This is a genomic window from Pseudomonas sp. NFX224 (assembly GCF_048565165.1).
Classification (GTDB): domain Bacteria; phylum Pseudomonadota; class Gammaproteobacteria; order Pseudomonadales; family Pseudomonadaceae; genus Aquipseudomonas.
Map to the genome: position 1 here is coordinate 747,245 of NZ_CP183416.1, position 56,367 is coordinate 803,611.

The window sequence follows — 56,367 nt, forward strand, 5'->3', positions numbered from 1 at the left end:
GTCAAAAACAGAGTAGCGCCGATGGGAGAAAACACCGTGAAGCTGGCGGCCAGCCTCGTGCACCTGATTGATCCGGCACTGTAAGTTGCCCGAATGCGCCAGGCACTCCTACCTCAGTGCTAACCGCTCATACCCAGGTATAACGAGGCTGACCCCATGTGCTAGCGCACTGTCTTGAGGTAGGAGTGTTATCCCGTCCCCGGCGATTTACGCTGGTCACCTCGAATGAATCAACTCATCGCGCCGATGCGCTGGCCCTGGGGACGGTTGTCATGAACGCACTGCAAAAGCTGTACATCGTCAGTCATCCGATGCGCATCAGTCGTTATGGTGCGCACACGTCCCTGTCCATCGCCGAGCGCGTGGAGATCATCGACGCATTGACGCAGACGCTGAGCACCACCCTAGGCATTCTCTCGCAACTCAAACGGGGTCAGCAGAAACTGCACAACGTCAGCTTCCTGCCGGTCCAACAGCTGTTCCACCGGCTGGTGCGCACCAATACCGACTATGCCGAATTCCTCGTCGCCGGCATCACTGACCTGGGCGGATATGCCGAAAGCGCGACGCTCTACACCCTGAATGACACACATGAGCCACAGTGTTTTGCCGATTGCCTGACAGGCATTTGTCAGGGAACGCGTCGCCTGCGGGCTTTCGATGCCTTGCTGCAGGATTACCGAGAATGCGCCATCGCCAACAAGGACAACGCCAGCAAACGTTTTTTCGAAGAATGCACGCGCCACACCACGAATTTTCTGGCGTTGATGGAGGACAACCTGACCCACGAACAACCATGGTGAAGGCTCTGCTTCAAGACTTGATATTGATAATCCGTCGCAACTAACGCGAAAAACCAACCAAACATACCCAAGTATACTATTCCGCTTTTTTGGAGCGCGTATCTTGCAAGTATGGCGGGCGCCACTTAGCGCCACTCGCAATGACGCAAGGTTTCTACATGTTCAACTCAGCTATTATTTCAGTTGTTGACGATGACGAACTTATTTTGGTCTCACTGGACAGTTTATTGCGCTCTTACGGCTACACGGTAATGACCTACAACAGTGCCTTTGCGTTTCTTGATTCCTGCGGACCAGAACAGACCAACTGCCTGATCTCGGACATACAGATGCCCGGCATGTGCGGGGTAAAGATGTACGAAGCGCTGGCGGCCAGGAATACCCATATCCCCACGCTGTTCATTACCGGCAAACCGGGGCTGCCGCCGCAGTTCAGTGCCCGTGTGCGAAAGCCTGAAGGTTACTTCTCCAAGCCTTTTAATACCGAGGCGCTGCTGGCGTGCGTAGAACGCGCCTTGAAACGTCGGGCTTGATATGGATTAAAACAAATTACCTTTTCTTTATCCGTTGTCGATTAGTTAAGACTTTCACTCTCCCCTTCAACTAAAACATTAACTTAAAGAAGCCTAGCCATGCCCAAAAACAAACTGACTTCGATCAATGGCGCCCCCGTCGTCGACAACTTCAATATCCAGACCGCCGGCCCTCGTGGCCCGGCGCTGCTACAGGATGTCTGGCTGCTGGAAAAACTCGCTCACTTCGACCGCGAAGTCATTCCCGAGCGGCGCATGCATGCCAAAGGTTCTGGCGCCTACGGCACCTTCACCGTGACCCACGATGTGACGCGCTACACCAAGGCCCGCCTGTTCTCGGAGGTGGGCAAGCAAACGCCGATCTTCACCCGTTTCTCCACCGTTGCCGGCGAGCGCGGCGCGGCCGATGCCGAGCGCGACATCCGCGGTTTCGCCCTGAAGTTCTACACTGAGCAAGGTAACTGGGATTTGGTGGGCAACAACACCCCGGTGTTTTTCTTTCGCGATCCATTGCGTTTCCCGGACCTCAACCACGCGGTCAAACGCGACCCGCGTACCGGCATGCGCAACGCGCAAAGCAACTGGGATTTCTGGACATCGCTGCCCGAAGCCTTGCATCAGGTGACTATCGTCATGAGCCAGCGCGGCGTTCCGCGCAGCTACCGGCACATGCACGGTTTCGGCAGCCACACCTTCAGCCTGATCAATGCCAACAACGAGCGACACTGGGTCAAGTTCACCTTCAAGAGCCAGCAAGGCGTGCAAAACCTCAGCGATGAGCAAGCGCAAAACCTCATTGGCCGTGACCGGGAAAGTCATCATCGGGATCTGTTCGACAGCATCGAAGCGGGCGACTTTCCGCGTTGGACGTTCTACATCCAGGTCATGACCGAGGACCAGGCCCATGACCACGGGGTCAACCCGTTCGACCTGACCAAGGTCTGGCCGCACAAGGATTACCCGTTGATGGAAGTGGGTTATTTCGAACTCAACCGCAACCCGGAAAACGTCTTCGCCGAAGTCGAGCAAGCGGCATTCTCACCATCGAACGTCGTGCCCGGTATTGGTTTCTCACCGGACCGGATGCTGCAAGCACGCTTGTTTGCCTATGGCGACGCGGCGCGTTATCGCCTCGGCGTCAACCATCACCAGATCCCGGTCAACGCCGCCCGCTGCCCGGTGCACAGCTTCCATCGCGACGGCGCCATGCGCGTGGATGGTAACTACGGTGGCCAGTTGGCGTATGTGCCCAACAGCGATGACCAATGGGCCGACCAACCGGACTGGCGTGAGCCGCCGCTGAAGATTTCCGGCGCTGCCGGGCATTGGGATCATCGTGTGGATGAGGACCACTTCGAACAGCCGGGCAACCTGTTCCGCCTGATGTCGGAACCGGAGAAGCAGGCGCTGTTTGAAAACACCGCACGTTCGCTCAGTGGCGTGTCGCAGCAAGTGCAGCAGCGACATATCGCTCACTGCACCCAGGCTGATCCGTTTTATGGGGCTGGGGTTTCCAGGGCGTTGGCCGAACTCGGCCGGTAAACCCAAGACACTGTAGGAGCGAGTTTGCTCGCGATAGCAGAGTGTCAGGCACCATCTGGCGACTGATAGACCGCTATCGCGAGCAGACTCGCTACAGGGTTCGTTGCTTCATTTCAGGACGCGCTGAGCACCCATCAAATTTCCCAGATCAGGTTGACCGCCGTGTAACGCCCTGGCTGAGTCAAGCGACCGAGGCCAGCAGCGTCAGTATCGCGGCCCTGCACATCGCTCCAGTTCCAGTATTTTTTGTCGGTCAGGTTGAACAACCCGGCGTTGACCGAGAATTGCTCGGACACCTGCCACCAGGCATTGAGGTCGAGTACGCCGTAGCCCGGGGTTTCGAACTGGCGGTTGATCAGCAACTCGGCATCGCCGGTGTGATCGACGCGGTCCTTGGCCTGCACCACGGTCCAGGTCAACTGGCCGCCATAGACGCCACTCGGCGCATCGTAGCCCAGGCCCAGCACGGCCTTGAGCGGATCGACGCTGTTCAGCGCTTCGCCGTTTTCTTCATTTTTTCCACGGGCGTAGGCAATGGAACCGAGGGCACGGGTGCCCGCCGGCATGAACGCGTCAAGCTTGATGTCACCCTTGGCTTCGGCGCCGCGGATGTTGACCTTGCCGATGTTGCGTGGCTGGAAGGTCAGCAGGTTGGTGCCGTTCGGGTCGGCCACGGTGTCGGTGTCGATGAAGTCGTTGTACTTGTTGTAGAACAGCGCGATGCCGAAGCTGCCCAGGTCATAGCGACCGCGCAGGCCGAATTCGAAGCTGTCGCTGGTTTCCGGTTTCAGGTCGGGGTTGCCGATCTGCTGGTAGCCGAATTGCGGGTTGCTGAATTCGCCGTACATGTTGATCGGGCTTGGTGCGCGGAAACCGGCGGCGTATTGGCCGTACAGGCTTTCGTGTTCGGTCAGCTGATAGGTCACGCCGAATTTCGGTGAGATGTGATCGTCAGTGATGCGCGATGGATCGTTTTCCGCCGGCAGACCATTGAGGTATTCGTCGGTGACGTGCGGCGTCTGGCGGTAATAGTCGTAGCGCAGGCCGGGCAACAGGGTCCAGCGACCGATTTCAATGCTGTCCTGCACGAACAGACCCAGGGATTCGCTGGTTGGATCCGGGAAGTCGCTGACCGGGAAATTCTCTGTCGCCGGCACAGTCGCGCCGGTGTCCAGACGCACTTCTTTACCAGTACGCAGGTTGCTCGCCTCGATGCGTTTGACTTCAGCACCGTAGATCAAGTGGTGCCGGGTATCTGCGATGGCGAATTCCTTATCAAGCTGGGTGTTCAGGCTCCACAGGCGCTCGTCGTAGGTCGATTGACGCGTGCGCACACGGTTGACCCGCGCAGTGGTCTGACGCTGCTGGAGAGTATTCTGGTCGTTGCTGCTTTCCTGGTAGTTCAACTGCCATTGCAGTTTGTCGGCGATCGCACTGTCCAGGCTCAGGGTGTGCGCCAGGCTGTAGCGGGTGCGGTCGATGCTGTCTTCGGCACTGGAACCGAGAATGGCCGGGCTGGTGACGGTGGCGCGGGTCACCACGTCGCTGAGCAGGTTGCTATTGGCGTCGTCCTGATAGTTCTCGTAGGTGAACTGCAGACGATCGCCGTCGGCGTAGTCCCAACCCAGTTTGGCCAGCAGGTTCTTGGTGGTGTAGTCGAGCGGGTTGGCTTCTTCGCGGGATGCGCCGACGCCGCCGTTGCCGCCCCAGGTATCGGTGGATTGACCATCGCGACGACCCAGGTGCAACAGGCCATCGACCGACCCTTCACGCGCGGCGAACGTAGCGCTGCGCTGCCAGCTGTCATCGCTGCCGTCATAGCCGGTCTTGAACCGGGCGTACGTGTCGTCGCCCTCTTCCAGGTAATCGCCGGCATCCTTGGTCAGGTAGCTGACCGCGCCACCGATGGCATCGCTGCCATACAGCGAAGACGCCGGGCCGCGGATGATTTCCACCTGTTTGATGGTGTCGAGGTCGACGTAGTTGCTGCGTACGTCCTGGAACGGACTGAAGAAGTTGCTTTGCGGCACGCGCACGCCGTCAACCTGGGTCAGTACGCGGTTGCCGTCGATGCCGCGGATGTTCGCGCCGGTCGCGCCGAAACGACTGCCGGTGCCGCCCACCGAAACGCCCGGCTCATAGCGCACCAGGTCCTTGAGATCCTTGTCGTTGTGCTGATCGATTTCCCGTTCGGTGTGGACCGACACCGTGCTCGGCACCTGCAGCAGGGTTTGCTCGGTGCGGGTGGCAGTCACGCTGACGGTGTCGAACTGGGTAACGGTTTCTGCGGCCAGGGCCAACGATGGCGAAAGCAACAGCAAGGACAGCCAGGGACGCTTGGCAAATGGCGGGCGGATGGACATCTAGCTCACTCCTGATGGTCGGACAGCCGTTACTTTGCAAGGCTTCGGGCGCAGCCTTTGCCAGCGGTGGTGTCCGGCATGTGTTTGATTTTGTTATGAGCAGAGCGTCGGAGACCCTTCTGTGAAGGTCTTGAACCAAACGCTTGCTTGGCAGCGGGAGGCGAAGATAAACGAGCTTGACACGTAAATGCAAATTATTATCATGTGCATTCTTTATAAAAATAGAACGACCGTGCATGAAGCACTTTTGGGGATATCTGCTGCTGTCCGTCGCGCTGCACGTCAGCGTGGGCTGGCTATTGCGCGAGCTTCGGGCTGAGCCTGAACCGCTGGCCTGGCAGCCGCCGATGGCGATTCAACTGGTCAGTCTTGAACCGGTGGCGCAGGCCATTCCAGCACCGGGTGCCCGTCCTCAATCGGTACCCCATCCGGTCACTCCACCATCGCCGCCCAAGCCAGTCGTGCCAGCAAAAGCCGAGCCCGCGCCGAGCAAGCCATCGCCGGTCACGCTACCGTCCGCCATCGTCAATGCCGCGTCGCCGGCAATGCCAAAACCACCGTCACCGCCCCGCGCCGCCCCCCGTCCGGTCAAGCCAGCGAGCGCGCCGGCTCCCACGCCGCAAGTCGCCAGTCAATCGACGGCGGCGCCAGCGCCGGCAAAATCCGTCGCCTTGCCATCCGCCGTGATTAATCCGGCACCACCGCTCACCCCTGTCGTAAGCCTGCGCCCCAGCTTCGTCACCCCGCCGCCAGCGCCGCGTTATCCGAATACGGCCCGACGTCGCAACCAGCAAGGCGTCGTGCGGGTCGAGGTGCACCTGGACGAAAGCGGCCAGCAGCTCAAGTGCGTGTTGATTCGCTCCTCGGGTGTCGAGAGCCTCGATCAGGCCGCGCTCGAAGCCGTCACCCAATGGCGTTTTCGCCCCGAAATTGTCGACGGCCGGGCCGTGCCCAGTCGCGTGGAAATACCAATAGAATTCGCCCTCACGGCGAACCGATGACCCTGAAGGAGTTCACATGACCGCTCAATCCACTGCCCTGTCCGGCGCCCCGGTGCTGTACCAGAACTGGCAACAGCTGCGTGCCGAGCAATCGGGCCTGCGCGCCCGCGATGCCGCCGCCAGACTGGGTGTCAGCGAGGCCGAGCTGACCGCCAGCCGCCTGGGCACCGACGCCGTGCGCCTGCGCGCGGAGTGGGCGGCGCTGCTGCCGGCCCTCGGCGAACTGGGCTACATCATGGCGCTGACCCGCAATGAACATTGCGTGCACGAGCGCAAAGGTCTGTACGCCGAAGTGACGGTGATGGGCAGCGGTCAAATGGGCATGGTGTTGTCGCCGGACATCGACCTGCGCCTGTTCCTCAGCGGCTGGGCCAGCGCGTTTGCCATCGACGAAACCACCGCCCGTGGCCCGCAGCGCAGCATTCAGGTGTTCGACCGCCAAGGCGTGGCGGTGCACAAGGTGTTCCTCACCGCTACCAGCGAAGAAGCGGCGTGGGCACCATTGATCGAGCGTTTCCGCGCCGAAGAACAGAGCGCCGAACTGGACCTGCAACCGTTGGCAGCCGCCAAGGCCCCGCGTGCCGATGCCGAAGTGGATGTCGCCGCCCTGCGCAGCGAATGGTCGCAACTCAAGGACACTCACGACTTCTTCGCCCTGCTCAAGCGCAACGACGTCGCACGAACCCAGGCCCTGCGCCTGGCCGGTCACGAATGGGCCGAACCATTGGCCACCGTTGAACTGACCAACGTCATCGAAAACGCCGGCAAAGGTGAAGTGCCAATCATGGTGTTCGTCGGCAACAAGCACTGCATCCAGATCCACTCTGGCCCTGTCAGCAACCTGCGCTGGATGGACACCTGGTTCAACGTGCTCGATCCGCATTTCAACCTGCACCTCAAGACTACCGGCGTGACTGAACTATGGCGTGTGCGCAAGCCGAGCGTCGATGGCATCATCACCAGCTACGAAGGTTTCGATGCCGAGGGTGAACTGGTCATCCAGCTGTTTGGCGTGCGCAAGCCAGGCATCCCGGAGCGTAACGACTGGCGTGCCCTGGCCGAAACTTCCACCGTCCTGATCGACTAAGGAAAAGTCCTGATGCGTATCAAAACACTGCTGGCCTGCGCCGGCGTACTCCTGAGCCAGATCGCCGTCGCCGACGCCCTGCCCCAGCGTTGGGTCAGCGCCGGTGGCGCGTTCAGCGAATGGGTGGTTGCCCTCGGCGGCGAGAGCAAACTGGTGGGTGTCGATAGCACCAGCCAGTTCCCGCGCTCGCTGCACAGCCTGCCGGGCATCGGCTACCAGCGAGCGCTGGCGGCCGAAGGCATTCTGGCGCTGAAGCCGGACATTCTGGTGGGCAGCGCGGAGATGGGCCCGCCACCAGTGTTGGCACAACTCAAGGCTGCCGGGGTGCGCATCGAATTGCTCTCGGCCAAGCCCGATGTGCCATCGCTGCAACACAACCTGACGGAACTCGGACAACTGCTGAACAAATCGAGTGAAGCACAGGCGTTGATGGCCGCTTATCAGCAGCGTCTGGAAAATCAGGCGGCGTGGGTCAAACAGGCGCGGCAGCAAAACCCTGTCCCTCGGGTGTTGATGCTGCTCAGCCACGCCGGTGGCAATCTTCAAGCGGCCGGCAAAGACACGCTGGCTGCCTGGATGATCGATCAGGCCGGTGGCAAAAACCTCACCGAACATAACGGCTACAAACCGGTTTCCAACGAAGCAATGCTGGCTCTGGACCCTCAGGTGATCATCTTCGCGGGCGGTAAGCTCGAAGGCGATACTGCACGGGCGGCCCTGCTTGAGCAGAATCCGATCCTGACGCAAACTCAGGCCGGGCGCGATGGCCGGGTGCTGGTGATTGACCCGACGTTGCTGGTCGGCGGTCTCGGTCCACGGGTGCCGGATGCCTTGAGCACGCTGGCGAAGGCGTTCTATCCGTCGTCGCCGCTGCAGACTGCCGAGAGCCACCCATGACGGCTATCGTTCGGCCACGGCCGATGCTGATTACCCTGGGTCTGTTGTTGGTGTTGGTGTTCTGGCTGTCCCTGGCCCTCGGGCCGGTCAGCCTGCCGCTGGGCGATACCTTGCTGGCCGGGTTGCGCTTGCTCGGGATGCCCGTTGACGGTGGCGACACGCAACAGGCGGAACTGATCCTCGGTCAGATCCGCTTGCCGCGCAGCTTGCTCGGCATCGCGGTCGGTTCGGTACTGGCTCTCTCGGGCGTGGCGATGCAGGGGTTGTTTCGCAACCCGTTGGCAGACCCGGGGCTGGTCGGCGTATCCGGTGGCGCGGCACTCGGCGCGGCTTTCGCCATCGTCGGCGGCAGCATGCTGGGCGGTTTGCCGCCGGCCATCGAGCCGTATCTGCTGTCGGTGTGCGCCTTCGCGGGTGGCTTGATCGTTACGGCGGTGGTGTATCGCTTCGGTCGTAGCAACGGCCAGACCAACGTCGCCACCATGTTGCTGGCCGGCGTGGCAATGACGGCCATGGCCGGTGCCGGGGTCGGTTTGTTCACCTACCTGGCTGACGACGCCACGTTGCGCACCCTGACGTTCTGGAACCTGGGCAGCCTCAACGGCGCCAGCTACCCGCGCCTGTGGCCATTGCTGATTGTGGCGGTGGGCGTGGCGTTGTGGTTGCCGCGTCGCGCGGCGGCGTTGAATGCGATGCTGTTGGGCGAATCGGAAGCGCGTCACCTGGGTTTTAACGTCGAGCGGATCAAACTCGAACTGGTGTTGTGCACGGCGCTGGGCGTTGGTGCCGCCGTAGCGGCGGCGGGCCTGATCGGCTTCATCGGTCTGGTGGTGCCGCACCTGATGCGCCTGCTGGTCGGTCCGGATCATCGGGTGCTGTTGCCGGCGTCGTTGCTCGCCGGGGCCAGCCTGTTGCTGCTGGCCGATCTGATTGCCCGCCTGTTGCTGGCGCCGGCCGAGTTGCCGATCGGCATCGTCACCGCACTCATCGGTGCACCCTTCTTCCTTTATCTGCTGGTGCGAGGGCGTTCCTGATGCTGCGGGCAAACAACTTGCTGGTGCGGCGCGGCAGTCGCACCGTGCTGGCCGACATCGATATCGAGTTGCGTCCGGGTGAAGTCCTTGGCGTGCTGGGGCCTAACGGCGCCGGTAAAAGCACGCTGCTCGCCGCCCTGTGCGATGAGCTGCCGATCAGCGAAGGCACGGTCAGCCTCGACGAGCGCAAGCTCGCGGACTGGCCCGGCCAGGAGCGGGCCAAACGCCTGGCGGTTCTGCCACAGAGTTCGAGCTTGAACTTCGCCTTCTCGGTCAATGAAGTGGTGGGCATGGGCCGTTTGCCCCATGCCAGCGGCCGCGTGCGCGATGCCGAAATCGTCGCCGAAGCGCTGAGTGCCGCCGACGCCTTGCACCTGGCCGGACGCAGTTATCTGGCCTTGTCCGGTGGCGAGCGCCAGCGCGTGCACCTTGCACGGGTCCTTGCGCAACTGTGGCCGGGCGCCGAGGGGCAGATCCTGCTGCTCGACGAGCCGACGTCGATGCTCGATCCGCTGCACCAGCACACCATTCTGCAAGCGGTGCGCGACTTCGCCGGGCGCGGTGCGGCGGTGCTGGTGATCCTGCACGACCTCAACCTGGCGGCGCGTTATTGCGATCAGTTGCTGCTGTTGCAGGACGGTCGCCCCCACGCCTACGGCCCACCAGATGAAGTCCTGACCGCTGAAGCACTGGAAGCGGTGTATGGGCTGCAAGTGTTGATTCACCAACATCCGGAACGTGGCCACCCATTGATTATCGCGCGCTGATACTCCCCCCTCCCGCCGTTGCGAACGAGGGGGCAATTTCTAATAAGGAAAACCGATGCGCCTTCTGCTGTTATGCCTGGTCAGCCTGTTGGCGGCCTGCCAATCCCATTACGTCGCACCGCCACCGGCGCCGATTGCTCCGCAAGGTCGCGATCACGCGGATCTCGGGATGATCCGCGAGCTCGCCACCGGCCGCACCCTCACCCCGCAAGAGCTGGTCGAGCGCCTGGCTGTCGCGCCACGGGTACTGGTTGGCGAACAACACGACAATCCTGATCACCATGCCTTGCAACTGTGGCTGCTGCGCCAACTGGCAGCACAACGTCCACAAGGCAGCCTGCTGATGGAAATGCTCAACCCCGACCAACAGGCGAAAGTTGACGCGGCGCAGGCCGCCACCCGTGCCGGTCAACCGCCGGCCGATCCTTATCAGGCGCTGTCCTGGCAGGCCAATTGGGATTGGGGCGTCTACGGTGCGATTGTCACCTACGCCCTGCGCCAACCCTACCCGCTGCTGTCGGCCAACCTCGATCGGTCGCAGATCATGCAGATTTACAAACAGCGTCCGACGCTCACCGGCGAAGCCTCCACCACGCAACAGGTGCAAGCGACTTTGCTGGAAGACATCCGCGAATCCCATTGCGGCCTACTGCCTGACTCGCAGATGCCAGCGATGCTCGCCGTGCAGCAACAGCGCGACCGGCGCATGGCCGAGCGCTTGATGGCAGCACCGACACCGGCCGTACTACTGGCCGGGGCGTTCCATGTGCGCAAGGATCTGGGCGTGCCGCTGCACCTGAAAGACCTCGGTGCTGGCGAGGGTAACGCGGTGCTGGTGCTGGCCGAAACGGGCAAGACCGTGACCGCCGACAGCGCGGATTACGTGTGGTACACCGCCGCACAACCGGAACAGGATCACTGCGCGAAATTGCGTCGTTAAAAAGCAAAAGATCGCAGCCTGCGGCAGGCTGCGATCCTTTGATCTCAAGGCGACTGAAAGGTCTGCAAATACGCCAGCAAATCATCGATCTTTTCCTGATCGCTGATCCCCCAGAAAATCATCCGCGTCCCCGACACCACGGCCTTCGGATCCTCGATATACGCGGCAAGCTTTTCCCGGGTCCAGACGACCCCCGATGACTTCATCGCATCGGAGTACTGATAATCCGTGGTACTCCCGGCGACACGCCCGATCACATTGTTGAGCTGCGGACCAAAAAACGGCCGCGCCCCTTCCCCGACCTGATGGCAACCTCCGCAGACCCGCTTGAACAGTTTCCCGCCCGCCTCGGCATCGCCAGCGGCGAAAGCGTGTGTGCCGAACATGCCTGCAACGAGGCTCAGTACGAGCGTCATCACGACCGTTTTGTTCATTCCCATGGCTCCAGATCAGGCATTGCCTACAGCAAAAAATGGCGGGTATTCGATCACAACCCGCCCCCAAACCAAAGCCTTTGAAATGCGCAATGTCGACCATACCGAAGTATGAATGCCTGACACCTAGATGAAGTCATTAGACAGCGCCAGTTCATTCCACTCGGCCAGCTCTTCGGCGACGAAGCGGTTTTTCGCTTCGATGCGCGCGATGGTATCGCTGCCCAGCGCCAGTCGCTGTGGTGGTTTCGGCGCACTGACCAGGGCGAACATCGCCTCGGCAAATTTCACCGGATCACCTGGCGCACGTGATGGCCGACTGGATCACGCCAGTGGCGTGCTGACGGTAACGCGGAGGAAGTCTGGGCATGTTGCGGATCTCGCGCAGGCATGGCGGTGTCCCGTGTTGGGGTACACCGCCAGGTTGTGGGTCAGGCCTTGAGATAGTCCAGAGTTTGCGCCGTGGTCCACAGGCCGTTGGCGATGTAGCGGTAGTTGATCAACGCCGCCAGGTAGCCATCGCCTTCAGGGGTGGTCGGGCCGGCGGTGGCGTCACGCACCACGGCGACTTCAAAGCCCTGCTCCAGCAATTCACGCAAGTGCGACTCGACACAGAGGTTGGCCGCCATGCCCGCCAGAATGATCTGCGACACGCCATGCTTGCGCAGTTGCAGTGCCAGATCGTTGGTTTCCGGGCCGTAGACCTTGTGCGGCGACGCGATGATGGTTTTGCCGTCGAGGATGTACGGCTTGAACTCGGGCATGAAATCGGCGCCGGAGTTTTCAAAACCGTCGAGGGTCAGCGGGCCCTTGCGATCGAACATGCAGATGCTGTGCATGACCTTTTCCAGCGGCCCGCCGAACTGCCATTTGTGATCGCACGGATAGTAGTAATGCGGGGAAACCGCGACGGTGATGCCCGCGTCTTTGGCGGCGGCAAACAACTGGCCGAGGTGATTGACCACGTCATGTTCGACGACGCTCTTGCCGAAGACGCTCCAGCTCACACCCTCGGGGCTGAGGAAGTCGATCTGCGGGTCGATGACCACCAGCGCGGCGCGGGACAGATCAAGCTTCATGCCCGGATCCGGCAGCGCAGGCTCTGCCGGGTCAGCGTACTGGGGGGCGGTGCGAATCGGATCGTTACTCATGAGGGTGGACTCCGGTCGTGGACAAGAAAATCACTCTGCGTCGTGGCACCTGGGAGGGGTGTTGGTTACCATCGGCGAGAACTTCATCCTACGGTCGCGCCCTGCTCCCCTTTTGCCAGGACGTACAGCGTCTTTACCCGGGCGTCTTTAAATGGACATTCTTTCCGAATTCTTCGAACGCACGCACTTGCAGGGCCGACTGTTTTTTTCCGGTCCGGTGGACGGCACGCTGGTCCTCGACAAGCCGCCGGGCATGGCGTTTATCCATGTGATCAGTCGTGGTGGCATCGACATGGTTCAGCCGGGACTGCCGAAGATTTCGATCAACGAACCGAGCGTGCTGTTCTGCCCCAGCAGTTGCCGTTACCAGTTGCGGTCCAGCACGGCCGACGGCGCCGAACTGATCTGCGCTTCGTTCCAGTTCGGCCGCAACTCGTTGCAACCCTTCCCGCTCGGGCTCAAGGAAACCCTGGTCTTTCCATTCCAGGAACTGGAAAACCTCGCGCCGTTGATTGGCAGCCTGATCGGTGAATTCCAGGATCAGGCCCCTGGCCGGACCAAGGCTTTGAACCTGCTGCTCGAATACATTTTCGTGCTGCTGGTGCGGCGTTCGGTGGTAGAAGGAAAGATTTCCAGTGGCCTGCTCTATGCCCTCCAGGACGGACGCCTCGGGGCGGTGTTCAACCATATTCACCAGGAGCCCGAGGCGCTCTGGACCGTCGAGAAACTGGCCCGGCTTGCGAACATGTCGCGCTCGAAATTCTCGGCGTGCTTCACCCGGATCATGGACATTTCACCCATGGGCTACGTCACGGCGTGGCGCATGAAACTGGCCCAGGACCTGTTGCGCGAAGGGGTGCAGATCAAAGTGATCGCGGCGACAGTCGGCTACAGTTCGCAAGCCTCATTCTCCCGAACCTTCCTCAACGTGGTCGGCCTGCCACCGGCCGAATGGCTCAAGCGCGATGCCAGCGATCAGGATCGACCGCCGGTCACGGCGCGGGTGATCCGGGCCGCTGAAAACCTTTAACCCTGTCAGAGAGAAAAACCGATGGTCACGTGCTACCTGAAATATGTGCTCGATCCGTACAAGCTCGACGCGTTCGAGCACTACGGCAAGTTGTGGATCCCGCTGGTGGAGAAATTCGGCGGCCAGCATCACGGCTATTTCCTGCCGTCCGAAGGCGCCAACAACATCGCGCTGGCAATGTTCACTTTCCCCAGCCTGGCGACCTATGAACATTACCGGCAAGCGTCAATGAACGACCCGGAGTGCATCGCCGCGTTCAAATACGCCGAAGAAACCCGCTGCATCCTCAGCTATGAGCGCAGTTTCTTCCGCCCGGTGTTCGGTGAGCCAAAAGCGCAACAGGCTTGATCGACCTCAAGGCGCGTTGACCACGACATAAGTCACATCGCTGCCCTGATACTGCGGTTGATACCAGGTCGAGCCGCACTGCATGTAGGCCGTGTTGTATTGCATGACCTGCACACAGTTGGTGGGCATTTGCGCCGGCGTCATGATCGAGCCGACGACCGCGGCGGTCACGGCAACCGTGGCCGTCACCGCCGCTGCGGTGGCAATCGGATGGTAGTGATCGTCGTAGCCATACCGACCGTGCCCGTCGACATCGATGTCGACGTCGCGGTGGTTGTCGATGTTGACGTTGCGATTGACGTTACGGTTGCTGTTGTTGATGTGGGTGCGGTTGCCCACGTTGTTACCGGCATTGACCCGGTTGCCAGCGTTCACCCGGTTGTTAGCGTTGACCCGAGTGGCCCGTTGCGTGTTGCCGGTGTTGATGCGTTGCGCCCGTGGCGCACTGGGTGGTGGTGGCCGGTTCACTGAGGCCCGGGCGTGCCCTTGGGCACGTTGCGGCCGGGCATCGGCTTCGGCGATCAGGCCGATCGTCAGCGCCGAGGCGGTTACCAGGGATAACAACAAGCTGCATGACATTGCGCTGTTCATGTCATTCCCCTCCCTTGTCACTGGCTTTCTTCAAAGGAATGGACACATCGCCCTTGCCCGGTTTGAAGGTAAAGATCGAATCCTTGATGTCCGGCTTGAGGTTCCAGCGATAGACCGCGGTGTATTCCGGAAAACTCGCCTCATCGGTGGTGGTGATCACCAGTTTGCACGGCAACGGTTTTTCGGCGCGGGTGATCCACAACTGCCAGTCGATCCCCTGCTGCCGGAACGCCAGGTGATCGCAGAGCTTGCCGTTGATTGTCGATGGGCCGACGTACAGCGCCTCCTTCAAGGCATCGATCTGCGCCTGATCGCTACCGAACAGGAACAGGTCTTCCAAGGGCACCTGCACGCCGTAATAGTCCTCGATCCGGTGCAAGGTTTCAGACACTTTCGGCGGTGCATCGACCGTCGTGTAGTACTTGAGGAACGGCGAATACTGAGTCAGTTTCTTGCCGTTGTAGAAGAACTCCCGGGTCCTGACATCGCCCTCTGTCTTGGCATACAGCCGATCATGACCGACCACTTTCAGCACGTTGCTCGACTCGGTCTTGATCTTCTGCCCGGACTCTAGCACCGAATCCCGGGAGACTTCGGCGTCTACCTGAAACTTCTCCAGGCTGCGCAGGTGATTGCCCATGTCAATCACCTTGTCGACCACCTGCGGGTTAATCAAAGGCGTGTTGTCAGCGGCTGGCGGGTCCTCGGCGCGAGCGACGGGAATCACGGCCAGGGTGAATAACAGGCCGACAATGCTCATATGGACTTTCATGGATACCGCTCCTGGCCTGCGCACGTTCCTGGACTGAATTTTCAGCCTAGACCCCTCTTGTCCTGACCGCCATTCAGCGCTGTTTCAGATCCAGGCAATAGGTGGAGTAACCCGGGTCGCGCACGTAACCCAGCGACTCATACAAGCGCTGGGCGCTGACGTTGTCGGTGGCGGTTTCCAGGGTCATGCCCTTGGCGCCGGCCAATCGTGCAAAGTCGCGGGCGGTGTTCATCAGCAGCGTGCCGACGCCTTTGCCGCGGGCGGCGGGCGTGGTGAACAGATCGCCGAGCAACCAGGTGCGGTGCGCATCGATGGAGGAAAAAGTCGGGAACATCTGCACGAAACCCAAAGTTTCACCGTCGGCGTCCTCGGCATAGAAAATCACCGATTCGTCGCGGGCGATGCGTTCGGCGATGAACGCGCGCGATTGCGGCAGATTCGAAGGCTGAAGGTAAAAGCCCCGGTAGGCGTCGAACAACGGGGCAATTTTGTCGATGTGGGATGCGTCTGCGCGCAAGGCCTGAATAGCCATGAGGGTGCTCCATTGCGGTCTCATGGCTTTACAGCCTAGATCAAAAGCTCGCAGCCTGCGGCAGCGAGCTTTTTTGCCATCAGACCCGCACGTTACGCCCCGGCAATTCAGTGCGCTGACTGTTCTCCCAGTTCTCCACCAACCCCACCGGCACATCCGATGCCGGCAGCATCTTCACGCCACGCACCAGGTCCGCTGCGCGTTCGGCGAGCATGATGGTCGGCGCATTGAGGTTACCGTTCGGTTCAGTCGGGAACACTGACGAATCGATCACCCGCAACCCGGCGATGCCATGCACCCGCAACTCGGAGTCCACCACCGCCATGTCGTCCTCGCCCATGCGGCACGAGCCACAAGGGTGGTAAGTGCTCTCGAGGTTTTCACGCACGAACGCATCGAGGTCTTCATCGCTGGTCACCAGCGCGCCAGGGGCGATTTCGCCGTCACGGAAGCGGTCCATGGCCTTCTGGCCGATGATCTCGCGGGTCAAGCGGATGCAGCGGCGGAAGCCTTCGCGGTCCTCTTCGCGTTGCAGATAGTTGAAGCGGATTTCCGGATGTTCATACGGATCAGCCGAACGCGCCCGCACATAACCACGGCTTTTTGGTTTGTTGGGACCTGTAAGTACCATGAAACCGTGGCCCTTGATCGGCTTGTTGCCGTCGTAGCGCATCGCCGCCGGCAGAAAGTGGAACTGGATGTCCGGCCAGCGCAGGCCCTTCTCGGAGCGGATGAAACCACCGGCCTCGAAGTGGTTGGTGGCGCCCAGGCCATCCTTGAACAGCAGCCAGCGCAGACCGATCATCAGCTTGCTCAGCGGGTCCATTTTGCTGTTGAGCGTCACCGGTTCCTTGCAGCCGAACTGGATGTACACCTCGGCGTGATCCTGCAGGTTCTCCCCTACTCCCGGCAGGTCATGGCGCACGCCGATCCCGGCTTTGCGCAGGACTTCGGCCGGGCCGATGCCGGAGCGTTGCAACAGGTGCGGCGAACCGATCGGCCCGGACGAAATCAGCACTTCACGGTTGCAATACACCTGGTGATTCTGGCCATCGTGGTCATACATGACCCCCACCGCACGCTTGCCTTCGAGGATGATCTGCCGGGTCATGGCGTGGGTGATCACCGTCAGGTTCGGGCGGCCCATCGCCGGGCGCAGATACGCATTGGCGGTGGAGCAACGCACGCCGTTTTTCACCGTCATGTGCATCGCGCCGAAACCTTCCTGCATGTAGCCGTTGCAATCTTCGGTCTTGATATAGCCCGCCTCGGCGCCGGCCTCGACCCAAGCCCCGTACAGCGGGTTTTTCATGTGGTTGCCGTTGGTGGTGTGCAGCGGCCCGGTTTGCCCGCGATAGCTGTCGCCACCCGACTCATAGCGCTCGGCACGCTTGAAATACGGCAGGCAATTCTTGTAGCCCCAGCCCTGGGCGCCAAGGGATTCCCATTCGTCGAAATCCAGCGCGTGACCACGTATGTACACCAAACCATTGATCGACGACGAACCGCCCAGCACCTTGCCCCGAGGACAGTGAATGCGCCGGCCGTTGAGATAGGTTTCCGGCTCGGTTTCGTAGCGCCAGTTGTACTTCTTGGTGTTCATCGGGATCGAGAACGCACTGGGCATCTGGATCACTACGCTCTTGTCGCTGCCGCCGAATTCCAGCACCAGCACCGAGGTGGCAGGATCTTCGCTCAGGCGGTTGGCCAACACACAACCCGCCGAGCCTGCGCCAATGATGATGTAATCGTATTTTTGCGTGGTCATTCTTTGCGTGGTCATGGCTATCTCCCGACCGTCGATTCAGTGAATACCGGCTGTGGTTGCTGTTTGTGGGTCAGCGTGTCGCCAGTGGTGTATTGCGGGGAGGTTTTCTCGATGTGCTGGATCACGGATTCTTCGCGCTTCAGGTCGATCGAGCGGCTCAGCCAGTAGTACGCCAGCCCCGAGACGATCAACCCGACCAGCCAGGCGATGTCGATGCTGCCCAGCGCCTTGGCCAGCGGACCGACGTACACCTCGCGCTGCTCGACACCGTCGTAGATGTAGAAGAACGGGATCATCGAAATGAAGCCGATGGCGTAGGCGGCGATGCCGCGCAGGCCCCAACTGCCGTAGATGTTGCCGTGGGGCATGAAGAAGTGCGGGATGGCGTAGCGGCCCTTGCGCACGAAGAAGTAGTCGGTGAGGTTGACCGAAGTCCAAGGCACCAGGAAGTACAGCATCACCACCAGGTAGATCCCCAGCACTGAAAGACCTTTGCCCGAACTCTGGATGCTCAGGGCCACGCCCAGTTGCAGCAGGATCACGAACGCAATGGCGAGGATGCGTGCCTTGCGCGTGGGTTCGATGTGTTTGATCGAGTCGACACAGGTCAGCGTGGTCAGCTTGGCGCTGTAGATGTTCATCGCAATCACCGGCAGGAACGCCAGAATGGTGATGACCACCACCGCCGTGCCCATCAGTGGCGACACGGTGTTGCCGACTTGCCCGAGTGCCACCAGCACGTCAGTCGAGTGCAGGTGATCGGCCAGCCAGCCACCGACGGAAATCATCCACGCGCCGGACAACGACGCACCGAGGAACACCACCGCAATCAATTTTCCGCTGGAGGTGTTCTTCGGCAGATAGCGCGAGTAGTCCGAGACATACGGCGCGTAAGCGATGTTGTAACTGGCGGCGGCCGCGAACTGCGCGATGAATCCGGTCCAGTTGAAGCCCAGCGGCTCGCGGGCCACTTCGCCTTCGGCAAGCGCCGGCAGTACGGCGTCCGGCACCCAGCCCATCAACACCGCCAGGGTCACCAGACCGTACAGCGGCAGCGACAGGTACAACGCCCATTTGAAGCTGCGGTGCATCCAGTCATGACCAAGGATCGCCAGCACCGCCGCCGGAATGGTCACCGCCACCGCGATCACCGCGGGGTTGAAACCGAACAACGTGTGCAGCCCTTGCATCATCAACACCAGATTGACGATGTTGAAGCCGGCGAACACGAACAGCGTCGCCAGCAGCACCAGAATCACCCCGCGATAACCGAACTGCGCCCGCGACTGGATCATTTGCGGCAAGCCAAGGTGCGGACCCTGCGAACCATGGAAGGCCATGAACAGCGTGCCGAACATGATGCCCAGCGTGCCGGCCAGCGTGGTCCACAGCGCGGTGAGGCCGACGCTCGGGCCGACGAAGCCGATGGTCATGGTGAAGAAGGTGAAGTTGCCGAGGAACCAGAACGGGCCCTGGCTCGACAGCTTGTCGGTGCGCTCGTTCTCGGGGATGAAGTCAATGGAATGCCCCTCGACGACGGACTTGTCGTCGAGGGCGGACACGCTCGTGGCTGACTTGGCGTTAGTGTTCATGATGGACTCTTATTGTTGGAAGATCATGACGAGATAACCGCATTCATTCGGGTGAACGACTCCCCTGTGGCGAGGGAGCTTGCTCCCGTTGGACTGCGCAGCAGGCCCATTTTCAGGGCCGCTTCGCGCCCCAGCGGGGGCAAGCTCCCTCGCCACAAGTTCAGTGTTGCCCATGCCTACCTGGCGTTGTTGGAGATGCCTTTTGATTGTGAGGGCGTGTCAGCCTGGCAGCGTGATCCACACCGCCTTGGTTTCGAGCAGGTAATCGAGCTGCTCGGCGCCCAGGTCTTTGCCGAATCCGGACTGCTTGTAGCCACCGAATGGCATCGACGGGTCGAGGGTGCCGTGGGCGTTGACGTAGACCGAGCCCGCTTTCAGGCGTGGAATCAGGCTGTGCACCTTGCCCAGGTCATTGGAGTACAGCGCGGCAGCCAGGCCATAAGGCGAGTCATTGGCCAGGGCCAGCGCCTCTTCTTCGTCGTCGAACGGTGCGGTGACCAGCACCGGGCCGAAGATCTCTTCCTGGACGATGCGCATGTCGTTGCGGCAGTGGGCGAAGATGGTCGGTTCGACGAAGAAGCCGGGGCCATCCACCGGTTGGCCGCCGTAAACCAGTTCGGCGCCTTCGGCCTTGCCGGTTTCGATGTACTCGGTCACGCGCTGCTTTTGCAGGGCCGAAACCAATGGGCCGATGAAGCAATCCGGGTCCAGGCCCGGGGCTATTTTCAAGGTGCGCGTGTAGGCGATCAGCTCACGCAGGAATTCGTCATAAACACTGCTATGAATATAGGCCCGTGTACCGGCATCGCATACCTGCCCGGAGTTGAAAAACACGCCGTTGGCGACCGCTTGTGCAGCGGCCGGGATGTCCGCATCGGCACAGACGATGACCGGTGATTTACCACCGAGTTCGAGGGTCAGGCGCTTCATGTCATCCAGGGCTGCGCGGCCGACCGTCTGGCCGACCGGGGTCGAACCGGTGAAGGTCAGCTTATCAATGCCAGGATGGGTGGCCATGGCCGCACCGACCACGCTGCCGCGCCCGGTGACGATGTTGATCACGCCGTCAGGGATGCCCGCTTCCTGCACCAGTTCCGCGAAGCGCAGTGCCGACAACGAGGTCAGTTCAGCGGGTTTCACAATCACGGTGCACCCGGTCGCCAGCGCCGCGCCGAGCTTCCACGCCATGGTTTGCAGCGGGAAATTCCACGGCACGATGGCGCCGACCACACCGACCGCTTCTTTGCGGGTATAGGCCAGGTAATTGCCCGGCAGCGAAGGTTCGACGGTGCGCCCGTGGAGCTTGGTGGCCCAGCCGGCGAAGTAACGCAAGGTATCGACGGTGCCCTGGATATCGACGTCCTTGGCGAAGGCCACGGATTTGCCCATGTCGATCGATTCGATCTCTGCCAGTTCAGCGGCGTTTTGTTCGATCAGGTCGGCCAGGCGCTGCATCATGCGCTCGCGTTCGGCCGGTTTGGCCTGACGCCAGGCGCCACCCTCGAACTGCGCGCGGGCGGCTTGCACGGCGCGGTCCAGGTCAGCAGTAGTGCCCATGGGAATGCGGGTGATCAGGCCTTCGGTCGACGGTTCGATCACATCGGAGGTTTCACCGTTGCTGGATTCGATCCAGGCGCCGCCGATGAACATTTTCTGGACCTTGCTGAGGAAGGTCTGGGTGGCTTCGCTGACGCCGAACTTCTGCAGGTAACTTTTGACGATCGTGTCCATTTTTGTTCTCTCTGCCCGGCAGTCAGGTCCCGCCGGGTCACTGGTTTCGATGTTCAGGCTCGGCTCTTAAGCCAGCGACGCTTCACTCTCGGCGGCCGCCCGCACCTTGCCCCGCTCGTGGAAGATGAAACCGATGCTGTTGAGCAGCAGTTGCGCGGCGAGGATCGAGGTCATGCCGGTCGGGTCGTAGACCGGCGCCACTTCCACCAGGTCCATGCCGACGATGTTGCCTTTGCTGCGCTTGGCCAGGGCCTGGATGATTTCCAGCACTTCGTAGTAGAGGAAGCCGCCGTGGCTCGGGGTACCGGTGCCGGGGGCGATGGACGGGTCGAAGCCGTCGATGTCGATGGTGATGTAGTAGTTGATGTTCTGCGGGATCAGCGCCAGCACACCCTCGACGCCGAGGCGACGCACATCGCGCACCGAGAGGATTTTCGACCCCGCTTCATAGGCCGCTTCGTAGTCGTCACGGTTGGACGACGAGACGTTGCGGATGCCCATCTGAGTCATGCCGACGATGTGGTTCATTTCCGAAGCGCGGCGCAGCGGGTTGCCGTGGCCGTAGCGCACGCCGTGGCGTTCATCGACGAAATCCAGGTGTGCGTCGAAGTGAATGATGTGGATCGGGCCGCGGCCTTCAAAGGCCTTGATCACCGGCGCGTGCACCGAGTGATCGCCGCCGAGCACCACCGGCATCACGCCGGCATCGAGGATCTTGCGCACGGCGTATTCGGTGTTCTTGTTGCTGGTAGCCATATCGGTGTGAACGATGTCGGCATCACCGACGTCGACCATGCGCACGTCCGATGCGGTGAGGTACATCACGTCGTCTTCGTGGTCGTAGGCGCCAGCGTGGCCGAAGGAAAACAGCGTCGATGCTTCGCGAATCCCGCGGGGTCCGAAGCGTGCGCCGGAACGCCACTGGGTGCCCATGTCGTTGGGCACGCCGAGCACCGCGACGTCGGCATCCAGTGCATCCCAATCGGTGCACACCGGGGATTTGCCAAAGGTGCAATGACCTACGAATGGCAGGTTCAGGCGACCGGATTCATAACCGTTGTTCGACATTTCTAGCCTCTCCACTACTTGTTATCGGCCTGGCGGGCTGCAAGGCGACCGCCGTTGGAAAGACTATGGGCGCAGCTTTTCGTGGAAAAAATGCTAAACATCAGATACTCATATCGGCATTACCGATGCATCCACAGGCGGGAGGTTCCAGGTGATTCAACTGCACGATGTCGATCTGAAGTTGCTCAGGGTGTTTGCCACGATTGTCCGCTGCGGCGGTTTTTCCGCCGCGCAAGCCGCGTTGAACGCCGGGCAGTCGACCATCAGCGAACAGATGACCCATCTGGAAACCCGGCTTGGGGTCAAGCTGTGCCAGCGCGGGCGCAGCGGCTTCCGGTTGACCGAGCAAGGCGTGGCGATTCATGAAGCCACGCAGCGCCTGCTCTCGGCGGTGGAAAATTTCTGCATGGACGCCGACGTGCTCAAGCAGCACATCAGCGGCAAGCTCAATCTGGGGATTATCGACACCACGATCACCGACCCGGATTCGCCGATCCCGCGCACCACGCAGCGCTTCGTTTCCCGGGGCCACGATGTGCACCTGAACGTGTACGTCGGCACCCCGGCGGAACTCGAAGAACGCGTGCTCGACGGCCGCCTGCACCTGGCCATCGGACACTTTCCGATCCACCTGCCGGGGCTGCTGCAATCGCCGCTGTATCAGGAAGCCTTGGGCTTGTATTGCGGGCGGCGTCACCCGATGTATGGCAGCCAGGCCGAAGGCCAGGAACTGCTCGAAGCAGTCGCGGCCAGCCGTATCGTGGTGCGCGGCTACATGCAGCAGTACGACCTCGAACACTTGGGCGTGAGCAAGGCAGCGGCCACCGTGGACAACATCGAAGCCACCGCAATCCTGATCATCTCCGGCGCCTACCTGGGTTTTCTGCCGGAGCACTTCGCTGCGCAATGGGTCAAGAGCGGCGAGATGCACCAACTCGCGCCGGACAGCCTGCGCCTGAAGTCGCCGTTCGACGTGATCACCCGGCGCGGCGTGGCACCGCCGCCGATCCTTCAGGCGTTCCTTGAAGACCTGGCCGCCAGCGCACGTAAAACCGCCAACGGATAACGTGACACTCGCCAAATTCAAATTTCGCCCTGCATACTGATTTTAGTTCGCCCACCTTGCAGGTCTGTCATGCGCATCCACGTCACCTTCATCGACCGCGTCGGCATTACCCAGGAAGTCCTGGCCCTGCTGGGCGGGCGCAGTTTCAATCTGGACGCGGTGGAGATGGTGCCGCCGAACGTCTACATCGATGCGCCGACCCTCGACGCCGACGTGATGGAAGAACTGCGCGAAGCCTTTCTCGGGGTGCAAGGCGTGCAAGCGGTGACGGTGGTCGACATCCTTCCGGGCCAGCGTCGGCACTTGCAGCTCGACGCGTTGCTGGCGGCCAGTACTGACCCGGTGCTGGCGGTGGATGATCGCGGTCACGTGCTGCTGGCCAACCCGGCGCTGATCGCCCTGTGCGGTCGTGAACCGGCCGGTGAATCGCTGAGCGCTTTGTTCGATGATCCTGACTTGCAACGCAGCCTGATCGCTCACCATTTTCGCCTGCCGATGCACGAGATCAGCCTCGGCGGCCAGACCTTGCTGCTCGACGCCATGCCGGTCACCGATGCCGGCGCCCTGCTGACCCTCTATCAACCGAACCGCATCGGCGAACGCCTTTCGGCGCTGCATCACGATCACGCCGAAGGGTTCGACGCACTGCTCGGCGAGTCGCCGCCGATCCGCGCACTCAAGGCCCGCGCCCAGCGCGTGGCCGCGCTCGATGCGCCATTGCTGATCCAGGGTGAAACCGGCACCGGCAAGGAACTGGTGGCCCGCGCCTGCCATGCCATCAGCGGACGGCGTGACGCGCCGTTTCTCGCATTGAACTGCGCAGCACTGCCGGAGAGCCTGGCCGAGAGCGAGCTGTTCGGCTACGCCCCCGGCGCCTTCACCGGCGCGCAACGCGGCGGCAAACTCGGGCTGCTGGAACTGGCTGATCAGGGCACGGTGTTCCTCGACGAAGTGGGGGAAATGTCACCCTATCTGCAAGCCAAGTTGCTGCGTTTTCTGAGCGATGGTTGCTTCCGTCGCGTCGGCGGTGACCGTGAGGTCAAGGTCAACGTACGCATCCTCAGCGCCACCCACCGCGACCTGGAAAAAATGGTCAGCGAAGGGCATTTCCGTGAAGACCTGTTCTACCGCCTCAACGTGCTCAACCTGCAAGTGCCGCCGCTGCGCGAGCGCGGCCACGACATCCTGTTGATGGCCAATCACTTCATGCAGCAGGCCTGCGCGCAGATCCAGCGCCCGGTCTGCCGCCTGGCGCCAAGCACCTTCCCCGCCCTGCTCGGCAATCGCTGGCCGGGCAATGTGCGGCAACTGCAAAACGTGATTTTCCGTGCGGCGGCGATCTGCGAAAACCCGCTGGTGGACATCGACGACCTGGACATCGCGCGCACAGCGGTGGAGCGCAAGAACGACGGCGAGGTCGGCAGCCTGGAAGACGCCGTGGGTGACTTCGAAAAAAACCTGCTGGAACAGCTGTACCGCAGCTATCCGTCCAGCCGATTGCTGGCGGCGCGGTTACAGACTTCGCACAGCGCCATTGCGATTCGGTTGCGCAAATATGGGATTCCCGGCAAGCCCTGATACCCAACCAGAACACTCATCGCCTGTGGGGAGCGAGCCTGCTCGCGATGAGGCCGTGTCAGTCGATATCAATTTTGCTTGTCACACCGCCATCGCGAGCAGGCTCGCTCCTACAGGGGATGAGTGTTGTTGCTGAATTCGTACGCAAATCGATACAGCGTATCGAAATCAAGACAAAACCCTGTACGCACTGCAATGACGGTGTGCCCGCCCACATCGCGCTTTAACTGTATGGATTTCAATACAGCTGCAATCTGCCCCGCCTCAATAAATATTATCAAGCCTTTGATTTAAAACAAATAAATAACCTTGGCACCGCCCTTGCTATCTCTCCTCCAACCCCGCTCGTCGCCCCGCCACGAGCGCAAAACAATAAGGAGTTGATATGAGCGAATTGCGTTTCACCGTCGATCACGAATGGTTGCGCCTTGAGAGCAATGGCCTGGTCACCGTCGGCATCACCGCGTTTGCCCAGCAGGCCTTGGGGGATGTGGTGTTCGTGCAAGTTCCCGAATTAGGCACTTTCGATGCCGGCGCTGAAGTCGCGGTGCTGGAGTCGGTGAAAGCCGCCAGCAGCATCGGCATGCCGCTGGACGGTGAAGTGGTAGAGGTCAACGCCACGCTGGAGAGCAGCCCGGAACGGGTCAACGAAGACCCCTTGGGCGAAGGCTGGTTCTTTCGCTTCAAACCGGTCGATGCCGAGGCGTTGAGCGACTTACTGGACCAAGACGCCTATGAACACCTGACCGCAGAACACGCCGACGCTTGAAGCCCATCCCTTCCACACAAGGACCACACCATGTTCAGCAAGCACGACCAAATCAAAGGCTATGACGACGAACTGCTGGCGGCGATGAACGCCGAGGACGCACGGCAAGAGCATCACATTGAGCTGATCGCCTCGGAGAACTACACCAGTCAACGGGTGATGGAAGCGCAAGGCAGCGGCCTGACCAACAAGTACGCCGAAGGTTATCCAGGCAAGCGCTACTACGGCGGTTGCGAGCACGTCGATGTGGTCGAGCAATTGGCTATCGATCGCGCCAAACAACTGTTCGGCGCTGACTACGCCAACGTCCAGCCCCATTCCGGCAGCCAGGCCAACGCGGCGGTTTATCTGGCGTTGCTGCAAGCGGGCGACACCGTGTTGGGCATGAGCCTGGCCCACGGCGGCCATTTGACCCACGGTGCCAAGGTCAGTTTTTCCGGCAAGCTGTACAACGCCGTGCAATACGGCATCGACACCAAAACCGGCCTGATCGACTACGACGAAGTCGAGCGTCTGGCCGTTGAACACCAGCCGAAAATGATCATCGCCGGGTTCTCCGCCTACTCCAAGACCCTGGACTTCCCGCGCTTTCGCCAGATCGCCGACAAGGTTGGCGCGTACTTCTTTGTCGACATGGCCCACGTCGCGGGGCTGGTGGCCACCGGTCTGTACCCGAACCCGCTGCCTTACGCTGACGTGGTCACCACCACGACCCACAAGACCCTGCGCGGCCCACGCGGCGGTTTGATCCTGGCCACGGCCAATCCTGAACTGGAGAAAAAGCTCAACGCCGCGGTGTTCCCCGGTGGTCAGGGCGGCCCGTTGATGCACGTGATTGCGGCCAAGGCCGTGTGCTTCAAGGAAGCGCTGGAGCCAGGCTTCAAAACCTACCAGACACAAGTGATCCGCAACGCCCAGGCCATGGCGCAAGTCTTCATCGAGCGCGGTTACGATGTGGTGTCCGGTGGCACCGACAACCACCTGTTCCTGGTCAGCCTGATCCGCCAGGGCCTGACCGGCAAGGACGCCGACGCCGCCCTTGGCCGTGCCGGCATCACCGTGAACAAGAACGCCGTGCCCAACGACCCGCAATCGCCGTTTGTGACGTCAGGGCTGCGCATCGGTACACCGGCGATCACCAGCCGTGGGTTCAAGGAAGCGCAAAGCATCGCGTTGGCCGGGTGGATTTGCGACATCCTCGATCACTTGGGTGATGCTGATATCGAAGCCAATGTCGCCCGCCAGGCCGCCGCCCTGTGCGCCGACTTCCCGGTCTACCGCGACTAAGAAAACACTACAAAACCCTGTGGGAGCGAGCCTGCTCGCGATGGCGGAGTGTCAATCGACATCAATGTTGAATGATCCACCGCAATCGCGAGCAGGCTCGCACACATTAGATCTTGCTTGCTTCAAGATCTTGCGGCAGCAACGCCGGGCCGTAGCCTTCGATGAATTCGGTCGGCATGCGCTTGGGCTTGCCGGTAGACAGCTCAATGCAAACGAATGTGGTTTGCGCACGCAGCAACGTCGAATTGTCACTGGGGCGCTTCAACTGGAAGTGTCGGGTCATTTTCAGGCGCTGGTCCCAGTCGACGATCCAGGTCGCCAATTCCAACTCATCGCCTTCATAGGCTGCGGCCAGGTAATCGATCTCGTGCCGCACCACCGCCATCGCCCGGTCCAGCCGACGGTATTCGACCAGATCCAGGCCAAGGCGTTGGGAATGGCGCCAGGCACAGCGTTCGAGCCAGGTCACGTACACCGCATTATTGGCGTGGCCCAGCCCGTCGATGTCTTCGGCACCCACTTGCAGATCAATGATAAACGGCGTTGCCCGATCCCAGCCCATGCCCCACTCCCGGTCAGATAATGTCGACCGGGGCAGTGTAACGGATGCTCAGGCGGATTGGCGCGATTGCAGGCTGCGGCCGGCCAGCAGTGATAAGACGCCATCAATCACCCGGGGGTCAGCCAGCACCCGCTGATGACCGCCCTCTTCGAGGCGCAACAGACGGCTGTCGAACCAGGCTTCGTGGATCAACTGCGATTCTTTGACCGAGACAAAGTTGTCGTCCTCGGCGTGCACGATCAGGCCCGGCATATCGAGCTGATAGTGCGCGACATCCAGCGTGGCAGCACGCATGCCCACGTCTTTTTCGACCTGACGAATGAAGGCCGAGCGGGCTTTCGGCGGCAATCGCACATAGTGGGCGAAACCGCGCAATACGCCAAGGATGCGCGCAGGCGCGGCGATACTGACCAACGTTTCGGTGCGCAAGCCCAGCTGCACTGCCAGCATGGCACTGGCGCCGCCCATGGAGTGACCGATGACTGCTTGCAGCGGCGGCAATTCAGCGGCGGCTTCGAGCATGGCGCGAGCGAACAACACGACATTCGCCTCGGTGCCCGGTGAGCGACCGTGTGCCGGACCGTCGAGGGCCACCACGGTGTAACCGGCATCGACCAGTGCGGTGATGAGGTTGGCAAACTGCGTCGGCCGCCCTTCCCAGCCGTGCATCAGCAGTACCGTCGGGCCCTGCCCCCAGCGCAAAGCCGAAAGACCAAAGCGCAAAGTGATCCGTTCGGATTTGGCCAGCAGCGGCAGCTCCCAATCACGCGGCTGGAAATTTCGCGGTGTCATGAATGCCACGCGCATTTTGCTCGCTACCAGTTTCGGAGCAAACCAACCCAAGGTGCCATTAACGCCACGAACCCACTTCAACGTGCTCATCGCTCTATCCTCAGGCTGTCGCCTTCAGGTCAACGCACCGCGGTCTTGGCAGCGCGCAACAATCGATCAGATAAATCACCCGGCCCCAGCGCGCGTGCCAGCGCCAGGCCACCCACCATCAAGGCCATGTCGGCCAACGCTTTGTCGGTGTCCTCCGGACTGGCTGCCAACTGCGCAACCATCAACTCCAGGTGTTCGTTCAGCGCGACTCGGAACGACTCGGGCAGACGCCCAAGCTCACCGATCGACGACGGAATCGGGCACGCTGCTTCGCTCGAATCGCGATGCTTGCGCGACAGATAGAACGCAGCGACCAGGGCGCGACGCTCTTCACCGGTCAACTCGGCATCCATGTCGGCGATCAGGTCACGACGGCGACCCAGCAATTGCTTGAAGGCCTCCAGCATCATCGCGTCCTTGCTTTCGAAGTGCGCATAGAAGCCACCGACGGTCAGGCCGGCTGCGCCCATCACTTCGCCCACACTCGGATCGGCCGGGCCGCGCTGAATCAGCGCTGCACTGGCGGCCTTAAGGATGCGTTCGCGTGTTTGAGCTTTTTTATCGTTCATCGTTGCCTCCGAATATTACGACTAGAATATTATTCTCATAATAATTTTCTGCAAGTCGTGGATGTGACCGCTGGTCTGAAGAACAGTTTGAAAGAAAGAGGGAGATTTGGCCAAACGCCAGACAAACAAAAGGGCCATTCAATAATTGAATGACCCTTATAAAATCCCGCAGAGCGGGTAATCGTGGCGTCCCCTAGGGGACTCGAACCCCTGTTACCGCCGTGAAAGGGCGGTGTCCTAGGCCACTAGACGAAGGGGACACAAACCTTCTATACAACTGATCAGTGCTGAGAGCTGATCGATTCAAGGCCGGTGTGGCCAGACCTTGAACTGTAAATTGGTGGAGCTAAGCGGGATCGAACCGCTGACCTCCTGCATGCCATGCAGGCGCTCTCCCAGCTGAGCTATAGCCCCGGATTTTTCGCCTCGCGGCGGAGCGACATTTTGCAACATCACTTCTGTAAAACTGGCGTCCCCTAGGGGACTCGAACCCCTGTTACCGCCGTGAAAGGGCGGTGTCCTAGGCCACTAGACGAAGGGGACGCAAACCCTTCTATACAACTGATCAACGCTGAGTGTTGATCGCTTCAAGGCCGGTGTGGCCAGACCTTGAAGTGTAAATTGGTGGAGCTAGACGGGATCGAACCGTCGACCTCTTGCATGCCATGCAAGCGCTCTCCCAGCTGAGCTATAGCCCCTCATCGTTGATGTCATCGCTGAGGACGGGGCGAATCTTAAGGGCGTATCGAAAGCCTGTCAAACTTATTTTTGAAATAAATCAAAATTTTTCGTCGGCATAACAACCACTTACCGCCCTTCCCCCGAAAATCCGGGGTGCCGCCGAAGAACAGGATCAAAAGATCGCAGCCTTCGGCAGTTCCTGCACCGGGTCAAATGTCGTTAAGCAATGTTGCCCAACAGCTTTTCCCACTCTTTGTTTTCTTTCTTCGACACACCACCCAGCAGGTCGATGGCCTGGCGCAGACGGAAACGGGTCAGGTCCGGACCAAGGATTTCCATCGCGTCGAGTACCGATACCGAGCTGGCCTGGCCGGTGATCGCAGCGAACATCAGCGGCATGGCGTCACGCAGCTTCAGTTCCAGGGATTCGACCACAGCCTGAATGGTCGCGGTGATGCTGTCCTTCTCCCACTGACGCAGGCTTTCGAGCTTCCACAAGATCAACTGCATCAACTGACGAACCTGATCGCCCGAGAGCTTCTTGGACTCGAACAGCTTGGCATCCGGGTTCACGCCACCGGCGAAGAAGAACCCGGCCAGCGGTGCAACCTGGCTGAAGGTTTCAACCCGGCCCTGCACGTGCGGAGCGATCTTCATCATGTATTCGGAGTTGAATGCCCACTTCTGCACGCGTGCGGCGAACTCTTCCACCGGCAGGTCACGCAGCCATTGGCCGTTGAGCCACGACAGCTTCTCGATGTCGAAAATCGGCCCGCCGAGGGACACGCGCTTCAGATCGAAGTTGTCGACCATTTCCTGCAACGAGAACTTCTCGCGCTCGTCCGGCATCGACCAGCCCATACGGCCGAGGTAGTTGAGCATCGCTTCGGGCATGAAACCCATGCGCTCGTAGAACGTCACCGAGGTCGGGTTCTTGCGCTTGGACAGCTTGCTCTTGTCCGGGTTACGCAGCAGCGGCATGTAGCACAGCTCCGGTTGTTCCCAGCCGAAGTACTCGTAAAGCAGGATCAGTTTCGGTGCCGATGGCAGCCACTCTTCGCCACGTAGCACGTGGGTGATGCCCATCAGGTGGTCGTCGACCACGTTGGCCAGGAAGTACGTCGGCAGGCCGTCGGTCTTCATCAGGACTTGCATGTCCATGCGGTCCCACGGGATTTCCACGTCGCCACGCAGCATGTCCGGCACCACGCAGACACCTTCGCTCGGCACCTTCATGCGGATCACGTGCGGTTCGCCAGCGGCGAGGCGACGCGCGACTTCTTCCTTCGACAGCAGCAGCGCACGGCCGTCGTAACGCGGGGTTTCGCCGCGAGCCATTTGCTCGGCGCGCATCTGGTCCAGCTCTTCGGCGGTGCAGAAGCACGGGAAGGCATGGCCCAGGTCGACCAGTTGCTGGCAGTACTGCTGATAAATATCGCCGCGCTCGCTTTGACGGTATGGACCGTGCGGGCCGCCGACGTCCGGGCCTTCGCTCCAGTCGATACCCAACCAGCGCAGGGCGTCGAAAATCTGCTGTTCGGACTCGCGGGTCGAACGCAACTGGTCGGTGTCTTCAATCCGCAGGATGAACTCACCGCCGTGCTGCTTGGCAAAGCAGTAGTTGAACAAGGCGATGTAGGCGGTACCTACGTGGGGGTCCCCGGTAGGCGATGGCGCGATGCGAGTGCGGACGGTGGTCATGGCATGTCTCGAAAAGAATAAAAAGCGAAGAACAAACAAGAGGCGAATGGTAACAGGCGGACCCCGCCCGGCTCCAGTGAACAGGGCATTTAAGCCAAGGTTGCGTCTGTAACGCCCGTATGGCGCGGTGAATGGCCGAATATCAACCGAGGGCATTTACCGCTTATCAGCTGTATGCCAGATTCACCCGCTGATAACTTTCCTTACATATTCCCGACTACAGTTTGCCCCATGCCTGCCCAACTCAAGCGTCGCCTGTCCATATTCCTGTTGCTCGTCCTGCTGATTGCCGGGGGCTTCTTTGCCCATTGGTTCTTCAAGGGGCGGTTTTATGAAAGCACTGACAACGCGTATGTCCAGGGCGAGATCACCCGTGTGTCGAGCCAGTTGGGCGCGCGCATCGATCAGGTGCTGGTGCAGGACAACCAGCACGTCGAGAAGGGCCAACTGCTGATCCGGCTCGAAGGCGATGACTTCCGCCTTGCCGTCGACCGCGCCAACGCGACCCTCGCCACCCGCCAGGCCGAACGCCTGCAAGCCCAGAGCAAGCTGACCCAACAGGCCAGCCTGATCGCCGCCAGCGATGCGCAAGTGGCGTCCAGCCAGGCCAGCCTCGGTCGCTCACAGATCGACCTGACCCGCGCCGAAACCTTGCGCAAGCCCGGTTATGTCTCGGAAGAGCGCGTGACCACCCTCTCCGCCGACAACCACATCGCCCGCTCGCAACTGACCAAAGCCCAGGCAGATGCCCAAGGGCAACGCCAGCAAGTCAACGCGTTGACCGCCGAAATCAAACGACTCGACGCGCAGATAGCCAATGCCAAGGCCGATCTGGCCCAGGCCGAACTGAACCTGACCCGTAGTGATATTCATGCGCCGATCAGTGGCCTGATCGGCCAGCGTGCGGCGCGCAATGGCCAATATGTGCAGGCAGGCGCTTACCTGCTGTCGATCGTGCCCGATGAAGACATCTGGATTCAGGCCAATTTCAAGGAAACCCAGATCGGCCACATGCAGCCCGGCCAGACAGCCGAACTGATCTTCGACGCTTATGGCGACACGCCGATCGAAGCACGGGTCGACAGCCTGTTCGCCGCCTCGGGCGCCCAGTTCAGTCTGTTGCCGCCAGACAACGCCACCGGCAACTTCACCAAAGTCGTGCAACGGATTCCGGTCAAGCTGACCTTCGCCGCCGACAACCCGCTGCGCGGCAAGATCCGCCCGGGCATGTCGGTCACCGCCAAGGTCAACATTAAGGACGCCCCGGAAAACGAACGCGCTAAATTGAGCAGCAAAGACGCCGCCGACGATGGCCGGTGATCAACTGATCCGCCCGGCCGGGGAACCGACGCGGCGGGACTGGATTGCGGTAATGAGCGTGATGCTCGGCGCCTTTATGGCGGTGCTGGACATCCAGATCACCAACTCGTCGCTCAAGGATATTCAGGGCGCACTGTCGGCAACGCTGGAAGAAGGCTCGTGGATTTCCACCTCCTATCTGGTGGCGGAAATCATCATGATTCCGCTGACCGCGTGGCTGGTTCAGTTGCTGTCGGCGCGACGGCTGGCGGTTTGGGTGTCCCTCGGGTTCCTGTTCGCGTCGTTGCTGTGTTCCATGGCCTGGAGCCTGGAAAGCATGATCGTTTTTCGTGCCTTGCAGGGTTTTACCGGTGGCGCGCTGATTCCGCTGGCGTTCACCCTCACGCTGATCAAACTCCCCGAACATCATCGCGCCAAGGGCATGGCGATGTTTGCCATGACGGCCACCTTCGCGCCTTCCATCGGCCCGACTTTGGGTGGCTGGCTGACCGAAAACTGGGGCTGGGAATACATCTTCTACATCAACATACCGCCCGGCCTGATCATGATTGCCGGCCTGATGTACGGACTGGAAAAGAAAGAAGCCCATTGGGAATTGCTGAAAAGCACCGACTACGCCGGCATCGTTACCCTCGGCGTCGGGCTCGGCTGCTTGCAGGTGTTTCTGGAGGAAGGCCATCGCAAGGACTGGCTTGAGTCGAGCCTGATCGTGACCCTCGGCAGCATCGCGCTGGTCAGCCTGATCACCTTCGTGATCGTGCAGTTTTCCAAACCCAATCCGCTGATCAACCTCGGCATCCTCGGCAATCGAAACTTCGGACTGTCGAGTATTTCCAGTATCGGGATGGGTGTCGGTTTGTATGGTTCGATCTACCTGCTGCCGCTTTACCTGGCGCAGATCCAGAACTACAACGCTTTGCAGATCGGCGAAGTGATCATGTGGATGGGCGTGCCGCAGCTGTTCCTGATTCCGCTGGTGCCCAAGCTGATGAAATACGTCTCGCCGAAGTGGCTGTGCACGTTGGGCTTCGGTTTGTTTGGCCTGGCGAGTTTTTCTTCCGGTGTATTGAATCCGGATTTCGCCGGACCGCAGTTCAATCAGATCCAGATCATCCGCGCACTCGGCCAGCCGCTGATCATGGTCACCATTTCGTTGATCGCCACGGCATACATCCTGCCGCAGGACGCGGGTTCGGCGTCGAGCCTGTTCAACATCCTGCGCAACCTCGGCGGCGCCATCGGCATCGCCCTCCTCGCCACGCTGTTGGATGCGCGAACCAAGACCTATTTTGATTACTTGCGCGAATCCATCGTGCCGAGCAACCCGCAGGTGGCCGAACGCATTGCGTCACTGGCGGACCGGCTGGGCAACGAAAACGCGGCGCTGGGCAAGCTCAGTGAGATCGCTCATCAGCAGGCGTCGATCATGGCCTACAACGATGCGTTTCATTTTGTCGGGATTGCGCTGGGGGTGAGCATGCTGGCGGTGTTGCTGACCAAGAAATTGCCGGAGGGGTTGAAGGCTGGGGAAGCGCATTGAGCCAATGCTCTACCTGTAGGAGCGAACTCGCTCCTACAGGGTTTGTGTCAGACAACCAGTAGCCTTTCGCGCAACTTGGCAATCTCATCACGCATCTGCGCCGCCGCTTCGAACTCCAGATCCCGAGCCAACTGATACATCTTCTCTTCCAGGGCTTTGATGCGCTTGGCGATCTCACCCGGCGAGCGCAACTCTGCTTCGTACTTGGCATTCTCCTCGGCAGCCTTGGCCATGCCCTTGCGCTTCTTGCTGCGCGAACCCGGCACGGTCGCGCCTTCCATGATGTCGGCGACGTCCTTGAACACGCCTTTCGGCGTGATGCCATTGGCCAGGTTGAAGGCGATCTGCTTGTCGCGTCGACGCTCGGTTTCACCGATCGCGCGCTCCATGGAACCGGTGATCCGGTCGGCATACAGAATCGCCCGACCGTTGAGGTTACGTGCCGCCCGGCCGATGGTCTGGATCAGCGAGCGCTCGGAACGCAGGAAGCCTTCCTTGTCCGCATCGAGGATCGCCACCAGCGACACTTCGGGCATGTCCAGGCCTTCGCGCAGCAGGTTGATCCCCACCAGCACATCGAAGGTGCCCAGGCGCAGGTCGCGGATGATTTCGACCCGCTCCACGGTATCGATGTCCGAGTGCAGATAACGCACACGCACGCCGTGGTCGGCCAAGTAATCGGTCAAGTCCTCGGCCATGCGCTTGGTCAGCGTGGTGACCAGCACCCGCTCCTCCAGAGCGACGCGCTTGGTGATTTCCGACAGCAAGTCGTCGACCTGGGTCAGTGCCGGACGGATCTCGATTTGCGGGTCCACCAGCCCGGTCGGACGCACCACCATGTCAATGACGCGCCCGGCGTGCTCGGCTTCATAGTTGCCCGGGGTCGCCGAGACGAAAATCGTCTGCGGGCTGATGCTTTCCCATTCATCGAAACGCATCGGCCGGTTGTCCAGCGCCGACGGCAGGCGGAAGCCGTACTCGACCAGCGTCTCTTTACGCGAGCGGTCGCCCTTATACATCGCGCCAACTTGCGGCACGCTGACGTGGGATTCGTCGATCACCAGCAAGGCGTCTGCCGGCAGGTAATCATAAAGAGTCGGCGGCGGCGCCCCGGCTTCACGCCCAGACAGGTAGCGTGAGTAGTTTTCGATGCCGTTGCAGTAGCCCAGCTCGAGGATCATCTCCAGATCGAACCGCGTGCGCTGTTCCAGTCGCTGGGCTTCTACCAGTTTGTTGTTGGAGCGCAGGTATTCCAGACGCTCCTTCAATTCCTCCTTGATCCCTTCCACCGCACCCATCAGGGTTTCCCGTGGCGTCACGTAGTGACTCTTCGGGTAGAAGGTGAAACGCGGCAGTTTGCGGATGACTTCGCCGGTCAGCGGATCGAAGGCCGACAGGCTTTCAACCTCGTCATCGAACAGTTCGATGCGGATCGCTTCGAAATCGGATTCCGCCGGGTGGATATCGATCACGTCGCCGCGCACACGGAACGTTGCACGGGCAAAATCCATGTCGTTGCGGGTGTATTGCAGGTCGGCCAAGCGTCGCAGCAACTCGCGTTGGTCGAGCCGGTCGCCGCGATCCACGTGCAAGACCATTTTCAGATAGGTTTCCGGACTACCCAGACCGTAGATGCACGACACCGTCGTGACGATGATCGCGTCTTTGCGTTCCAGCAGCGCCTTGGTCGCCGACAGTCGCATCTGTTCAATGTGGTCGTTGATCGAGGCATCTTTCTCGATGAAGGTGTCCGAGGACGGCACATAAGCTTCGGGCTGGTAGTAGTCGTAGTAGGAAACGAAATACTCCACGGCGTTGTTCGGGAAAAAAGCCTTGAATTCGCCGTACAACTGGGCCGCCAGGGTCTTGTTTGGCGCCAGCACCAGGGTTGGACGCTGTACCTGGGCGATCACGTTGGCGATGCTGAAGGTCTTGCCCGAGCCGGTCACACCGAGCAGCGTCTGGTGTGCCAGCCCGGCCTCGATGCCCTCGACCATCAGGCGGATGGCTTCCGGCTGATCGCCGGCGGGCTCGAAGCGGGTAACTAGCTGGAATTCAGACATGAACTACCTCTGGTTCACTCTTGCCGGCGAAAACCGGCACGAACGAGAAAGACCGCAAACGACCGATGTCGCCCGAGGAAAAAACTGGATTGCGCTCAATGTGGAGCCGATTGCCATCGCTTTCAAGGCAAACGTCCTACAACACGTAACGCCTTTGACGATACCAATCGACTAACGGTCGAAAAATAATCGGAAAAACTTACCGTAAAAGCCGATTCGTCTGTCGCCATCGGTCGCAGATGGCCTCTATACTAGCTCCCCGTTTGTGCACCGCTCTAGTGCATTCGGCTGGAGCGCGACACGTCCCTCCATTCTCCATTCAGAGCCGCCGCAAAAATGAGCCTGTTCTCCGCTGTCGAAATGGCACCACGCGATCCAATCCTGGGCCTCAACGAAGCATTCAACGCCGATACCCGTACCAATAAGGTCAACCTGGGGGTCGGTGTTTATTGCAACGAGGAGGGGCGAATTCCACTCCTGCGCGCCGTTGTCGAAGCCGAAACGATTCGCGTCGCTCAACACGCTTCCCGCGGCTACCTGCCAATCGATGGCATCGCTGCCTACGACCAGGCCGTGCAAAAGCTGCTGTTCGGCAATGATTCGCCGCTGATCGCTGCCGGCCGCGTCATCACCACCCAAGCCGTTGGTGGTACTGGCGCACTGAAAATCGGTGCCGACTTCCTCAAGCAACTGCTGCCGAACGCCGTTGTGGCGATCAGCGACCCGAGCTGGGAAAACCACCGCGCCCTGTTCGAAACCGCCGGTTTCCCGGTGCAGAACTATCGCTACTACGACGCCGCGACCCACGACGTAAACCGCGTTGGCCTGCTGGAAGACCTGAACGCCCTGCCGTCCGGTTCGATCGTGGTGCTGCACGCCTGCTGCCATAACCCGACCGGCGTGGACCTGAGCCCAGAGGACTGGAAAAACGTTCTGGAAGTGGTCAAAGCCAAAGGCCACGTGCCGTTCCTCGACATGGCCTATCAAGGCTTTGGCGATGGTATCGACGAAGACGCCGCTGCCGTGCGTCTGTTCGCTGAGTCCGGTCTGACCTTCTTCGTCTCCAGCTCGTTCTCCAAATCGTTCTCGCTGTACGGCGAGCGCGTTGGTGCCCTGTCGATCGTCAGCGAATCGAAAGAAGAAAGCGCGCGCGTACTGTCGCAAGTCAAACGCGTGATCCGCACCAACTACTCCAACCCGCCGACCCACGGTGCAAGCATCGTCGCCGCTGTACTGAACAGCCCGGAACTGCGCGCTCAGTGGGAAGCCGAACTGGCCGAAATGCGCCTGCGCATTCGCGGCATGCGCACCCAGATGGTCGACACCCTGGCGAAAAACGCACCTCAGCGTGATTTCAGCTTCGTCGGTCGTCAGCGTGGCATGTTCTCCTACTCCGGCCTGAGCGTTGAGCAGGTTCACCGTCTGCGCAACGAGTTCGGCATCTACGCCCTGGACACCGGCCGCATCTGCGTGGCCGCGCTGAACCAGAGCAACATCAAGGCCGTTACAGATGCCATCGTTCAGGTGATCTGAAGCGTGTAGCGGTACGAAAAACGGGAAGCCATTGGGCTTCCCGTTTTTTATTTGTCGCAGATAAATCTCAAACTACCGGCTCAGCCCTCTAAACTCCTACAGCCAGTGTGTACACCCTGGAATTCCTGCGAGAACCCACATGAAAAACGATGACCTTCGCGCTGATCGCGATGACCTGGATGAACTGGATCACTTCATCCCTCGCACCCCGGCCAAACGCGGCAACAACCTGGTGATGCAAGTCGCTTCCGGCGTATTTCTCGGTGGCCTGGCGCTCTGGCTGGTGCAACTGGGGGCCACAGCGCTTTACGCCAAACTGATGCTCGGCACGATCACCTTCGGCGGTTAAGCCAGTTAGGTCGCGCGCTGGCTAGCGGCGGCGTCAACGATAAACCACCGTCCGTCCCGCCGAAATCGTCAATATGCCATACGACGCTTGACTTCTCTTTTTGAATCAGTAACATAGGCGCCATTCCGCGATAGCTCAGTTGGTAGAGCAAGTGACTGTTAATCACTGGGTCCCTGGTTCGAGTCCAGGTCGTGGAGCCAGACAAGGTTTCAGGAAAAACGCCTGAAACCACCAAAAACCCGCCTAATGGCGGGTTTTTTCGTTTTGGCGCAGCGCTTCATCACGTACCGGACGGTGATTGCGGCGTATCCGGGTTGAGTTGCTGGCGTCGGAATTGCCCTGGCGGTTGGCCATGGATCTGGCGAAAGCGTCGTGAGAAGTAGGCTTCGTCGGCGAAACCGCACAACCTCGCCACCTCCCCCACGGGGCGCGTGCCATTAAGCAGATAATTGCGTGCCGCGTGCATTCTGCGTTCCAGCACCAGTTCGGTGAAAGTCTTGCCGATTTCCTTGCGCAACCAGTGCGTCAGGTAAGTCGGTGACAGGTAAGTCGCGGCGGCGACCTTGATCAGGTTCAGGTCCGGGTCCGCGATGTTCTTCCGTAAATATTCGGACATCCTGCTTAACGCATCGCGTCGGCTGACTTCGGCAGCGTTCTCTTCGGCCAGCCGCTTGAGTGGCTCGGCATACAAGGCACATACGCCCCCCACCAGTTGCAACAGCAGCCCTTTGAGCATTTCGCGGGTACCGAACTGGCGGTGCTCGTCCAGCACGCGCATTTGCTCGATCAAGCCGCAGACCTTGCTGAAGTCCTCGTCGGCCAGAATGAAATCCAGATGTTCCTGAAAACGGAACGGCGATAGCTCGGGCGCGAGGAGTATCGACACCTCTTCCAGATCCATCGGGTCGCACTGCAGGTGCGGCAGCAGAAAGGTCTGGGAAAAATTGATCACCATGAAATTGCTGTCGGCCGGGTGCGGAATCACGTGCACGCGATGCGGCAGGATGAAGGCCAGGGTGTTGCGCGGAAAAGGACGCTCGACGTTGCCAATGTGCTGCACGGTGTCACCACCGAGGTTGATCTGAATCTGAAAATACTCGTGACGATGCGGGCTGGTTTCGGCCCGCCGGCCTTTCTTGTCGCGGATGTAGAAGTCTGTCAATTCGCTGCGTTGCTGCATGACGTAGGTGGGTACTCGACTCGTTGACGACATTTTCCTGGGGTTCCTCGGCAGTACATGGACAGGTTGTCGTTGCGCGGCGACGAGGCTCATTGTGAGGGCGAATCCCCTTCAACTTCAACTCGACATAGGATGACAACGGAATTTCTGTGATTAATTGTATCCATGCGTGATATTTCCTTTGTCCAAAAACACCATTCAATCGATAGAAATTTTATTCGTTTAAAAACAACGAATTAAGAACACCAAAACGCAAAAATAGAGAAATGCAGCCTATCGATTTTTCTTGGACAGATTCATTTCACGCAGTTTTCTGCGAAAAAAACGATCTAAAGCCTCCGTTGATTTTGCAAGGTTGTACGACCACCGTGTCAGTCATTGCAGCCCGACTCCTTCCAAAAACAATCAAAGGTGCGCACTCATGAACCCGCTTTTTTTCTCTCGCCAACCCTCCCCCGCCCACCCCAGATCCAAGGCGTCCCTGAACACCTGACAAAGGCTGTTCGCGCCTCTTTTCCAAGCAGCGATTTCACTGTCCCCAGCATGGGGGGCAAGAGATCCGGCTGCGCGCGAACCACTCGATTGCTCTAACAATAAAAAGGTCTCCTCATGTCGAACTCGCAAACCTCTCCAACCATTGCCCCACCGCTGGGTGCCGACGTCCGGGACGCTGTGCTGCCTCAGCGTCTGCCGACCCGTCGGCGCTGGATCATGCTGTCGCTGCTGCTGATTGCAACGATCATCAACTACATCGACCGGGTCAACATCTCGATTGCAGCGCCCTTCCTCTCCAAGGACCTGGGCCTGGACAAGATCGAAATGGGCCTGATTTTCTCGGCATTTGCTTGGACTTACGCCCTGGCCCTGGTGCCGGCCGGGTTCGTTGCCGACCGCTTCGGCTCCCGGTTCACCTACGGCGTCTCGCTGATCAGTTGGTCGACGGTCACCGTTTGCCAGGGCCTTGCCACGGGCTTCGCCTCACTGTTCGGCCTGCGCCTGGCGGTCGGCGCCATGGAAGCGCCGGCCTTTCCGGCCAACAGCCGTGCGGTGACGGTCTGGTTTCCGGCCCGCGAACGGGGCATGGCCAGCAGCATCTACGTGTGCGGCCAGTATCTGGGCACGGCACTGTTTACCGGTGCACTGCTGTGGCTGGCCACGACCTTCGACTGGCGTCATGTGTTCTACAGCACCGGGGCACTGGGCATCGTCTTCGGTGTGGTCTGGCTGTACATGTACCGCGATCCGCTGAACTGCAAGAAAGTCAGCAAGGAAGAACTGAAGTACATCGAGTCTGGCGGTGGCCTGGTCAAGAGCAGTCAGGAGCGCACCAAATTCAACTGGCGGCAGATTGCCGAGCTGTTCACCTATCGGCAGATCTGGGCGATTTGCATCGGCAAGTTCGCCAGCACCTCGGCGCTGTATTTCTTCCTCACCTGGTTCCCGACGTACCTGATCGAAGAGCGGCAACTGACCACGATCAAGGCCGGGATATTCGCCGTGATGCCGTTCGTGGGCGCAACGGTCGGCATCCTGCTGGCGGGCATCGTCTCCGACCTGCTGATCCGCCGTGGCCACTCCATGTCGTTTGCCCGCAAGTTGCCCCTGGTGGTTGGCTCCATGCTGGGCATGTCGATTGTCCTGGTGAATTTCACCGACTCGAACGCGATCTGCATTGCCATCCTCACCGTCGCCTTCTTCGCCCAGGGCATCGCCTCGTCGTCATGGGCGGCCGTCTCGGAAGTGGCACCCAAGGAACTGATCGGCCTGACCGGCGGGATCACCAGCCTGGCCGCCAACATCGGCGGGATCGTCACCCCGATCGTGATTGGCGCAATCGTCCAGTCGACAGGCTCCTTCGCCTTTGCCTTCTGGTTCATTGGCGGCGTGGCACTGATAGGCACCTTGTCCTATTCGTTCCTGCTCGGCCGCTTGCACCGCATCGAACTCAAGGTTCGCTAATGACACAAACGCGTTTTTCTCCAATACGAGGCGGCTTTCGTCCAACTTCACCAAACAAAGCCGCCGTAGGCTGATGCTTCCACCAGGACAACGACAAGAAATGAACATGACCGACTACGTCTTCACCCCGGATTTGCCCGTCACCCTGCCGGTTGCCGGTAGCCCCAAGCGCTTCCCCGTCGGCCGGGTATTCTGCGTCGGACGCAACTACCCATGGCCAGACACCCAGGGCCAGTCCCGCCAGCCACCGGTGTTTTTCATGAAACCGGCGAGCAACGTGGTGGACGCGGTGGGTGAAGTCGCGTTCCCGCCCTTGACCGAAGAGTTCGCCCACGAAATCGAACTGGTCGTGGCCATCGGCGAGGGCGGCGCCAATATTCCCGAGGACCAGGCGCTGGCCTATGTCTGGGGTTACGGTGCCGGCCTCGACCTGACGCGCCGCGACGTCCAGCGCTCGGCCAAGAGCAGTGGCTTGCCATGGGAAGGCGCCAAGGTATTCGACGGCGCCGCGCCTATCACTGCCATCGTGCCCGTCTCCCGCGCCGGCCACCCCCAAGGTGACCTGTGGCTGAACGTCAACGGCGAGGAGCGCCAGCGCGACAGCCTCGACAGCCAGATCTGGTCAGTCAGCGAAATCATCAGCCGGATTTCCCAGTCGGTGGCACTGCGGGCCGGCGACCTGATCATGACCGGCAGCCCCGCAGGCGTCGATGTGCTGCAACCCGGCGACCTCATCAACGCCGGGATCGACGGTATCGGCCAGATCGAAATGCGCGTCAGCCAACGACCTTGAACCCGACTTACAACACGCTCCTAGTGAACTGAAAAAAGGAAACAACACTATGTCCAGTCCTTTGAAAGTAGCCCTGGTCACCGGCGCCGGCAGCGGAATCGGCCGCTCCGTGGCACTTGGCCTGATGGCAGACGGCTTCACGGTAGTATTGGCCGGCCGCCGGCCGGAGCCCTTGCTGGAATTGGCGGAACTGGCGGCCGTCGACGGACACGAAGCCCTGGCGGTGCCCACGGACGTGCGCGATCCGGCCAGCGTCGATGCGCTGTTTGCCACCATCACCGCCAAGTACGGACGCCTGGACGTCGTGTTCAACAATGCCGGCGTCAATGCCCCGGCCGTGCCTCTGGATGAGCTGACGTTCGAGCAGTGGCGAAACGTGATTGACACCAACCTCAACGGCGTTTTTCTCTGCGCCCGGGGTGCCTTCGGCCTGATGCGCCGGCAACAGCCGCAAGGTGGACGCATCATCAATAACGGCTCGATCTCGGCCCATACCCCACGCCCATTCAGCAGCGCCTACACCGCCAGCAAACACGCGGTGCTGGGGCTGACTAAGTCCCTGGCCCTGGATGGCCGCGAATTCAACATTGCCTGCAGCCAGATCGACATTGGCAACGCCCTGACCGACATGTCGGTGCGCATGACCAAAGGCGTGCGCCAGGCCAACGGCACCATCGCCGTGGAACCGATGGTCGACGTCAAGCACGTGGCCGATGCCGTGCGCTACATCGCTGCCCTGCCGCTGGAGGCGAACGTCCTGAACATGACCGTCATGGCGACTGCTATGCCGTTTGCCGGTCGCGGTTGACCGGCCTTTTTATTCCGTTATTCGAGGTCTACATGAAGCCAGAAGTCCTGCAGCTCAGCCCGATCCTGATTCCTGAAATCAACACACGACTCGACGAACTTTTTACTGTGCGTCGCTACTTCCAGCAGGCCGACAAGCCGGCCTATCTGCAAGAACACGGCGCGAACATTCGCGGCGTGATCACCGGTGGTCATACCGGCATCACTCAGGCGGTGATGGCGCAGTTGCCCAACCTGGAAGTGGTGGCGGTCAACGGCGTGGGCACCGATGCGGTGGACCTGGCCTATGCCAGGGATCGCGGGATTCGCGTGACTGCGACCATCGGTGCGCTGACCGAAGATGTCGCCGACCTGGCCATCGGCCTGTTGATTGCAGTGTGCCGCGGCCTGTGTACCAGTGACCGTTACGTGCGTTCGGGCCAATGGCCCCACAGCCCGACACCGTTGGCACCCTTGCCGTTGGCGCGCCAGGTGTCGGGGATGCGCATCGGCATCGTCGGCATGGGCCGGGTCGGTCGCGCAGTGGCGGCCCGCGCCACCGCGTTCGGCTGCCCGATCAGCTACACCGACCTGCAGCCGATGAGCGACGTGAACCACACCTTCGTCGCCGATCTGAAGCAACTGGCCAGCCAGAGTGACGCGCTGATTCTCGCTGCGGCCGCCGACAAGGCCGAAGCCATTATCAATGCCGATGTGCTGCAGGCGCTGGGCAAGGACGGCTACCTGATCAACGTGGCCCGGGGCAAGCTGGTCAATGAAGTTGATCTGGTGAAGGCGCTGGCGGCCGGTGAGATCGCGGGTGCCGCGCTGGACGTGTTTGTCGATGAACCGAACGTACCGCAGGCGTTATTCGACAACGAGAACCTGGTACTGCAACCGCATCGCGCCAGTGCGACTGTGCAGACTCGCACCCGGATGGGGGAGATGGTGGTGGCGAGCCTGGTGGACAGTTTCGCCGGGAAAGTACCAAAGGGTTCCGTGACCGATTGAGCCCCGATCATCGAGGGGACAGGCGTCCCCTCGATGCACGGGTGTCAGGCAAACAGATCGGGCGATGAACGCCTGGGCCATGATCGCCAGCAGCAGCTTCACCACGCCTTCGATCATCAAGTAGATGTTACGACCCACACAGCTGGAAGCGCACGAAGGCTTTTTCACTGATAGGCAAAACAAGCGTTGATGCCTGATCAATAGAGTCATAGGATGTCTGATCACCTTAATAAAAATAAAAGGATCCATTGTGAGTAAGCCCCTCCTCCTCGCCGCTGCCGTTGTCGGTGGCCTGAGCCTGCAAGCCAACGCCGCCACCTACGCCTACATCTCCAGTCCGGGAGACGGTCTGATATCCCAATACCGCCTCGACCAGAGCAGCGGTGCGCTGAGCCTGGTCAATCAGGTCAACGCCGGCGACCAGGTCAACCCGATGGCAATCACGCCTGACGGCAAAGTGTTGTTTGCAGCCTTGCGGGTCAAGCCGTTTCAGGTGCTGGGCTACCGCATCGACCCCAAAAGCGGGCAACTGACGCCGTTGTCCAAGGCGCCTCTGGCCCAAAGCATGGCTTACCTGTCCACCGACAGAGACGGGCATTATCTGCTCGGGGCCTCCTACGGCGCCGATGCCGTCACCGTGCAGGCCATCGACAAGGCCTATCAGCCGTCGGACAACATCCTGAGCTACACCACCGGCCCGCATGCTCACTCGGTGCGCACCGACCCGAGTAATCGTTTCGCCTACACCGGCAATCTGGGCGCCGACCGCGTGCTGCAATATCGCCTGGATGGCAAAACCGGCGCGCTCACGCCAATTGGCAGCGGCTACGTCAGTGTCCCGGCCAATACCGGGCCGCGGCACCTGGCCTTTTCCGCAGATGGCAAGTACCTGTACGTGGTTGGAGAGATGAGCGGCACTGTCACGGCGTTTTCAATCAACGACAGCACGGGTGCCTTGACCCAGATTGCCGTGGCCAACGGGATTCCGGAGCGCTTGAAACTGGCCCACGGCGAAGTGCGCGATGCGCGCAACAACGACCTGAAAGATGACCCGACACCGCGCATCTGGGCGGCGGACCTGCGGATCTCCCCCGATGGCAAACTGCTGTTCATGACCGAACGCACCAGCAGTTCGGTGTCGGCGTTCACGGTCGATACGGCCACCGGCAGTTTGCGCTTCCTGGAAAACTATCCGGTAGAAGAGAAGCAACCGCGCAATATCGCGTTTTCGCCAAACGGACGGTGGTTGCTGGTGACGGGTGAGAAAAGCGACAAGGTCGGCACTTATGCGGTCGGCAATGACGGCGCCCTCAAGCGTGTTGGCGAAGCGGCGTCGGGCAAAGGCGCATTGTGGATTGAAGTGTTACAGACGTCGGTGGAATGATCCTGCACCTTCGACACGTTGCGGCTTGCTCGCGATAGAGGTCTTTGTTTTCGTTTTGGTGTTTGCTGCTCATGCCTGAGACTTCATCGTCTGCCTGGGCAACTCGCCAAAACGCTGCCGATAGTAATTGGCAAATCGCCCCACATGCCCAAATCCGAACTCCAGTGCCACCTCCGTGACACTGGCGTACGGTCGCGCCAGCAAGTATCCCCGCGCGGCTTCAAGCCGTAATCCGCGCAAACGGTCCATCGGGCTTTGCCCGTATTCGCGCTGGCACAGCGTGTTCAGGCTGCGAATACTCACCCCGGCAGCCACCGCCAGTTCAGCCAGGCTGATGCCCTGCGCAAGGTGTTCGCGCATACAACTGTCGATTTTTTGCAGTTGGCGGGTGGGCTGCCGCGACGAAGGCGAGTCTTGCTGCGCAACGCCACAATGGCTGAGCAGAAACAGCGGAAGGCTTTGCTCCAGATGCTGTAGCCAGCGCGAAGGCGTTGTGCTCGCCTCGCCCTCGGGCAAGTGCTCCAGCAACTCGCTGACCAGACGAAACCAGCGCATCGCCAGTGGCCGTTGCAGGCGGCTGACCGGCGCCAACGTGAAGCCCGACGGCAAGTCATCGGCCAGCGCCCGCTGGCTCGCCTCAATCAATGCCCGTGGCAGCTTGAGGATCAGTTGCTCACACCCCTCCTCCCACACCACGCGCGCGTTTTCACGCGGGGACAGAATCGCCACTTCTCCGGGGCTGACGCCATAGCCCATACCGTCGGACTCAAGGGTGGCATTGCCGCGCAGGGGCATCTGTACCAGCACAAAGTCTTCGAAAGGCTGCGGCCGGATTTCTACCTGACCACCGTAGCGCAGCGCATACAATTCGCAACTGGCGACCTGACCGCGATAGAACGCCGTATCGACGCCGCCTCGTGGCCAATCCAGCTCATGTTCCACCAGCGCTTGCCCCATCAAACGCTGGGTTTCCTGCGCCGAGCGGCTGGTGAAGACCGGCTCGCGGCACATCAGCGACAAGTTCAGGCCGACACTGTTGGCGGTGGCGGCGTGTAAGGTCGTCATCTCAAAGAGACCGATTGCGACGGGTTTCGCTGCGTTGCAGAGTGGCGCTGGGCGTTTCGTTGAACAGCTTGCGGTACTCGCTGGCGAACCGGCCCAGATGGGAGAACCCCCAGCACATCGCGACCATGGAGATGTTGCGCACTGAGGCGTCTTCGAGGATTTCCTGGCGCACCGCGCCAAGGCGATACTTTTTCAGGTAAGCCATGGGCGAGACGCCGAAGTGCTTGCGAAAGCCTTCGAACAGTTTGAAGCGGGACACACCCGCTGCCGCCTCGATGTCTTCCAGGTGCATGTCTTCACGGGCGTTGCTTTCGATGAAGTCCTTGGCGCGCACCAGGTAGTACGGCAACTTGGCACTCAGTTGGTCACGCAGTTCAGCACTGTAGTTGTTGGGCTGGGAAAGGATCAGGCCCTTGATCAGCGCGCTTTCGATATCGCGGGTGAAGAACACTTGATTGAACAGATCCTGGCCGCGCTCCAGTTCATCGATGTAGTAACGGGCCAACCGCCACCAGGACGCCGAGGCACCGTTGACCGCGTCCATCACTGGCTCGAATTTCAGCGGCATTTCCAGCGGGCGTTGCAGCATGCCTTCCAGGGTCTGACGCATGGCCATGCGGGTGATCACTACGGAGATCTTGTGACAGTCACCGGCCATGGTCAGTGCCTGGGTTTCATGCGGTGTCACAATCAGGCCCTGGTCCTGGTTGGAGTGCAACCGACGACCGTCCTTGAGCAGCTCCTGCTCGCCGCGAATCGGCAGGCTGAGGCTGTAACAATTGAGGTGTTCGGCATCCTCGACGCCGATGGTCACGTCGGTGCCATATTCCATCCGGCCCAAGGTCGTGGACATGGATTTGAACACATTGGCCTTGTGGTGAAACTGAATCCGGTTTGGCTGGCGAGTCTGCAGTTCGTGCGGCCCGCAAATACCGGCCATCCACGCGCGGGCACCGGCCAGGTCGTAGCGATCTATGCGGATATCTCGAAACTGGGCAACATTTGGTTCGGTCATTTCAGTACACCCACGGCAATGGACATCGACACGCTCTTCGGCGCGTATTCTCATTACGGTTGCAAGGGCCATGCCCAGCCGCTTCGAACAGGCGATATCCGCATTTTTTGGCTAGTAATCGGAAACTATCTGGATATCGAACGTGATGTGCGGCGCTGATGCGCACAGCAACGGTGCCGGTCATGGTCAGCGCCTTGGGTAATGCGCTACCCAAGGCGTCACTTCAGCGCACAACCGCGTTCGATTTGAGGGCAGGACGTTACCAAAATTTCCAAGTGTAAGTGGTGATCAAGCGGTTCTCTACCCAGTCATTGCCGTGGCTGAATTTGGCGACGACATTGCCCGCCTCCACTCCCACGCCTTTGAGCGGCCCGCTTTGCACGACATAGGACAGCACCAGGTCGCGCTGCTGTTCCGCCGCCTCGCTGAGGTTGTCGCCACGATCCACCGACGTCCCCTTGAAGTAACGGGTCATGAAGTTCAGGCCTGGCAATCCCATGGCGGCAAAGTCGTAGTCATAACGAACCTGCCAGGATTTTTCGTTGGGCCTGATGAACCCCAACCGCGACCAGTTCACCAGAAACGGCTGCGGGACATAACCGCCCAGGGTCGGAAAGTTGCTGTCGCCGAGCATGCGCTGGTATCCCACGCCGAAGCGGTGCCCGCCCTTTTTCAGCGAGGTCATGGCGCCGTAGGAGCGGTTGTCGATGTCGCCGTAGAGGGCGTCGCCGTCTTCGCTGTTGTTGAAGTAACGCAGGTCGGTCTTCAGCCCATAACCGTCACCCAGATCCGCCAGATGAGTGATACCCAGGTAGTGCTGCTGGTAGATATCTTCCAGTTGCGCGTAGAAGTAGGTGCCGGTCAGCGATGGGGTGAAGGCGTAACTGGCGCCAGCGAGGTTCAGACCGTCGCTGCCATGACGTACGCCGGAGCCGGTCTGCAGGTACAGCTTTTCGTAATTGGAGGAGTTACGCGCGCCGATCTCCGTCAGCCGTCCGGCGGTCAATGTCAGACGGTCGATTTCCTTGGATTCGAGCAAGGCACCGCGGTAGGTCGTGACCAGTTGGCGCGAATCATCAATGATCACCACAGGCAGAAATGGCCGCAATTCACCGACTTTCAGCTCGGTTTTCGAGTAGCGCATTTTCAGCGTCACACCGCCGCGGCTGTATTCATCGGCCTGCTCCTGGCGGCTCTGGCTGTAAGGGATGATAGTGTCATCACCGCGCCCGCCACCGCCATCCAGGCGAAAGGCATATTGTGCCTCTGCATCGAGGCCGAACTGCACCGGGCCTTCGGTATAGCCGGAGGCGAAACGCAGGTCAAAACCCTGGGTCCAGCTGCCTACTCGCGAATGGGGCGGGTTGTTTTCTTTGTAATCCCGATCAATGTAAAAGTTGCGCGTACCCAGCGTCAGCTTGCTGTCATTGACCACATCTGCTTGTGCCAACAACGGCGTCAACAAGCCAACTGTTTGAACCCCCCAAACTAACCACGTTTTATGCAACATATTATTTCTTCCCCCTGCTGCTTATTTAGCAACACATGAATAGAAGGCACTTTTGGTACGGAACCCAAGGCCATGAGCAATGGCAGTTTCCAGCGACCTGCAGCGAGACACTCTGATGGTGCTTCGATTGAAATTAAGCCGTAACAAGTTCGTCAGCGGCTATCCCGTTATTGAACGACAAATAGCCATTTGCTCACCCGACAAACGCGACAAAAGCCCGTGTTTACGGGGATAACTCGCCATCAGCCGAAGGACAGGGCTTATTTTCCGGATGGGTTTCCACTATTAAGCGGATAGACCCTGCCAGCCACCACGGCATTAAATGAACCCATGAATTAGCCCATTGGCCGAGGACTGGGAAATGACAACCGCACGAAGTGTCGAACAGTGGAAAAGTTATATAGAAAGTTGCCTGGACTTCCGCCCGGAAGACGGTGTTTATCGTATTGCCCGCGATATGTTTACCGACCCGGAATTGTTCGATCTGGAAATGGAGCTGATTTTCGAGAAGAACTGGATCTACGCCTGCCACGAAAGCGAGATTGCCAATAATCACGACTTCATGACGATGCGTGCCGGGCGCCAGCCGTTGATCATCACCCGCGACGGTGAAGGCCGTCTCAACGCCCTGATCAACGCCTGCCAGCACCGCGGCACCACCCTCACCCGCGTAGGCAAGGGCAACCAGTCAACCTTCACCTGTCCCTTCCATGCCTGGTGCTACAAAAGCGATGGCCGACTGGTGAAGGTCAAGGCGCCGGGCGAATACTCCGAAGGCTTCGACAAGGCCACCCGTGGCCTGAAAAAGGCCCGCATCGAAAGCTACAACGGCTTTGTGTTCGTCAGCCTCAACGTGGAAGGCACCGACACCCTGGAAGCCTTCCTCGGTGACGCCAAGGTGTTCTTCGACATGATGGTGGCGCAGTCGCCAACCGGTCAGCTCGAAGTGCTGCCGGGCAAGTCGGCCTACACCTACGACGGCAACTGGAAACTGCAGAACGAGAACGGCCTGGACGGTTATCACGTCAGCACTGTCCACTACAACTACGTGGCCACCGTGCAGCACCGCCAGCAGGTCAACGCCGAAAAAGGCCTGAGCGCCGGCGACACTCTGGACTACAGCAAGCTGGGTGCCGGCGACAAGGAAACCGACGACGGCTGGTTCGCGTTCCACAACGGCCACAGTGTGCTGTTCAGCGACATGCCCAACCCGGCCGTGCGCCCGGGCTACGCTAACATCATGCCGCGCCTGGTCAAGGAACACGGCCAAGGCAAGGCCGAGTGGATGATGCATCGCCTGCGCAACCTCAACGTCTACCCGAGCATGTTTTTTCTCGACCAGATCAGCTCGCAGCTGCGGATCATCCGCCCGCTGGCCTGGAACAAAACCGAAATCAATAGCTTCTGCCTGGGCGTGGTCGGCGAGTCGGATGCCGATCGGGAAAACCGCATTCGCCAGTTCGAAGACTTCTTCAACGTGTCCGGCATGGGTACCCCCGATGACCTCGTGGAGTTTCGTGAAGCCCAACGCGGCTTCCAGGCCCGCCTTGAACGCTGGAGCGACATTTCCCGTGGCGAAGGCAAGTGGGTCAAAGGCGCCACCCGCAACAGCGAAGCCATTGGCATCGCCCCGGCACTGACCGGCACCGAGTTCACCCATGAAGGCCTGTACGTCAACCAGCACGCCAACTGGCAGCGCTTTTTGCTCGAAGGCCTGGCGCGCAAGGCGGCCGAACAACAACCGTTGAAACTGCGTGAGGTGTGAACATGAATTCGCAACTGCAATACCGCATCGAGCAATTTCTTTACTGCAACGCCGAGGCCTGCGATGCCCAGGACTGGGACACTTACCTGGCCATGTTCAGTGACGACAGCGAGTTCCACCTGCCGCAATGGGATTCGGAGCACGTCTACACCACCGACCCGAAAAAAGGTATGTCGCTGATCTATTACCCCAACCGGGGCGGTCTGGAAGATCGGGTGTTTCGCATTCGCACCGGCAAGGCGGCGTCGACCATTCCGATGCCGCGCACCCTGCACCTGATCAGCAACGTGCGCATCGCGCCGCTTGCGGACGATGAACTGGAGGTGCGCGTCAACTGGAGCACGCTGTACTACCGCATGCAAACCGCCGAACAGTTCTTCGGCCGCGCCACCTACCGCCTGCGCCCCGACGGCGAGAGCTGGAAGATCGCTCGCAAGCACGTGGTGCTGCTCAACGACACGATCAACTCCGTACTCGACTTCTACCATCTCTGAACCCTGCGGATTAACGCTCATGACGTACAAGGTCGCCTTCAGTTTCGCCGACGGCAAAACACTCTTCTGCAATGTGCAGAACAATGAAATCCTGCTCGACGCGGCCCTGCGCAGCGGGATCAAGATTCCGTTGGATTGCCGCGAAGGGGTTTGCGCGACCTGCCAGGGCCGCTGTGAATCCGGGCAGTACACCCAGGACTACGTGGACGATGAAGCGCTGTCGGCCAGCGACCTGGCTGAACGCAAGGTGCTGAGCTGCCAGACGCGCGTGCAGTCGGATGCCGCGTTCTACTTCGACTTCGATTCCAGCCTCTGCGGCAGCAGTGGCCCGAGCAGCCTGCAAGGCACCGTGAGCGAGGTACGACAGGTTTCTCCGACCACCGCCATCGTCCACGTTGAAGTCGGCGCAGCAGGCGCGGCGCTGGACTATCTGCCGGGCCAGTACGCGCGCCTGCAAGTACCGGGCACCGAACATCGCCGCTCGTATTCCTTTGCCTGCGCGCCGGGCAGCAGCAACTTGCAGTTCCTCATTCGCCTGCTGCCCACCGGCGTGATGACCGACTACGTGCGCGATCGCTGCCAGGTCGGTGACGTGATTCACATGGAAGCGCCATTGGGTGCTTTCTACTTGCGCCATATCGACCGTCCGCTGGTGATGGTGGCCGGCGGCACCGGGCTGTCGGCGTTCCTCGGCATGCTCGATCAGATCGCCGAGCAGCATGGCTGCGGTCACCCGGTCCACCTCTATTACGGCGTGCGCGAGGCCGCGGACCTGTGCGAGGTCTCACGCATCGAAGCCTATGTCGCGAGAATCCCGGGGTTCCGTTTTACGCCCGTGGTCAGCAACCCCAACCCCGACTGGCCGGGCAAGACCGGCTACATCGCCGAACATCTGGAGTTGGCCGAGCTGCGAGACCAGCCATTCGACCTGTACCTGTGCGGCCCGCCGCCGATGGTCGAGTCGATCAAGGACTGGCGCCAGCAGCACGGTCTGGATCAAAGCCGCCTTTATCTGGAGAAGTTCGCCGAGAGCAACAGCTGACACAGCACCCCATAACAACAATCAATCGGCCCGACCGAACACTGAATCACTGCCCTCATCGACATCTACCGTGCGTTGGCACGACCTACCTCATAGGCCGCCTCATGAAAAACCTGGTATTGCGTGCATGTCTGGCAACCTCCCTCTGCGCAGCGACGGCTGCCCAGGCTGTGGAGCCTGTCCGAATTGGCTTCATCACCACCCTCTCCACCCCCGCCGGCTATTTGGGCGAAGACTCGCGAGACGGCTTCCAGCTGGCGATCGATCAGGAAGGCGGCAAGCTCGGCGGCGTGCCGGTACAACTCATCGTGGAAGATGATGGCCTGCAACCGGCCAAGGCCAAGCAGATTGCCGACCGCATGAGCCTGGACGGCATCTCGCTGTATACCGGGGTGATTTTCTCCAACGTGCTGGCGGCCGTGATCAACACCGCCACCAAGGACGGTTTCTACGTCAGCAACAACACCGCGCCCTCGACCCTGGCCGGTGAAAAGTGCATGGCCAACTACTTCGTCGGCTCCTACCAGAACGACACCCCGCACGAAATGGCCGGTGTCGCCGCCAACGAGCTGGGATACAAGAAGATGGTGATCCTGGCGCCCAACTATCAGGGCGGCCGCGATGCACTGGCCGGCTTCAAGCGCACCTTCAAGGGCGAAGTGACCGAGATCTACACCAAGCTCAATCAGCTGGATTTTTCGGTGGAGCTGGCACGCGTGCGTGCGCTGGCGCCGGATGCGATCTTCCAGTTTCACCCGGGCGGTGGCGGCATCAACTTCGCCAAACAATACGGCGGTTCGGGCCTGTCGGCGCAAATCCCGATGGTGGTGCCGGTGTTCTCCATGGATGAACGCATGCTCGCCGCCACCGGCGAAGTGGCCAAGGGCACCAACATCGTCACCCTGTGGAATCCGCAATCGGACAACCCGGCCAACCAGGCCTTCGTCAAGGCTTTCACCGAGAAATACAAACGCGTCCCGACGGTGTATGCCGCACAGACTTACGATACGGCCCGGCTGATTGGCGCCGCCCTGAAAACCTCCCAGGGCAATCTCAAAGACCAGCCAGCCTTCCGCGCGGCCATGAAGAACGTCAAGTTCGATTCCATTCGCGGTGACTTCAGCTTCGCCCAAAACCAGCACCCGGTGATCGACTGGTACCTGCTGCAAGTGCAGGCCGGCGCCGACGGCAAGCTGATCGAAGTGCCGATCAAGACACTGGCGACCCGTCACGTCGACAGCTACGCCGCTCAATGCGCGATCTGACTGGCACCTGACTCCCGTCCTCGCCCTGCAGCACAACTGCGGGGCGTTTTTATGAGGAACGCAGTAATGCTCTTGCTCGAACAAATTCTCAACGGCCTGCAGTACAGCGCCTTGCTGTTTCTGCTGGCCTCAGGCCTGACCCTGATTTTCGGCATAATGGGCGTGATCAATCTGGCCCACGGCGCCTTTTACATGGTCGGTGCTTTCTGCGCCGCCTACACCGCCATGGCCACCGGTTCGTTCTGGCTCGGCGGCCTGGCCGCGCTGATCGGTTCGGCCTGCTACGGCGCGCTGATCGAAACCGCGATCATGCGGCGTCTGTACAAACGCGATCATCTGGATCAGGTACTGGCGACCCTGGCCGTGGTGTTTTTCAGCAACGAACTGCTCACCCTGATCTTCGGCCGCAGCCCACCGGCGATGCCCACGCCCGAATGGTATTCAAGTTTTGTCGAAGTGCTGCCGGGTTTGATGTACCCGGTCAGCCGACTGCTGTTCATCGCTGCCGGGCTGATCGTGGCGGTCGGCATGTGGCTGCTGATCAACCACACGCGCCTGGGCATGCTGATCCGCGCCGGTGCCGACGACCATGAAATGGTCGGCGCGCTGGGCGTCAACATCGCCCGGCTGTACACCCTGGTGTTCGTATTCGGCTGCGTGCTGTGCGGCCTGGCCGGTTTCATGGCCGCACCGCTGCTGTCGGTGGAAATCGGCATGGGCGAGAAGATCTTGATCACCACCTTCGTGGTCATCGTCGTCGGCGGTGTCGGCTCGGTACGCGGCGCGTTGGTGGGCGCCTTGCTGATCGGCATGGTGGACAGCCTGGGCCGTGCCTACATTCCGCCGCTGCTGGACCAACTGTTGCCCAGCGAAACCAGCGGCACCCTGAGCGCCGGGCTGATTTCCGCCAGCGTCTACATTGTCATGGCCCTGGTGCTGCTGGTGCGCCCGCGTGGCCTGCTGCCGGCCCGCGCCTGAGGAGAATGCTATGTCACCACGCCTCATCATCGACCTTGCGTGCCTGGCGACCTTCGCCTCCATGCCGCTGCTGGCCCACTGGTTGAACGAACCTTACCTGGTCAGTTTCTTCACCCGCCTCGCAATCTACGGCATGGCGGCCATCAGTCTGGACTTGCTGATCGGCTACGGCGCCATGGTCAGCTTCGGCCATGCCGCATTCTTCGGCCTGGGCGGTTACATCGTTGGCATCATTGCCTTTCACACCTCGCAAGGCCTGCCGCTGTGGGGCTGGGAAGGCAGCAACAGCGCGCTGGTGGTGTGGCCGCTGGCCCTGCTGGTGTGCGCGCTGTTCTCGCTGTTGGTGGGTTATCTGTCGCTGCGCACCAGCGGTGTGCAATTCATCATGATCACCCTGGCGTTCGGCCAGATGCTTTATTTCGTGCTCGGCTCGCTGTCGCTGTACGGCGGCGACGACGGCATTCTGCTCAACGAGCGCAATACCCTCGGCGCACTGGATCTGGGTGACGCCAACCACTTCTACTACCTGTGCGTGGCCTTGCTGGCCGGCTGGTTGTTGATATGCCGGCGGCTGGTCAATTCGCATTTTGGTTTTGTCCTGCGAGGGCTCAAACAGAGCGAGCGACGCACTGTCAGCCTGGGCCTCAAACCCTTGCGCTATCGCCTGACGGCGTTTGTGATCGCCGGCACCGGCGGTGGCCTGGCGGGGATTCTGTGGGCCAACTACGCACTGTTCGTCAGCCCCGACATGGGCGCCTGGCACAAGTCCGGCGAGCTGATGGCGATGGTGATTCTCGGCGGCATCGGCACCCTGCTCGGCCCCCTGCTGGGCGCGGCCACCTACCTCGGTCTTGAACAGGTGCTGAGCCAATGGACCGAGCACTGGATGTTGATCTTTGGCCCCTTGCTGTTGCTGGTAGTGCTGTTCGGCAAGAAAGGCGTTTATGGTTTGCTGCTGAGCCTGTTGCAACGCAAACCGAAGGTGGTTGCCGTCAAACCGAACGCCGCCGTGGAGGCACGCCCATGAGCGCACAACTGTCGATTCGTGATCTGCACAAAGCCTTCGGTGCCGTAAAAGCCACCAACGGTGCCAGCCTTGAACTGCTCAAGGGGGAACTGCACGCCATCATCGGCCCCAACGGCGCCGGCAAGTCCACCTTGATCGCGCAGATTGCCGGCGAGATTTTCCCCGACCAGGGCCAAATTCATCTCAATGGCCAGGACATTACCCGCGTGCCGGCCTGGCAACGTCCGCGCCTGGGATTGGCGCGGGCTTTCCAGGTCAGCCAGCTTTACACCGAGTTCACCCTGCTGGAGAACGTCGCACTGGCCATTGCCGCCCGCGAGGGCAAGGCATTCGGCATGTGGCGCCCGTTGAGCCGCGACACCCGTCTGCTGGAACCGGCGCTGGGCTATTTGCAGCAGGTGGGCCTGGGCCTTCGCGCGCAAGACTCGGTGCAGGCGCTGTCCCACGGCGAACGGCGGCAACTGGAGATTGCCCTGGCGCTGGCTCAGGAAGCGTCGGTGCTGTTGCTCGATGAGCCGATGGCCGGGATGGGTGCCGACGAATCCGCGCGTATGACCGAGCTGCTGCATAGCCTCAAGGGCCGCTACGCGATCCTGCTGGTCGAGCACGACATGGACGCGGTATTCGCCCTCGCCGACCGCATCACGGTGCTGGTGTACGGCCAGACCGTGCTGACCGGCAGCGTCGAAAAAGTGCGCAACGACCCGCAAGTACGGGCCGCTTACCTGGGAGAAGAACATGCTTGAAGTTCAAGGCTTGAAAGCGGGTTATGGCTTGAGCCAGGTGCTGTTCGACATGCACCTGAGCATCGAGCAGGGCCAGGTGGTGTCGCTGATCGGCCGCAACGGCATGGGCAAGACCACCACGGTCAAATCGATCATGGGATTGCTCAAGCCCAGTGCCGGCAGCATCCGCATCAACGGCACGGAAATGCGCGGTGCCGCGCCCTACCGCATCGCCAAGGCAGGCCTGGGGCTGGTGCCGGAGGGCCGCCGCGCCTTCGGCACCTTGAGCGTGCGGGAAAACCTGCTGGCCACCGCCACACGGGGCAAGTGGGACCTGGCACGCGTCTATGAACTGTTCCCGCGCCTGCTGGAGCGCCACGACCAACTGTCACGCACGCTGTCGGGCGGCGAGCAGCAAATGTTGGTGGTCGGCCGCGCGCTGCTGACCAACCCCAGCCTGCTGATTCTCGACGAAGCCACTGAA

52 protein-coding genes, 5 tRNA genes and 1 pseudogene (1 of these 58 running past the window's edge) are annotated in these 56,367 nt (G+C 60.6%); 34 read left to right on the forward strand and 24 right to left on the reverse strand.

Features of this window, described 5'->3' with window-relative positions:
• Positions 1-272 precede the first annotated feature (272 nt).
• From ACNYC6_RS03215 to ACNYC6_RS03225, 3 genes are all read left to right on the forward strand, one after another.
• A complete protein-coding gene (locus ACNYC6_RS03215) occupies positions 273-803 on the forward strand; it encodes a hypothetical protein (protein ID WP_419711049.1) in 531 nt (176 codons plus the stop codon).
• 158 nt (positions 804-961) lie between these two features.
• Positions 962-1,336: a response regulator transcription factor gene (locus tag ACNYC6_RS03220; RefSeq protein WP_419711050.1), complete on the forward strand. Its 375-nt coding sequence runs from the start codon at positions 962-964 to the stop codon at positions 1,334-1,336.
• Positions 1,337-1,435: 99 nt separating this feature from the next.
• Entirely contained in the window at positions 1,436-2,878 is a 1,443-nt protein-coding gene (locus ACNYC6_RS03225) for a catalase (protein ID WP_419711051.1), read from the forward strand.
• A 134-nt stretch (positions 2,879-3,012) separates the two neighbouring features.
• On the opposite strand, the gene ACNYC6_RS03230 is transcribed toward ACNYC6_RS03225, so the two are convergent.
• Positions 3,013-5,241, reverse strand: coding sequence for a TonB-dependent hemoglobin/transferrin/lactoferrin family receptor (locus ACNYC6_RS03230; protein WP_419711052.1), 2,229 nt, complete (start codon positions 5,239-5,241; stop codon positions 3,013-3,015).
• 236 nt (positions 5,242-5,477) lie between these two features.
• Between ACNYC6_RS03230 and ACNYC6_RS03235 the strand changes: the two genes are divergently transcribed.
• From ACNYC6_RS03235 to ACNYC6_RS03260, 6 genes are read left to right on the forward strand one after another with little or no spacing between them, the layout of a single operon-like run.
• Entirely contained in the window at positions 5,478-6,242 is a 765-nt protein-coding gene (locus ACNYC6_RS03235; protein WP_419711053.1) for a TonB family protein, read from the forward strand.
• Positions 6,243-6,258: 16 nt separating this feature from the next.
• Positions 6,259-7,329, forward strand: coding sequence for a hemin-degrading factor (locus ACNYC6_RS03240; protein WP_419711054.1), 1,071 nt, complete (start codon positions 6,259-6,261; stop codon positions 7,327-7,329).
• A gap of 12 nt (positions 7,330-7,341) precedes the next feature.
• Positions 7,342-8,226, forward strand: coding sequence for a heme/hemin ABC transporter substrate-binding protein (locus tag ACNYC6_RS03245; protein WP_419711055.1), 885 nt, complete (start codon positions 7,342-7,344; stop codon positions 8,224-8,226).
• 50 nt (positions 8,227-8,276) lie between these two features.
• Positions 8,277-9,260 carry a FecCD family ABC transporter permease gene (locus tag ACNYC6_RS03250; protein WP_419712904.1) on the forward strand — a complete coding sequence of 328 codons (984 nt, stop codon included), beginning with the start codon at positions 8,277-8,279 and terminating at the stop codon, positions 9,258-9,260.
• Complete coding sequence (locus ACNYC6_RS03255) at positions 9,260-10,027, forward strand: heme ABC transporter ATP-binding protein (RefSeq protein WP_419711056.1); 768 nt, start codon at positions 9,260-9,262, stop codon at positions 10,025-10,027. Before ACNYC6_RS03250 ends, ACNYC6_RS03255 begins: the two co-directional genes overlap by 1 nt.
• A 55-nt stretch (positions 10,028-10,082) precedes the next feature.
• The gene (locus ACNYC6_RS03260) at positions 10,083-10,967 is read left to right on the forward strand and encodes a ChaN family lipoprotein (RefSeq protein WP_419711057.1); all 885 of its coding nucleotides are present in this window, start codon (positions 10,083-10,085) and stop codon (positions 10,965-10,967) included.
• Positions 10,968-11,011: 44 nt separating this feature from the next.
• Here ACNYC6_RS03260 and ACNYC6_RS03265 read toward each other — a convergent pair whose 3' ends face one another.
• The 3 genes and pseudogenes from ACNYC6_RS03265 to ACNYC6_RS03275 all read right to left on the reverse strand — a co-directional run bounded on the left by ACNYC6_RS03265 (position 11,012) and on the right by ACNYC6_RS03275 (position 12,552).
• A complete protein-coding gene (locus ACNYC6_RS03265) occupies positions 11,012-11,401 on the reverse strand; it encodes a c-type cytochrome (protein WP_419711058.1) in 390 nt (129 codons plus the stop codon).
• A 126-nt stretch (positions 11,402-11,527) separates the two neighbouring features.
• Positions 11,528-11,704: pseudogene (locus ACNYC6_RS03270) on the reverse strand (short-chain dehydrogenase/reductase); the annotation flags it as partial.
• A 128-nt stretch (positions 11,705-11,832) separates the two neighbouring features.
• Positions 11,833-12,552: a cysteine hydrolase family protein gene (locus tag ACNYC6_RS03275; protein WP_416128151.1), complete on the reverse strand. Its 720-nt coding sequence runs from the start codon at positions 12,550-12,552 to the stop codon at positions 11,833-11,835.
• Between the two features lie 151 nt (positions 12,553-12,703).
• On the opposite strand from ACNYC6_RS03275, the gene ACNYC6_RS03280 reads away from it, so the two are divergent.
• Both ACNYC6_RS03280 and ACNYC6_RS03285 read left to right on the forward strand, forming a co-directional pair.
• Entirely contained in the window at positions 12,704-13,582 is an 879-nt protein-coding gene (locus ACNYC6_RS03280) for an AraC family transcriptional regulator (RefSeq protein ID WP_419711059.1), read from the forward strand.
• Positions 13,583-13,603: 21 nt separating this feature from the next.
• A complete protein-coding gene (locus tag ACNYC6_RS03285) occupies positions 13,604-13,930 on the forward strand; it encodes an NIPSNAP family protein (RefSeq protein WP_419711060.1) in 327 nt (108 codons plus the stop codon).
• A 6-nt stretch (positions 13,931-13,936) separates the two neighbouring features.
• Here the strand turns inward: ACNYC6_RS03285 and ACNYC6_RS03290 are convergent, their stop codons facing one another.
• The 7 genes from ACNYC6_RS03290 to speB form a co-directional block, all read right to left on the reverse strand.
• On the reverse strand, positions 13,937-14,521 hold the full coding sequence (locus ACNYC6_RS03290) for a hypothetical protein (RefSeq protein ID WP_419711061.1): 585 nt from the start codon (positions 14,519-14,521) through the stop codon (positions 13,937-13,939).
• 1 nt (position 14,522) lies between these two features.
• A complete protein-coding gene (locus ACNYC6_RS03295; RefSeq protein WP_419711062.1) occupies positions 14,523-15,293 on the reverse strand; it encodes a DUF2092 domain-containing protein in 771 nt (256 codons plus the stop codon).
• A gap of 73 nt (positions 15,294-15,366) precedes the next feature.
• The gene (locus tag ACNYC6_RS03300; protein ID WP_419711063.1) at positions 15,367-15,825 is read right to left on the reverse strand and encodes a GNAT family N-acetyltransferase; all 459 of its coding nucleotides are present in this window, start codon (positions 15,823-15,825) and stop codon (positions 15,367-15,369) included.
• Positions 15,826-15,904: 79 nt separating this feature from the next.
• Positions 15,905-17,593 carry a choline dehydrogenase gene (gene betA / locus ACNYC6_RS03305; protein WP_419712905.1) on the reverse strand — a complete coding sequence of 563 codons (1,689 nt, stop codon included), beginning with the start codon at positions 17,591-17,593 and terminating at the stop codon, positions 15,905-15,907.
• A 17-nt stretch (positions 17,594-17,610) separates the two neighbouring features.
• Positions 17,611-19,185, reverse strand: coding sequence for a purine-cytosine permease family protein (locus ACNYC6_RS03310; RefSeq protein ID WP_419711064.1), 1,575 nt, complete (start codon positions 19,183-19,185; stop codon positions 17,611-17,613).
• Between the two features lie 219 nt (positions 19,186-19,404).
• The gene (locus ACNYC6_RS03315; protein ID WP_419711065.1) at positions 19,405-20,916 is read right to left on the reverse strand and encodes an aldehyde dehydrogenase family protein; all 1,512 of its coding nucleotides are present in this window, start codon (positions 20,914-20,916) and stop codon (positions 19,405-19,407) included.
• Between the two features lie 66 nt (positions 20,917-20,982).
• A complete protein-coding gene (gene speB / locus ACNYC6_RS03320; protein WP_419711066.1) occupies positions 20,983-21,984 on the reverse strand; it encodes an agmatinase in 1,002 nt (333 codons plus the stop codon).
• Between the two features lie 151 nt (positions 21,985-22,135).
• Here speB and ACNYC6_RS03325 point away from each other — a divergent pair, with 151 nt between their 5' ends.
• From ACNYC6_RS03325 to glyA, 4 genes are all read left to right on the forward strand, one after another.
• Positions 22,136-23,050, forward strand: a complete 915-nt coding sequence (locus tag ACNYC6_RS03325; protein WP_419711067.1) for a LysR family transcriptional regulator — start codon at positions 22,136-22,138, stop codon at positions 23,048-23,050.
• Positions 23,051-23,119: 69 nt separating this feature from the next.
• Positions 23,120-24,628 (forward strand): sigma-54-dependent transcriptional regulator, encoded by a 1,509-nt coding sequence (locus ACNYC6_RS03330; RefSeq protein WP_419711068.1) that lies wholly within the window; start codon positions 23,120-23,122, stop codon positions 24,626-24,628.
• 385 nt (positions 24,629-25,013) lie between these two features.
• Positions 25,014-25,397, forward strand: coding sequence for a glycine cleavage system protein GcvH (gene gcvH / locus ACNYC6_RS03335; protein ID WP_419711069.1), 384 nt, complete (start codon positions 25,014-25,016; stop codon positions 25,395-25,397).
• Positions 25,398-25,427: 30 nt separating this feature from the next.
• Positions 25,428-26,684, forward strand: coding sequence for a serine hydroxymethyltransferase (gene glyA, locus ACNYC6_RS03340; RefSeq protein ID WP_419711070.1), 1,257 nt, complete (start codon positions 25,428-25,430; stop codon positions 26,682-26,684).
• Positions 26,685-26,790: 106 nt separating this feature from the next.
• On the opposite strand, the gene ACNYC6_RS03345 is transcribed toward glyA, so the two are convergent.
• The 8 genes from ACNYC6_RS03345 to gltX all read right to left on the reverse strand — a co-directional run bounded on the left by ACNYC6_RS03345 (position 26,791) and on the right by gltX (position 31,079).
• Complete coding sequence (locus ACNYC6_RS03345; RefSeq protein ID WP_419711071.1) at positions 26,791-27,246, reverse strand: acyl-CoA thioesterase; 456 nt, start codon at positions 27,244-27,246, stop codon at positions 26,791-26,793.
• Between the two features lie 48 nt (positions 27,247-27,294).
• Positions 27,295-28,128 (reverse strand): alpha/beta fold hydrolase, encoded by an 834-nt coding sequence (locus ACNYC6_RS03350; protein ID WP_419711072.1) that lies wholly within the window; start codon positions 28,126-28,128, stop codon positions 27,295-27,297.
• Positions 28,129-28,157: 29 nt separating this feature from the next.
• The gene (locus tag ACNYC6_RS03355) at positions 28,158-28,697 is read right to left on the reverse strand and encodes a TetR/AcrR family transcriptional regulator (protein ID WP_419711073.1); all 540 of its coding nucleotides are present in this window, start codon (positions 28,695-28,697) and stop codon (positions 28,158-28,160) included.
• 184 nt (positions 28,698-28,881) lie between these two features.
• Positions 28,882-28,957, reverse strand: a tRNA-Glu gene (locus ACNYC6_RS03360).
• A 78-nt stretch (positions 28,958-29,035) separates the two neighbouring features.
• Positions 29,036-29,111: transfer RNA gene (locus ACNYC6_RS03365), tRNA-Ala, on the reverse strand.
• A gap of 53 nt (positions 29,112-29,164) precedes the next feature.
• A tRNA-Glu gene (locus ACNYC6_RS03370) sits at positions 29,165-29,240 on the reverse strand.
• Between the two features lie 79 nt (positions 29,241-29,319).
• A tRNA-Ala gene (locus tag ACNYC6_RS03375) sits at positions 29,320-29,395 on the reverse strand.
• 202 nt (positions 29,396-29,597) lie between these two features.
• On the reverse strand, positions 29,598-31,079 hold the full coding sequence (gene gltX / locus ACNYC6_RS03380; RefSeq protein WP_419711074.1) for a glutamate--tRNA ligase: 1,482 nt from the start codon (positions 31,077-31,079) through the stop codon (positions 29,598-29,600).
• Between the two features lie 231 nt (positions 31,080-31,310).
• Between gltX and ACNYC6_RS03385 the strand changes: the two genes are divergently transcribed.
• Both ACNYC6_RS03385 and ACNYC6_RS03390 read left to right on the forward strand, forming a co-directional pair.
• On the forward strand, positions 31,311-32,399 hold the full coding sequence (locus ACNYC6_RS03385) for an HlyD family secretion protein (RefSeq protein ID WP_419711075.1): 1,089 nt from the start codon (positions 31,311-31,313) through the stop codon (positions 32,397-32,399).
• Positions 32,389-33,939, forward strand: coding sequence for an MDR family MFS transporter (locus ACNYC6_RS03390; RefSeq protein WP_419711076.1), 1,551 nt, complete (start codon positions 32,389-32,391; stop codon positions 33,937-33,939). The genes ACNYC6_RS03385 and ACNYC6_RS03390 overlap by 11 nt, the downstream gene beginning before the upstream one ends.
• 47 nt (positions 33,940-33,986) lie before the next feature.
• On the opposite strand, the gene uvrB is transcribed toward ACNYC6_RS03390, so the two are convergent.
• Positions 33,987-36,002, reverse strand: coding sequence for an excinuclease ABC subunit UvrB (gene uvrB / locus ACNYC6_RS03395; protein WP_419711077.1), 2,016 nt, complete (start codon positions 36,000-36,002; stop codon positions 33,987-33,989).
• Here uvrB and ACNYC6_RS03400 point away from each other — a divergent pair.
• The 4 genes from ACNYC6_RS03400 to ACNYC6_RS03415 all read left to right on the forward strand — a co-directional run bounded on the left by ACNYC6_RS03400 (position 36,001) and on the right by ACNYC6_RS03415 (position 38,084).
• Positions 36,001-36,177, forward strand: coding sequence for a hypothetical protein (locus ACNYC6_RS03400; RefSeq protein ID WP_419711078.1), 177 nt, complete (start codon positions 36,001-36,003; stop codon positions 36,175-36,177). The genes uvrB and ACNYC6_RS03400 overlap by 2 nt on opposite strands.
• A gap of 161 nt (positions 36,178-36,338) precedes the next feature.
• The gene (locus tag ACNYC6_RS03405; protein ID WP_419711079.1) at positions 36,339-37,535 is read left to right on the forward strand and encodes an amino acid aminotransferase; all 1,197 of its coding nucleotides are present in this window, start codon (positions 36,339-36,341) and stop codon (positions 37,533-37,535) included.
• 139 nt (positions 37,536-37,674) lie between these two features.
• Positions 37,675-37,884, forward strand: coding sequence for a hypothetical protein (locus tag ACNYC6_RS03410; RefSeq protein ID WP_419711080.1), 210 nt, complete (start codon positions 37,675-37,677; stop codon positions 37,882-37,884).
• A 124-nt stretch (positions 37,885-38,008) separates the two neighbouring features.
• A tRNA-Asn gene (locus ACNYC6_RS03415) sits at positions 38,009-38,084 on the forward strand.
• 80 nt (positions 38,085-38,164) lie between these two features.
• On the opposite strand, the gene ACNYC6_RS03420 is transcribed toward ACNYC6_RS03415, so the two are convergent.
• Entirely contained in the window at positions 38,165-39,097 is a 933-nt protein-coding gene (locus ACNYC6_RS03420) for a helix-turn-helix transcriptional regulator (protein WP_419711081.1), read from the reverse strand.
• A gap of 576 nt (positions 39,098-39,673) precedes the next feature.
• Between ACNYC6_RS03420 and ACNYC6_RS03425 the strand changes: the two genes are divergently transcribed.
• The 5 genes from ACNYC6_RS03425 (at position 39,674) to ACNYC6_RS03445 (ending at position 44,997) form a co-directional block, all read left to right on the forward strand.
• A complete protein-coding gene (locus tag ACNYC6_RS03425) occupies positions 39,674-41,023 on the forward strand; it encodes an MFS transporter (RefSeq protein ID WP_419711082.1) in 1,350 nt (449 codons plus the stop codon).
• A gap of 100 nt (positions 41,024-41,123) precedes the next feature.
• On the forward strand, positions 41,124-41,816 hold the full coding sequence (locus ACNYC6_RS03430; RefSeq protein WP_419711083.1) for a fumarylacetoacetate hydrolase family protein: 693 nt from the start codon (positions 41,124-41,126) through the stop codon (positions 41,814-41,816).
• 49 nt (positions 41,817-41,865) lie between these two features.
• Positions 41,866-42,624, forward strand: coding sequence for an SDR family oxidoreductase (locus ACNYC6_RS03435; RefSeq protein ID WP_419711084.1), 759 nt, complete (start codon positions 41,866-41,868; stop codon positions 42,622-42,624).
• Positions 42,625-42,656: 32 nt separating this feature from the next.
• Positions 42,657-43,613 carry a 2-hydroxyacid dehydrogenase gene (locus ACNYC6_RS03440; protein ID WP_419711085.1) on the forward strand — a complete coding sequence of 319 codons (957 nt, stop codon included), beginning with the start codon at positions 42,657-42,659 and terminating at the stop codon, positions 43,611-43,613.
• 250 nt (positions 43,614-43,863) lie between these two features.
• Entirely contained in the window at positions 43,864-44,997 is a 1,134-nt protein-coding gene (locus tag ACNYC6_RS03445; protein ID WP_419711086.1) for a lactonase family protein, read from the forward strand.
• 69 nt (positions 44,998-45,066) lie between these two features.
• Here ACNYC6_RS03445 and ACNYC6_RS03450 read toward each other — a convergent pair whose 3' ends face one another.
• From ACNYC6_RS03450 to ACNYC6_RS03460, 3 genes are all read right to left on the reverse strand, one after another.
• Complete coding sequence (locus ACNYC6_RS03450; protein ID WP_419711087.1) at positions 45,067-46,062, reverse strand: AraC family transcriptional regulator; 996 nt, start codon at positions 46,060-46,062, stop codon at positions 45,067-45,069.
• A gap of 1 nt (position 46,063) precedes the next feature.
• A complete protein-coding gene (locus ACNYC6_RS03455; RefSeq protein ID WP_419711088.1) occupies positions 46,064-47,077 on the reverse strand; it encodes an AraC family transcriptional regulator in 1,014 nt (337 codons plus the stop codon).
• Between the two features lie 259 nt (positions 47,078-47,336).
• Positions 47,337-48,587, reverse strand: coding sequence for an OprD family porin (locus tag ACNYC6_RS03460; RefSeq protein WP_419711089.1), 1,251 nt, complete (start codon positions 48,585-48,587; stop codon positions 47,337-47,339).
• A 361-nt stretch (positions 48,588-48,948) separates the two neighbouring features.
• Between ACNYC6_RS03460 and antA the strand changes: the two genes are divergently transcribed.
• The 8 genes from antA to ACNYC6_RS03500 form a co-directional block, all read left to right on the forward strand.
• Positions 48,949-50,352 carry an anthranilate 1,2-dioxygenase large subunit gene (gene antA, locus ACNYC6_RS03465; RefSeq protein WP_419711090.1) on the forward strand — a complete coding sequence of 468 codons (1,404 nt, stop codon included), beginning with the start codon at positions 48,949-48,951 and terminating at the stop codon, positions 50,350-50,352.
• A gap of 2 nt (positions 50,353-50,354) precedes the next feature.
• The gene (gene antB / locus ACNYC6_RS03470; protein ID WP_419711091.1) at positions 50,355-50,846 is read left to right on the forward strand and encodes an anthranilate 1,2-dioxygenase small subunit; all 492 of its coding nucleotides are present in this window, start codon (positions 50,355-50,357) and stop codon (positions 50,844-50,846) included.
• Between the two features lie 19 nt (positions 50,847-50,865).
• Positions 50,866-51,888: an anthranilate 1,2-dioxygenase electron transfer component AntC gene (gene antC / locus ACNYC6_RS03475; protein WP_419711092.1), complete on the forward strand. Its 1,023-nt coding sequence runs from the start codon at positions 50,866-50,868 to the stop codon at positions 51,886-51,888.
• Between the two features lie 104 nt (positions 51,889-51,992).
• The gene (locus ACNYC6_RS03480) at positions 51,993-53,153 is read left to right on the forward strand and encodes an ABC transporter substrate-binding protein (protein WP_419711093.1); all 1,161 of its coding nucleotides are present in this window, start codon (positions 51,993-51,995) and stop codon (positions 53,151-53,153) included.
• Between the two features lie 66 nt (positions 53,154-53,219).
• The gene (locus tag ACNYC6_RS03485) at positions 53,220-54,131 is read left to right on the forward strand and encodes a branched-chain amino acid ABC transporter permease (protein WP_419711094.1); all 912 of its coding nucleotides are present in this window, start codon (positions 53,220-53,222) and stop codon (positions 54,129-54,131) included.
• Between the two features lie 10 nt (positions 54,132-54,141).
• Positions 54,142-55,158, forward strand: coding sequence for a branched-chain amino acid ABC transporter permease (locus tag ACNYC6_RS03490; protein WP_419711095.1), 1,017 nt, complete (start codon positions 54,142-54,144; stop codon positions 55,156-55,158).
• Complete coding sequence (locus ACNYC6_RS03495) at positions 55,155-55,904, forward strand: ABC transporter ATP-binding protein (RefSeq protein ID WP_419711096.1); 750 nt, start codon at positions 55,155-55,157, stop codon at positions 55,902-55,904. The genes ACNYC6_RS03490 and ACNYC6_RS03495 overlap by 4 nt, the downstream gene beginning before the upstream one ends.
• Positions 55,897-56,367, forward strand: the 5' portion of a protein-coding gene (locus tag ACNYC6_RS03500) for an ABC transporter ATP-binding protein (protein WP_419711097.1). Its footprint extends 216 nt past the window's final position; only the first 471 of its 687 coding nucleotides appear in the window; it begins with the start codon at positions 55,897-55,899; its stop codon lies beyond the right edge, outside the window. Before ACNYC6_RS03495 ends, ACNYC6_RS03500 begins: the two co-directional genes overlap by 8 nt.

Bases quoted from the DNA above. Each gene is read 5' to 3' on its own strand.
- ACNYC6_RS03215 (WP_419711049.1), top strand. From the start codon at position 273: ATGAACGCACTGCAAAAGCTGTACATCGTCAGTCATCCGATGCGCATC.
- ACNYC6_RS03220 (WP_419711050.1), top strand. From the start codon at position 962: ATGTTCAACTCAGCTATTATTTCAGTTGTTGACGATGACGAACTTATT.
- ACNYC6_RS03225 (WP_419711051.1), top strand. From the start codon at position 1,436: ATGCCCAAAAACAAACTGACTTCGATCAATGGCGCCCCCGTCGTCGAC.
- ACNYC6_RS03230 (WP_419711052.1), bottom strand. From the start codon at position 5,241: ATGTCCATCCGCCCGCCATTTGCCAAGCGTCCCTGGCTGTCCTTGCTG.
- ACNYC6_RS03235 (WP_419711053.1), top strand. From the start codon at position 5,478: ATGAAGCACTTTTGGGGATATCTGCTGCTGTCCGTCGCGCTGCACGTC.
- ACNYC6_RS03240 (WP_419711054.1), top strand. From the start codon at position 6,259: ATGACCGCTCAATCCACTGCCCTGTCCGGCGCCCCGGTGCTGTACCAG.
- ACNYC6_RS03245 (WP_419711055.1), top strand. From the start codon at position 7,342: ATGCGTATCAAAACACTGCTGGCCTGCGCCGGCGTACTCCTGAGCCAG.
- ACNYC6_RS03255 (WP_419711056.1), top strand. From the start codon at position 9,260: ATGCTGCGGGCAAACAACTTGCTGGTGCGGCGCGGCAGTCGCACCGTG.
- ACNYC6_RS03260 (WP_419711057.1), top strand. From the start codon at position 10,083: ATGCGCCTTCTGCTGTTATGCCTGGTCAGCCTGTTGGCGGCCTGCCAA.
- ACNYC6_RS03265 (WP_419711058.1), bottom strand. From the start codon at position 11,401: ATGAACAAAACGGTCGTGATGACGCTCGTACTGAGCCTCGTTGCAGGC.
- ACNYC6_RS03275 (WP_416128151.1), bottom strand. From the start codon at position 12,552: ATGAGTAACGATCCGATTCGCACCGCCCCCCAGTACGCTGACCCGGCA.
- ACNYC6_RS03280 (WP_419711059.1), top strand. From the start codon at position 12,704: ATGGACATTCTTTCCGAATTCTTCGAACGCACGCACTTGCAGGGCCGA.
- ACNYC6_RS03285 (WP_419711060.1), top strand. From the start codon at position 13,604: ATGGTCACGTGCTACCTGAAATATGTGCTCGATCCGTACAAGCTCGAC.
- ACNYC6_RS03290 (WP_419711061.1), bottom strand. From the start codon at position 14,521: ATGAACAGCGCAATGTCATGCAGCTTGTTGTTATCCCTGGTAACCGCC.
- ACNYC6_RS03295 (WP_419711062.1), bottom strand. From the start codon at position 15,293: ATGAAAGTCCATATGAGCATTGTCGGCCTGTTATTCACCCTGGCCGTG.
- ACNYC6_RS03300 (WP_419711063.1), bottom strand. From the start codon at position 15,825: ATGGCTATTCAGGCCTTGCGCGCAGACGCATCCCACATCGACAAAATT.
- betA (WP_419712905.1), bottom strand. From the start codon at position 17,593: ATGACCACGCAAAAATACGATTACATCATCATTGGCGCAGGCTCGGCG.
- ACNYC6_RS03310 (WP_419711064.1), bottom strand. From the start codon at position 19,185: ATGAACACTAACGCCAAGTCAGCCACGAGCGTGTCCGCCCTCGACGAC.
- ACNYC6_RS03315 (WP_419711065.1), bottom strand. From the start codon at position 20,916: ATGGACACGATCGTCAAAAGTTACCTGCAGAAGTTCGGCGTCAGCGAA.
- speB (WP_419711066.1), bottom strand. From the start codon at position 21,984: ATGTCGAACAACGGTTATGAATCCGGTCGCCTGAACCTGCCATTCGTA.
- ACNYC6_RS03330 (WP_419711068.1), top strand. From the start codon at position 23,120: ATGCGCATCCACGTCACCTTCATCGACCGCGTCGGCATTACCCAGGAA.
- gcvH (WP_419711069.1), top strand. From the start codon at position 25,014: ATGAGCGAATTGCGTTTCACCGTCGATCACGAATGGTTGCGCCTTGAG.
- glyA (WP_419711070.1), top strand. From the start codon at position 25,428: ATGTTCAGCAAGCACGACCAAATCAAAGGCTATGACGACGAACTGCTG.
- ACNYC6_RS03345 (WP_419711071.1), bottom strand. From the start codon at position 27,246: ATGGGCTGGGATCGGGCAACGCCGTTTATCATTGATCTGCAAGTGGGT.
- ACNYC6_RS03350 (WP_419711072.1), bottom strand. From the start codon at position 28,128: ATGAGCACGTTGAAGTGGGTTCGTGGCGTTAATGGCACCTTGGGTTGG.
- ACNYC6_RS03355 (WP_419711073.1), bottom strand. From the start codon at position 28,697: ATGAACGATAAAAAAGCTCAAACACGCGAACGCATCCTTAAGGCCGCC.
- gltX (WP_419711074.1), bottom strand. From the start codon at position 31,079: ATGACCACCGTCCGCACTCGCATCGCGCCATCGCCTACCGGGGACCCC.
- ACNYC6_RS03385 (WP_419711075.1), top strand. From the start codon at position 31,311: ATGCCTGCCCAACTCAAGCGTCGCCTGTCCATATTCCTGTTGCTCGTC.
- ACNYC6_RS03390 (WP_419711076.1), top strand. From the start codon at position 32,389: ATGGCCGGTGATCAACTGATCCGCCCGGCCGGGGAACCGACGCGGCGG.
- ACNYC6_RS03400 (WP_419711078.1), top strand. From the start codon at position 36,001: ATGAACTACCTCTGGTTCACTCTTGCCGGCGAAAACCGGCACGAACGA.
- uvrB (WP_419711077.1), bottom strand. From the start codon at position 36,002: ATGTCTGAATTCCAGCTAGTTACCCGCTTCGAGCCCGCCGGCGATCAG.
- ACNYC6_RS03405 (WP_419711079.1), top strand. From the start codon at position 36,339: ATGAGCCTGTTCTCCGCTGTCGAAATGGCACCACGCGATCCAATCCTG.
- ACNYC6_RS03410 (WP_419711080.1), top strand. From the start codon at position 37,675: ATGAAAAACGATGACCTTCGCGCTGATCGCGATGACCTGGATGAACTG.
- ACNYC6_RS03420 (WP_419711081.1), bottom strand. From the start codon at position 39,097: ATGTCGTCAACGAGTCGAGTACCCACCTACGTCATGCAGCAACGCAGC.
- ACNYC6_RS03425 (WP_419711082.1), top strand. From the start codon at position 39,674: ATGTCGAACTCGCAAACCTCTCCAACCATTGCCCCACCGCTGGGTGCC.
- ACNYC6_RS03430 (WP_419711083.1), top strand. From the start codon at position 41,124: ATGAACATGACCGACTACGTCTTCACCCCGGATTTGCCCGTCACCCTG.
- ACNYC6_RS03435 (WP_419711084.1), top strand. From the start codon at position 41,866: ATGTCCAGTCCTTTGAAAGTAGCCCTGGTCACCGGCGCCGGCAGCGGA.
- ACNYC6_RS03440 (WP_419711085.1), top strand. From the start codon at position 42,657: ATGAAGCCAGAAGTCCTGCAGCTCAGCCCGATCCTGATTCCTGAAATC.
- ACNYC6_RS03450 (WP_419711087.1), bottom strand. From the start codon at position 46,062: ATGACGACCTTACACGCCGCCACCGCCAACAGTGTCGGCCTGAACTTG.
- ACNYC6_RS03455 (WP_419711088.1), bottom strand. From the start codon at position 47,077: ATGACCGAACCAAATGTTGCCCAGTTTCGAGATATCCGCATAGATCGC.
- ACNYC6_RS03460 (WP_419711089.1), bottom strand. From the start codon at position 48,587: ATGTTGCATAAAACGTGGTTAGTTTGGGGGGTTCAAACAGTTGGCTTG.
- antA (WP_419711090.1), top strand. From the start codon at position 48,949: ATGACAACCGCACGAAGTGTCGAACAGTGGAAAAGTTATATAGAAAGT.
- antB (WP_419711091.1), top strand. From the start codon at position 50,355: ATGAATTCGCAACTGCAATACCGCATCGAGCAATTTCTTTACTGCAAC.
- antC (WP_419711092.1), top strand. From the start codon at position 50,866: ATGACGTACAAGGTCGCCTTCAGTTTCGCCGACGGCAAAACACTCTTC.
- ACNYC6_RS03480 (WP_419711093.1), top strand. From the start codon at position 51,993: ATGAAAAACCTGGTATTGCGTGCATGTCTGGCAACCTCCCTCTGCGCA.
- ACNYC6_RS03485 (WP_419711094.1), top strand. From the start codon at position 53,220: ATGCTCTTGCTCGAACAAATTCTCAACGGCCTGCAGTACAGCGCCTTG.
- ACNYC6_RS03490 (WP_419711095.1), top strand. From the start codon at position 54,142: ATGTCACCACGCCTCATCATCGACCTTGCGTGCCTGGCGACCTTCGCC.
- ACNYC6_RS03495 (WP_419711096.1), top strand. From the start codon at position 55,155: ATGAGCGCACAACTGTCGATTCGTGATCTGCACAAAGCCTTCGGTGCC.